Annotated in this window: 54 protein-coding genes and 1 riboswitch (2 of these 55 only partly in view); of the genes, 25 read left to right on the top strand and 29 right to left on the bottom strand. The window is 44.0% G+C overall.

What is annotated here, in order from left to right:
* From ITG09_17170 to ITG09_17155, 4 genes are all read right to left on the bottom strand, one after another.
* Window positions 1-319: the beginning of a DUF58 domain-containing protein gene (locus ITG09_17170; protein UPR54685.1), read on the bottom strand. Its footprint begins 644 nt before the window's first position; 319 of the gene's 963 nt are visible here — the first part of the coding sequence; the start codon lies at window positions 317-319; the stop codon falls past the left edge of the window.
* A gap of 12 nt (window positions 320-331) precedes the next feature.
* A complete protein-coding gene (locus tag ITG09_17165) occupies window positions 332-1315 on the bottom strand; it encodes a MoxR family ATPase (GenBank protein ID UPR54684.1) in 984 nt (327 codons plus the stop codon).
* A gap of 95 nt (window positions 1316-1410) precedes the next feature.
* The gene (locus tag ITG09_17160) at window positions 1411-3777 is read right to left on the bottom strand and encodes a tetratricopeptide repeat protein (protein UPR54683.1); all 2367 of its coding nucleotides are present in this window, start codon (window positions 3775-3777) and stop codon (window positions 1411-1413) included.
* Between the two features lie 191 nt (window positions 3778-3968).
* Window positions 3969-5516: an arylsulfatase gene (locus tag ITG09_17155; protein UPR54682.1), complete on the bottom strand. Its 1548-nt coding sequence runs from the start codon at window positions 5514-5516 to the stop codon at window positions 3969-3971.
* A gap of 346 nt (window positions 5517-5862) precedes the next feature.
* Here ITG09_17155 and ITG09_17150 point away from each other — a divergent pair, with 346 nt between their 5' ends.
* The 5 genes from ITG09_17150 (at window position 5863) to ITG09_17130 (ending at window position 12457) form a co-directional block, all read left to right on the top strand.
* Complete coding sequence (locus ITG09_17150; protein ID UPR54681.1) at window positions 5863-7425, top strand: arylsulfatase; 1563 nt, start codon at window positions 5863-5865, stop codon at window positions 7423-7425.
* 349 nt (window positions 7426-7774) lie between these two features.
* Window positions 7775-8863 (top strand): cytochrome B6, encoded by a 1089-nt coding sequence (locus ITG09_17145; GenBank protein UPR54680.1) that lies wholly within the window; start codon window positions 7775-7777, stop codon window positions 8861-8863.
* The gene (locus tag ITG09_17140; GenBank protein UPR54679.1) at window positions 8856-11243 is read left to right on the top strand and encodes a response regulator; all 2388 of its coding nucleotides are present in this window, start codon (window positions 8856-8858) and stop codon (window positions 11241-11243) included. Before ITG09_17145 ends, ITG09_17140 begins: the two co-directional genes overlap by 8 nt.
* 13 nt (window positions 11244-11256) lie before the next feature.
* Window positions 11257-11685: a hypothetical protein gene (locus tag ITG09_17135; GenBank protein UPR54678.1), complete on the top strand. Its 429-nt coding sequence runs from the start codon at window positions 11257-11259 to the stop codon at window positions 11683-11685.
* Window positions 11686-11791: 106 nt separating this feature from the next.
* The gene (locus tag ITG09_17130) at window positions 11792-12457 is read left to right on the top strand and encodes a DUF2057 family protein (GenBank protein UPR54677.1); all 666 of its coding nucleotides are present in this window, start codon (window positions 11792-11794) and stop codon (window positions 12455-12457) included.
* A gap of 86 nt (window positions 12458-12543) precedes the next feature.
* Here the strand turns inward: ITG09_17130 and ITG09_17125 are convergent, their stop codons facing one another.
* The 5 genes from ITG09_17125 to ITG09_17105 form a co-directional block, all read right to left on the bottom strand.
* Complete coding sequence (locus ITG09_17125) at window positions 12544-12702, bottom strand: hypothetical protein (protein ID UPR54676.1); 159 nt, start codon at window positions 12700-12702, stop codon at window positions 12544-12546.
* Window positions 12703-12868: 166 nt separating this feature from the next.
* Window positions 12869-13585, bottom strand: a complete 717-nt coding sequence (locus ITG09_17120) for a Crp/Fnr family transcriptional regulator (protein ID UPR54675.1) — start codon at window positions 13583-13585, stop codon at window positions 12869-12871.
* A 243-nt stretch (window positions 13586-13828) separates the two neighbouring features.
* Window positions 13829-14854 carry an adenosine deaminase gene (locus ITG09_17115; protein ID UPR54674.1) on the bottom strand — a complete coding sequence of 342 codons (1026 nt, stop codon included), beginning with the start codon at window positions 14852-14854 and terminating at the stop codon, window positions 13829-13831.
* Window positions 14855-14943: 89 nt separating this feature from the next.
* Window positions 14944-15043: riboswitch (purine riboswitch) on the bottom strand.
* A 64-nt stretch (window positions 15044-15107) separates the two neighbouring features.
* Window positions 15108-15614, bottom strand: coding sequence for a GNAT family N-acetyltransferase (locus ITG09_17110; protein UPR54673.1), 507 nt, complete (start codon window positions 15612-15614; stop codon window positions 15108-15110).
* 164 nt (window positions 15615-15778) lie between these two features.
* Entirely contained in the window at window positions 15779-16771 is a 993-nt protein-coding gene (locus tag ITG09_17105) for a DUF2860 domain-containing protein (GenBank protein ID UPR54672.1), read from the bottom strand.
* 203 nt (window positions 16772-16974) lie between these two features.
* Here ITG09_17105 and ITG09_17100 point away from each other — a divergent pair, with 203 nt between their 5' ends.
* Window positions 16975-17472 carry a fasciclin domain-containing protein gene (locus tag ITG09_17100; GenBank protein UPR54671.1) on the top strand — a complete coding sequence of 166 codons (498 nt, stop codon included), beginning with the start codon at window positions 16975-16977 and terminating at the stop codon, window positions 17470-17472.
* Window positions 17473-17602: 130 nt separating this feature from the next.
* Here ITG09_17100 and ITG09_17095 read toward each other — a convergent pair whose 3' ends face one another.
* The 5 genes from ITG09_17095 to ITG09_17075 form a co-directional block, all read right to left on the bottom strand.
* Entirely contained in the window at window positions 17603-17899 is a 297-nt protein-coding gene (locus ITG09_17095) for a hypothetical protein (protein ID UPR54670.1), read from the bottom strand.
* Window positions 17900-18390: 491 nt separating this feature from the next.
* Entirely contained in the window at window positions 18391-18858 is a 468-nt protein-coding gene (locus ITG09_17090) for a GNAT family N-acetyltransferase (protein ID UPR54669.1), read from the bottom strand.
* A 122-nt stretch (window positions 18859-18980) separates the two neighbouring features.
* On the bottom strand, window positions 18981-19295 hold the full coding sequence (locus tag ITG09_17085; protein ID UPR54668.1) for a cupin domain-containing protein: 315 nt from the start codon (window positions 19293-19295) through the stop codon (window positions 18981-18983).
* A gap of 66 nt (window positions 19296-19361) precedes the next feature.
* Window positions 19362-19865: a YgjV family protein gene (locus ITG09_17080; GenBank protein UPR54667.1), complete on the bottom strand. Its 504-nt coding sequence runs from the start codon at window positions 19863-19865 to the stop codon at window positions 19362-19364.
* 106 nt (window positions 19866-19971) lie between these two features.
* Window positions 19972-20772, bottom strand: a complete 801-nt coding sequence (locus tag ITG09_17075) for a PhzF family phenazine biosynthesis protein (protein UPR54666.1) — start codon at window positions 20770-20772, stop codon at window positions 19972-19974.
* A gap of 573 nt (window positions 20773-21345) precedes the next feature.
* Here ITG09_17075 and ITG09_17070 point away from each other — a divergent pair.
* Both ITG09_17070 and ITG09_17065 read left to right on the top strand, forming a co-directional pair.
* The gene (locus ITG09_17070; GenBank protein ID UPR54665.1) at window positions 21346-22377 is read left to right on the top strand and encodes an extracellular solute-binding protein; all 1032 of its coding nucleotides are present in this window, start codon (window positions 21346-21348) and stop codon (window positions 22375-22377) included.
* A gap of 3 nt (window positions 22378-22380) precedes the next feature.
* Window positions 22381-24780 (top strand): GGDEF domain-containing protein, encoded by a 2400-nt coding sequence (locus tag ITG09_17065; protein UPR54664.1) that lies wholly within the window; start codon window positions 22381-22383, stop codon window positions 24778-24780.
* Between the two features lie 261 nt (window positions 24781-25041).
* Here ITG09_17065 and ITG09_17060 read toward each other — a convergent pair whose 3' ends face one another.
* Both ITG09_17060 and ITG09_17055 read right to left on the bottom strand, forming a co-directional pair.
* Window positions 25042-26067 carry a diguanylate cyclase gene (locus ITG09_17060; GenBank protein UPR54663.1) on the bottom strand — a complete coding sequence of 342 codons (1026 nt, stop codon included), beginning with the start codon at window positions 26065-26067 and terminating at the stop codon, window positions 25042-25044.
* A gap of 9 nt (window positions 26068-26076) precedes the next feature.
* Complete coding sequence (locus tag ITG09_17055) at window positions 26077-26532, bottom strand: hypothetical protein (GenBank protein UPR54662.1); 456 nt, start codon at window positions 26530-26532, stop codon at window positions 26077-26079.
* Window positions 26533-26997: 465 nt separating this feature from the next.
* On the opposite strand from ITG09_17055, the gene ITG09_17050 reads away from it, so the two are divergent.
* The 6 genes from ITG09_17050 (at window position 26998) to ITG09_17025 (ending at window position 32500) form a co-directional block, all read left to right on the top strand.
* Window positions 26998-27372, top strand: coding sequence for a cytochrome c (locus ITG09_17050; GenBank protein UPR54661.1), 375 nt, complete (start codon window positions 26998-27000; stop codon window positions 27370-27372).
* A gap of 37 nt (window positions 27373-27409) precedes the next feature.
* Window positions 27410-28834 (top strand): cytochrome-c oxidase, cbb3-type subunit I, encoded by a 1425-nt coding sequence (gene ccoN / locus ITG09_17045; GenBank protein ID UPR54660.1) that lies wholly within the window; start codon window positions 27410-27412, stop codon window positions 28832-28834.
* A complete protein-coding gene (locus ITG09_17040; protein UPR54659.1) occupies window positions 28835-29449 on the top strand; it encodes a cbb3-type cytochrome c oxidase subunit II in 615 nt (204 codons plus the stop codon).
* Entirely contained in the window at window positions 29446-31602 is a 2157-nt protein-coding gene (locus tag ITG09_17035) for a c-type cytochrome (protein ID UPR54658.1), read from the top strand. The genes ITG09_17040 and ITG09_17035 overlap by 4 nt, the downstream gene beginning before the upstream one ends.
* A 223-nt stretch (window positions 31603-31825) precedes the next feature.
* Window positions 31826-32053, top strand: a complete 228-nt coding sequence (locus ITG09_17030) for a PAS factor family protein (GenBank protein ID UPR54657.1) — start codon at window positions 31826-31828, stop codon at window positions 32051-32053.
* A gap of 264 nt (window positions 32054-32317) precedes the next feature.
* Window positions 32318-32500 carry a hypothetical protein gene (locus tag ITG09_17025; GenBank protein UPR54656.1) on the top strand — a complete coding sequence of 61 codons (183 nt, stop codon included), beginning with the start codon at window positions 32318-32320 and terminating at the stop codon, window positions 32498-32500.
* A gap of 123 nt (window positions 32501-32623) precedes the next feature.
* On the opposite strand, the gene ITG09_17020 is transcribed toward ITG09_17025, so the two are convergent.
* From ITG09_17020 to ITG09_16990, 7 genes are all read right to left on the bottom strand, one after another.
* Window positions 32624-33916: an alpha/beta fold hydrolase gene (locus tag ITG09_17020; protein ID UPR54655.1), complete on the bottom strand. Its 1293-nt coding sequence runs from the start codon at window positions 33914-33916 to the stop codon at window positions 32624-32626.
* Window positions 33917-34246: 330 nt separating this feature from the next.
* Entirely contained in the window at window positions 34247-34984 is a 738-nt protein-coding gene (locus ITG09_17015; protein ID UPR54654.1) for a DUF3726 domain-containing protein, read from the bottom strand.
* Window positions 34981-36783, bottom strand: a complete 1803-nt coding sequence (locus tag ITG09_17010) for a hypothetical protein (GenBank protein UPR54653.1) — start codon at window positions 36781-36783, stop codon at window positions 34981-34983. Before ITG09_17010 ends, ITG09_17015 begins: the two co-directional genes overlap by 4 nt.
* A gap of 248 nt (window positions 36784-37031) precedes the next feature.
* Window positions 37032-38627: a BCCT family transporter gene (locus tag ITG09_17005; GenBank protein UPR54652.1), complete on the bottom strand. Its 1596-nt coding sequence runs from the start codon at window positions 38625-38627 to the stop codon at window positions 37032-37034.
* Window positions 38628-38857: 230 nt separating this feature from the next.
* A complete protein-coding gene (locus ITG09_17000; protein ID UPR54651.1) occupies window positions 38858-39853 on the bottom strand; it encodes a membrane dipeptidase in 996 nt (331 codons plus the stop codon).
* Between the two features lie 155 nt (window positions 39854-40008).
* Window positions 40009-41469 carry an aldehyde dehydrogenase family protein gene (locus ITG09_16995; GenBank protein UPR55197.1) on the bottom strand — a complete coding sequence of 487 codons (1461 nt, stop codon included), beginning with the start codon at window positions 41467-41469 and terminating at the stop codon, window positions 40009-40011.
* Window positions 41470-41668: 199 nt separating this feature from the next.
* Complete coding sequence (locus ITG09_16990) at window positions 41669-42067, bottom strand: RidA family protein (GenBank protein UPR54650.1); 399 nt, start codon at window positions 42065-42067, stop codon at window positions 41669-41671.
* Between the two features lie 157 nt (window positions 42068-42224).
* On the opposite strand from ITG09_16990, the gene ITG09_16985 reads away from it, so the two are divergent.
* The 10 genes from ITG09_16985 to atpC all read left to right on the top strand — a co-directional run bounded on the left by ITG09_16985 (window position 42225) and on the right by atpC (window position 50825).
* Complete coding sequence (locus ITG09_16985) at window positions 42225-43109, top strand: LysR family transcriptional regulator (protein ID UPR54649.1); 885 nt, start codon at window positions 42225-42227, stop codon at window positions 43107-43109.
* A gap of 816 nt (window positions 43110-43925) precedes the next feature.
* A complete protein-coding gene (locus ITG09_16980) occupies window positions 43926-44327 on the top strand; it encodes an ATP synthase subunit I (GenBank protein UPR54648.1) in 402 nt (133 codons plus the stop codon).
* A gap of 1 nt (window position 44328) precedes the next feature.
* Complete coding sequence (atpB, locus tag ITG09_16975; protein UPR54647.1) at window positions 44329-45099, top strand: F0F1 ATP synthase subunit A; 771 nt, start codon at window positions 44329-44331, stop codon at window positions 45097-45099.
* 46 nt (window positions 45100-45145) lie between these two features.
* Entirely contained in the window at window positions 45146-45382 is a 237-nt protein-coding gene (gene atpE, locus ITG09_16970; GenBank protein UPR54646.1) for a F0F1 ATP synthase subunit C, read from the top strand.
* Between the two features lie 55 nt (window positions 45383-45437).
* On the top strand, window positions 45438-45908 hold the full coding sequence (locus ITG09_16965) for a F0F1 ATP synthase subunit B (protein ID UPR54645.1): 471 nt from the start codon (window positions 45438-45440) through the stop codon (window positions 45906-45908).
* A gap of 11 nt (window positions 45909-45919) precedes the next feature.
* Complete coding sequence (locus tag ITG09_16960; GenBank protein UPR54644.1) at window positions 45920-46468, top strand: F0F1 ATP synthase subunit delta; 549 nt, start codon at window positions 45920-45922, stop codon at window positions 46466-46468.
* A gap of 9 nt (window positions 46469-46477) precedes the next feature.
* Complete coding sequence (gene atpA, locus ITG09_16955) at window positions 46478-48019, top strand: F0F1 ATP synthase subunit alpha (GenBank protein ID UPR54643.1); 1542 nt, start codon at window positions 46478-46480, stop codon at window positions 48017-48019.
* Window positions 48020-48066: 47 nt separating this feature from the next.
* The gene (gene atpG, locus ITG09_16950; protein UPR54642.1) at window positions 48067-48936 is read left to right on the top strand and encodes a F0F1 ATP synthase subunit gamma; all 870 of its coding nucleotides are present in this window, start codon (window positions 48067-48069) and stop codon (window positions 48934-48936) included.
* A 44-nt stretch (window positions 48937-48980) separates the two neighbouring features.
* Window positions 48981-50366, top strand: coding sequence for a F0F1 ATP synthase subunit beta (gene atpD, locus ITG09_16945; GenBank protein ID UPR54641.1), 1386 nt, complete (start codon window positions 48981-48983; stop codon window positions 50364-50366).
* Between the two features lie 15 nt (window positions 50367-50381).
* Window positions 50382-50825 carry a F0F1 ATP synthase subunit epsilon gene (gene atpC, locus ITG09_16940; protein UPR54640.1) on the top strand — a complete coding sequence of 148 codons (444 nt, stop codon included), beginning with the start codon at window positions 50382-50384 and terminating at the stop codon, window positions 50823-50825.
* Between the two features lie 143 nt (window positions 50826-50968).
* On the opposite strand, the gene ITG09_16935 is transcribed toward atpC, so the two are convergent.
* Complete coding sequence (locus ITG09_16935) at window positions 50969-51931, bottom strand: nitrilase family protein (GenBank protein ID UPR54639.1); 963 nt, start codon at window positions 51929-51931, stop codon at window positions 50969-50971.
* Between the two features lie 105 nt (window positions 51932-52036).
* Between ITG09_16935 and ITG09_16930 the strand changes: the two genes are divergently transcribed.
* Window positions 52037-52918 (top strand): LysR family transcriptional regulator, encoded by an 882-nt coding sequence (locus ITG09_16930; GenBank protein ID UPR54638.1) that lies wholly within the window; start codon window positions 52037-52039, stop codon window positions 52916-52918.
* Between the two features lie 163 nt (window positions 52919-53081).
* Here ITG09_16930 and ITG09_16925 read toward each other — a convergent pair whose 3' ends face one another.
* From ITG09_16925 to ITG09_16905, 5 genes are all read right to left on the bottom strand, one after another.
* Window positions 53082-53630, bottom strand: coding sequence for an RNA-binding S4 domain-containing protein (locus tag ITG09_16925; GenBank protein UPR54637.1), 549 nt, complete (start codon window positions 53628-53630; stop codon window positions 53082-53084).
* Between the two features lie 112 nt (window positions 53631-53742).
* Window positions 53743-55395, bottom strand: coding sequence for a microcin C ABC transporter ATP-binding protein YejF (gene yejF / locus ITG09_16920; protein UPR54636.1), 1653 nt, complete (start codon window positions 55393-55395; stop codon window positions 53743-53745).
* Between the two features lie 9 nt (window positions 55396-55404).
* Entirely contained in the window at window positions 55405-56427 is a 1023-nt protein-coding gene (locus ITG09_16915; GenBank protein UPR54635.1) for an ABC transporter permease, read from the bottom strand.
* A gap of 31 nt (window positions 56428-56458) precedes the next feature.
* A complete protein-coding gene (locus ITG09_16910; protein ID UPR54634.1) occupies window positions 56459-57547 on the bottom strand; it encodes a microcin C ABC transporter permease YejB in 1089 nt (362 codons plus the stop codon).
* Between the two features lie 12 nt (window positions 57548-57559).
* On the bottom strand, window positions 57560-57671 hold the 3' portion of the coding sequence (locus ITG09_16905) for an ABC transporter substrate-binding protein (GenBank protein ID UPR54633.1). Its footprint extends 1784 nt past the window's final position; the window shows 112 of its 1896 coding nt (coding positions 1785-1896); its start codon lies off the right edge, out of view; its stop codon occupies window positions 57560-57562.

Here is a 57671-nt window from a genome sequence, read left to right as displayed (position 1 = left end):
GCTGATCAACACAGATCATCACATTACGGTCTTTCTCTTCGGTATAACTGCGAACATGAGGTTTACCTGTTCGCATCGTAACTTTCCAATCGAGGTTACGAATATCATCACCAAGTTGGTAGTGTCGTAACTCTTCGAAGTTCAGACCACGGCCACGGAACAGAGAATTATGTCGACCCGAAAGCACACTGCCCGCCTTTAGATGAGGCAGTAGAGAAAACGACTCAGCTTGAGCCTGTATTCGCACTAATCTTGAATAATCACAGTATAATCGTGGATCAAGGCCTTGCGGTTTGGGAGCTTGTGTTGGCTTCGCCATGACGTCCCCTAATTATCCGATCTCAACATTATCAAGCAGTTCTTCAACCACTCTTTGATGGTCAATACCATCGGCCAATGCATCGTAAGACAACGAGAATCGGTGCCCTAACACAGTTGGAAGCATTGCACGAACATCGTCTAACGTGACGTGGTCACGCCCTTGTAGCCATGCATAAGCGCGAGCACATTTATCCAACGCGATGGACGCACGCGGGCTTGAGCCAATCTCAATCCATTTAGACAAGTTTGATTCTGGGTAACGCTCTGGCTTACGTGTCGCCATCACCAAGGCCACAATGTAGTTCTCAACTAAATCAGAAACGGCAATGTCTGGAAGTTGGCGGCGAGCCTCAAGCACCAACTCAGGTTCAATATGCTGTGGTGTGATTAATTCTGAACTCGTCTCGCTACCCAACTCTTCACTGCGGACTAATCGAATGATGTCACGTTCAGCTTCATCTTCTGGATAGTCGACCGTCACTTTCATAATGAAACGGTCCATTTGTGCTTCAGGCAGTGGATACGTACCTTCTTGCTCAACAGGGTTTTGAGTTGCTAACACCATGAATAGATCTGGCAATATATGAGTTTGACCACCTACGGTTATCGTGCCTTCTGCCATAGCTTCAAGCAGAGCCGCTTGCACCTTCGCAGGAGCACGGTTCACTTCATCCGCTAATACAATGCTGTTAAAAATAGGACCCGGTTGGAAATGCAACTGAGGCTTTCCATCAAGCTCTTGATACACTTCTGTGCCCGTTACATCTGATGGCAATAAGTCAGGCGTGAACTGAATTCGGCCAAAGCTTGTGTTCAATAAATTCGCTAGCGACTTGACCGAGCGTGTTTTCGCAGTGCCGGGAAGCCCTTCTAGAAGCACATGACCATTAGTCAATAACCCTATCACCAGAGCCCGAACGACGTGGCTCTGACCGATAACACTTTTCTCTGTTTGTTCAATCAGTTGGTTTATTGCTTGTTGCGCATGGTTCATAGGTCTTCCCTTAATTCAATCTGGCTGCGTACATCCTACTCACAAGCCCCATAACTATTAGTTATAAGCTCGATAGCCAAGCTCACCTCATCGCTTTATTTAAACCTAGCTTTCAATTGGTTAATGGCCTCCGGCGGTGCTACCTTGCTCAATGATGAAATGCATTGCTCAAACGCCCTTGGTACGCCCGGTATAGAACTGTTTCGCGCCAACACTTCACACTGGGCATACAGGTGCTGTGGGTTGCGGCTGAATTGGTAAGCCTTGTGCAGTGATTTACTTGCCGCAAGCACATCCGATTTCTCCAAAGCCAATCCGTACACATACCAATATTGTGGGTCGGTTTGTGCAGTTTCAGCGGCTTGTTTAAGGTATTCCGTTGCTTGGTCGTAATCTTTCACACGAAGCAGAGATAACCCTGTGCTGTATGGCAATACACTCGATTTTGGTTGAGCTTGAATACCTTGTTTTAGTGTCGCTAATGCTTTGGGCTCATCGCCAAGTGCGCGATACAAGTCAGCCAAGTTGGCGTAGCTGTTTTCGAAGTAAGGCTCAATCTCGATGGCGCCTAAATAGAACTCAATCGCTTTATCGAGCTGACCTAAATCTCGGTTAACATTTCCTAGATTAGTGCGTCCAAACCCTCTGTCGGCATTAAATTGCTGTATCTCAATGTACTCTTCCAGTGCAGGTTTGATTTGGTCTTTCTGCAGAGGATTCATTTCTCCCCAGTAACGTACCAATGCACCTGCGGTTTCTGAACGAATCGACAATACAGGATCTTTCAGCAGCGGTTCTAGAATCTGCCAACGGTCAGTAAATGGGAAACCAAACGAGCCTTGCACAACACCTAAGCGGATCATTTCATCATCGTGTTTCACTGCTCTTGCCAGCGAGATAAGCGTATTCTTACCCGTATTACCACCCAAACGTTCTAAGCTCGATGCTCGAATGATATTACTTAAACTTGAATCCTGAGCAGAATACGCCAATGCATCTTCTGCGCCTCTGTGCCCTATTGAATCCGCGTAAAAGGCAACGGCAAAGTGTTGCTGGTTACGATACTTAGAATCTGGGAACCACTCACCGATTTGCTTATCTGCCCACTGGTTGGTTTGATCTTCATGACAGCTCGTACATACGTTCGGCGTTTTAATGTGTTGGCTAATATCTGGGCGTGGAATATGCCAGCTGTGGTCACGCCTTGGGTCGACCTCCATGTAAGTCGTCTCTGGCATGTGACAAGTCGTGCATTGTGAAGCCTCAGTATTCGCTTCGTGGAATGTGTGCTTTTCAGGCGTGTATTCAGAAGCTATGTGACATTGGCTACACACGGCCTCTTCTGCAATTTTCAGTTCTGCAGTATGTGGATCGTGGCAGTTAGTACATGTAACGCCTTTTTCAGCCATCACTGATTGAAGGAAAGATCCGTAAACGTAATCTTCATCGTAGATTTGGCCATCGTTATGGTAAAGCTCAGGGGTAATCAAACTCAGGCGATACTTGTCAAAGAATGATCCATTAACGTGATCACCCGTTTCATTCAACTGCGTACGTCGACTGTGGCATTGAGCACAAGTTTGAACTTGGTTGGTATGAATGATGTCTTTTGGTTGCAGAGTTGAATTGCCCTCTTGGTAAATCCACTCTTTCACCGACTTCGACAAGTCACGGTCAAAACCATAATGCGTCGAGACTTGAGCATCCTTTCCATCATTAGTTTTGGTTAGCAGGGCCTGATCTACGTGCTCGCTCGCAGGGCCATGACACGCCTCACAACCGACATTAATCTCAGACCAAGTGGTGTTGTAGGTATTACTTACACTGTCGTAGTTCTTTTCCAGATTCGTTGAATGGCAATCGGCACACATGAAGTTCCAGTTTTGACCACTATTGGTCCAGTAGAATTCATCAGTGTTGGTAGTATCTGGGTAGAGTTGAAACCAGCGTTGACCGCCTTCGCTTTCAGTTCGAGAGTCCCAAGCGAAAGGAATCAACTGTACTCGGCCGTCTTCAAACTCAACCATGTATTGCTGCAGAGGCTCAAAGGCAAAGGTATAGCTGATTTTATAATCTTTGAATTGGCCGTCTGGCCCTTCGATGTTGACCCAAAACTCATCACCCTTGCGAAAAAAACGGTTGGGCTTTCCTTTATGAGTCACGGTTTGATCATCAAAGTTGCCCAACACAGATTCATCGTCGGCGTGCTTCATCGCCATATCATGATGGGAACCTTGCCATGCTTCCACTTCTGCGCTGTGGCAATCAATACAAGCTTCGGAGCCCACATACGTAGCTTGAGAACTGGCAGGCAAAGCTTCTGATCCAACGGATAAATCCTGTTCATTGGCATGTGCATTGACACTGAGTGTCGACAACATAAGTAAAGACAACATTGCGGATAATACTGCAACTCGCTGGTGTTTCAATCCGTTCACTAGCAAGCACAACCATGCAGACATAACATTCCTTGTTTTTATACATCCTTATGCTTAATAAGGTAGACGTAAAAACAACTAAATTACAATTATTTAGTGGCAGTGAGCTCGATAGTTGTGATTCACATTCACGACTGGTATTTACTCACCAATATGCGCATAAAAAAAGAGCTCCTAGGAGCTCTTTCGTGTTATCAGTTTCTATAAACCAAAGTTTACTTGTTATGGTTCTCTTGAAGTTTCTCCATAACCTGATCCAAGCTAAAACTAGCTGCTTTTTGGCGTGGTGGGTATTCAGCAAACGTTTCTAAGAATTGGCCAACATACGCTTGCGCAGGTACAAACATATAAGCATGGTCTAACAACCAGTCATAATATGTATTCGAAGTAATGTCTGCGTTTTCGTATGGGTCCATACGCAGGTTAAACAGCTTAGGAAGACGTAACGTCACGAACGGTTCTGACCAAATCTGCATGGTGCCCGTTGCACGCTGCTCCATGAACACCGCTTTCCATTGGTTGTAACGAAGCGCCGCTAAATCACCATCATCGGTAAAGTAGAAGATTTCCGAACGACGGCCTTTTTCTTCTTCACCCGTTAGGTAAGGAAGGAAGTTATAACCATCTAAGTGAACCTTAAATGTTTTATCACCCGCAGTATGACCTTTCAGTAATTTCTCTTTAATCTGGTCATCACCAGCGGCGGCAACGAAGGTTGGCATCCAGTCCATATGGTGCATGATTTCGTTGGATACGGTTCCCGGTTCAATCTTACCTGGCCAACGAACCATTGCAGGTACACGGTATGCGCCTTCCCAGTTAGTGTTTTTCTCACCACGGAACGGAGTTGTACCCGCATCAGGCCAAGAGTTCATGTGAGGGCCGTTATCCGTTGAGTAGAAAACGATGGTGTTGTCTTTGATTCCCAACTCATCCACTTGCTTCAATAGTTGTCCAACGTGTCGATCGTGCTCAACCATACCATCAGCGTAATTACCAACACCGGTCACGCCTTTACTGTCGGCTTTGACGTGTGTTCTAAAGTGCATACGTGTTGCGTTCCACCAAACGAAGAATGGTTTGTCCGCTTTGACTGCGCGATCCATGAAATCAAGTGCCGCGTCTAGTGTTTCTTCATCGACCGTTTCCATACGCTTACGCGTTAGTGGGCCAGTATCTTCAATCTTGCCATCAGCAAATGATTTGATTACACCACGCGGGCCAAACTTCTTACGAAACTCTGGGTCGGTTGGGTAATCTTCATTTTCTGGTTCTTCTTCAGCATTTAGGTGATAAAGGTTGCCAAAAAATTCGTCAAACCCGTGTGCTGTTGGAAGGAATTCATCTTTATCGCCAAGGTGGTTTTTACCAAATTGCCCTGTCATATAACCCATAGGTTTAAGCAGTTCAGCAATAGTTGCATCTTCTGCTTGAAGGCCAATATCTGCACCCGGCAAGCCTACTTTACTCAAGCCTGTTCTCAGTACGCTTTGACCTGTAATGAACGTAGAGCGACCTGCGGTACAAGATTGCTCTGCGTAGTAATCGGTAAACATCATGCCTTCTTTGGCGATGCTATCAATGTTTGGAGTTTGATACCCCATTAAGCCAAAGGTGTACGCACTGACATTAGATTGACCAATGTCGTCACCCCAAATGACGAGAATATTCGGTTTTTCTGCCGCGAATGTGGTGGTGGAAGCCGCCATCATCGCAGTACCCAAAATCGCTAATCGACGTTTGACGCCATATTTCGCTGTCATAGAAACCTCTTCGTTAGTTATTTGCATCCTGCCCTACAACGTATAGTCCATTTTTTAAACAATCGCGAGATTCGCTAAACTATTAATCTATTTGTCATTTTTCTTCACAGCAACGCGCACAAATAGGCGATGGAAATTACGTATATAAACATGATAAAGATCACACATGACGTTAGAGGGTAAATCGAACAAAACAGACCAAAACCATAAAAATCAGCAGGTTATAATAACCCCATAACAATTAGTTATAACCACTATAAAAAGACACGACCGATTTTAGAGATTAATGTTTGCCCAACGATGTGTTGCTCTAACGCATTAATCTTTAAAGTGAATCGGAGTCCTTATGGGTACTAAAATTAATAAACTAGCATTAGGTGTTGGCTTATTAGCAGCTTCTTCAGCGGCAACAGCAGCAGAAAAACCAAACATTCTTGCTATCTGGGGTGATGACATTGGTGTATTCAACATCAGTGCATACAACAACGGTATGATGGGTTACGAAACACCTAACATCGACCGTATTGCTAACGAAGGCGCACTATTTACTGACCACTACGGTCAACAATCGTGTACTGCTGGTCGTGCTGCATTCCTAACGGGTCAAGAACCTTTCCGCACAGGTCTACTGACTATCGGTATGCCGGGCTCTGATCACGGTATTCCAGATTGGGCTCCAACAATCGCTGACCTTCTTAAAGAACAGGGCTACATGACAGCTCAGTTCGGTAAGAACCACATGGGTGACCAAGATAAACACCTTCCAACGAACCACGGTTTTGACCAGTTCTTCGGTAACCTATACCACCTGAATGCAGAAGAAGAGCCAGAAACATACTACTACCCTAAAGACCCTGAGTTCCGTAAGAACTTCGGCCCTCGTGGTGTAATCAAGTCAACGGCTGACGGTAAGATTGAAGATACAGGCCCTATGACGCGTAAGCGTATGGAGCACGCGGATGAAGAGTTCCTAGAAGAATCTCTAGCCTTCATGGAAAAAGCGGTGAAAGCTGACAAGCCATTCTTCATCTGGCACAACACAACACGTATGCACGTGTGGACTCGTCTACAAGAAAAATACCAAGGCGCATCGGGTATCAGTATTTATGCTGACGGTATGTTAGAGCACGATGACCAAGTAGGTATCCTTCTAGACAAACTTGATGAGCTAAAGATCGCAGACAACACAATCGTAATCTACTCTACCGATAACGGCGCAGAGACAGTATCTTGGCCTGACGGTGGTGCAACTTACTTCCACGGTGAGAAAGGTACTACTTACGAAGGCGGTATGCGTGTTCCTCAGCTAGTTCGCTGGCCTGGTACTATCAAACCGGGAACTAAGATCAACGACATCATGGGTCACCAAGACTGGATCCCTACTCTACTAGCAGCAGCTGGTGATGACAAAGTGGTTGAGAAACTGGCGTCTGACAAAGGTGCTACATACAACGGTAAAAACTGGCGTGTTCACTTAGATGGTTACAACTTCCTGCCTTACTTCCAAGGTAAAGAAGAGAAAGGCCCGCGTGATAGCATGCTTTACTTCTCTGCAAACGCTGAGCTAAACGCAGTGCGTTGGAATGACTTCAAGATTTCATTCGCAGTAATGGAAGGTAACATCGTTGACGCGGTTCGTTTCCAACCAAACTGGCCTCAAGTTGTTCACCTACGTGCCGACCCATTCGAAAAAGCACCACACGAATCTGGCATGTACCTACGCTGGATGGCAGACAACATGTGGCTATTCGTACCAGTAGGCGGCAAAGTACAAGAGTTCATGAACACGCTACCTGACTACCCAATGCAGCAAAGCCAAGTGTTGAACCCTGGTAACTTCAACCAAAATGCTTACATGCTTCAAGGTAAACTTAAGCAACTAGAAGCGGCGGCAGCGCAAGCTAAATAAGCCTACCTAGACTATACAAGCTGTTTAGATTGTGTATTGAACTAAGATTTATAGTAAATCCATAATCTAATACGAAAGCCGTGGTAACTCACTTGAGTGACCACGGTTTTTTTCGTTTAACGCTATTCGGCTTGATTTTATTTGAAAGAGCGTCTGTCAATGCAAGATCTGCTCATCACTCCCCGCTAGACAATCACCCAAGCGATTTAATTTCCTTTCACTTGTCTTGCAACATCAACTATGTGCAACTAGATTTATATTTATGCGCCTAGCATTTACAAGGTGAATAAGGGCAAGAACAGACGGATTCTGACTTGGCAAACTATCTAAACTAGATGGAACTGATGCTATGAAAACGCCATATTTAGCAGGAATAAGCATAACTGTCATTGTCGTTTCAGTCGCTATGCTAGTTTATGACGCAGCCTCTTCAAAAATGCACACCTCGTTCGAACACCAAGAAAATCACGCCCATGAAAGCGGTCATGATGACTCTCACTCTTCAGCACACTCTTCTCATTCACAACACGCACAGAAAACCATGGCTTCAAGCCAACCCATATCTCCGATTCCAAACTCTCCCGAGATAAATCATGACCTTGCTAAAATTGGTTGGGTGCTATTTAAAGACCCTAATCTTTCTTCTAATCGCAGTGTTAGTTGTGAAAGTTGTCATAGCCTTCAAAGCAACGGCGCTGAAGCTATTCCTGTTTCGATTGGCGTAAACGGCGCGGGGATGAGAAATTCACTCACCGTTTTCAACGCAGTTTTTAACTATCGTTTCTTCTGGGATGGTCGTGTGAATAACCTTGGTGATCAAATTGATGGCCCAGTGCACAACGTCGATGAAATGGATTCAAACTGGCAACACATTACGGGGTATGTGTCTCAGTCGGATACTTACATCAACTTATTCCAAGAACAATCTACACCCATTGACGAAGCTTCAATTAAGGCTGCGCTTATTGAATTTATGCAAGGTTTGACCACACCAAATGCCCCTTTCGACCTGTATTTACAAGGTGACAACGCAGCACTTTCTGAAACCGCCAAACGAGGTTGGGAAACCTTTCAAGAAGAAGGCTGTATTCGTTGCCACCAAGGTACCAATATTGGTGGAGGCATGGTGATGCGGTTTGGTTACTTTGGGTTATCGAAAACAGGATCCGAGCGAAGTGAAGACCAAGGTCGCTTTATGTTTACCGCTCAACCACAAGATAAGCATCTATTTCGTGTTGCTAGCTTAAGAAACGTGGCAATCACTGCACCCTATTTTCATGATGGTCAAACAGCAACACTCGAAGAGGCGATCAAAATCATGGGTGAAAGCCAACTCGGTAAAACGTTTGAAAAACAGACTATTAACGATATTAAAGTCTTCCTCGAATCCCTCACCGGTAACCGCCCTCAAATGTTAATGGAGTTTGAAAATGAATAAGATCAGACTCATATTTTTACTGTTTATATCGCTTTTCATCGGCTTAATTAGCTTTATTATGCTGACCAACTCCGAGCATGAAAAGGTCACCGAATATGGAGAGCCTATTCGTGAGTTAGGCCATGAAGTGTTAGAAATGCGTGATCACATCACTAATGCAGCGCTTGCGGGTGTTTCTAATCCTTATCAAATGTCTGCTGATTTGGTTGCTTTAGAAAGAGAATTACAAAAACTCAGAGAAAGTTATCAAAGCGAAAACATCCACTCTACGTTCTTTAAACACTTACCAACAGCTCAATTATTGGAGCGCTTTTACGATGCTTCAATGGCGAATATAGATACGCTAGACAACCTAATAGGGTTAAGTGTGGCTCGTCAGTTTATTTTGCAATCTTTAACTCTACAACTTACCGGGGCTAGCCCTACTAATGCTGAGGCAAACAACGCAAATATCGATATTCAAAGCGAGCTGCTTGCGAGCGTGTTGATTGGGGGAACTGAAATTCAACATTCTGGTGTCAACTCCGAGCTCGCGAATCTTTATAAGACGTTTACCGAGCTCAACCAGCAGCAAAGCCAACTGCTATCTCAAGTACTTTCAGCACACAGCATGGAGTACATTGAACATATTGAGCATCAGTTTACTGATCTTCAAGACCAGCTTAAAAGCTTAATCGTTAAGCTTATTATTGTTCTGGCGTTACTGACTTTAGCATTCTCATTCACCATGTTTATCTTCAGAGTCTTCGAACTCAAGAGAAACAATCTCTCCTATCAAGAGGCTGCTGACAAAGCGGAAAAAGCCAGTGAAGCTAAGTCTCTATTCCTCGCAACCATGAGCCACGAATTACGAACCCCGATGAATGGCGTGTTAGGTATCGCACAAATCATTAAGGAAGATTCTCAAAGCGCCGACACTCGTAAACAAGCACAGATCATCATCGACTCAGGTCAACACCTCGTCACCATATTGAATGACATCCTTGATTTCTCTAAGGTTGAACAAGGAAAAATGGAACTCGAATACAGTCCGTTCTCGGTCACCGACGTCGTGACGCACCTCGACAAAACATTAACACCACTCGCGACTGATAAAGGCCTCGCTTTTACCATTAAAGATAAGATCCCTACCAATATTCAGTTGATTGGTGATCCTGCTCGTACACGTCAGATTTTATTTAATTTGGCAGGCAATGCCGTCAAGTTTACTGAGTCAGGAAAGGTTGAAGTGGAATTTTTAATTGCACCCACAACCCCACCAAGTGTGAACATCTTAGTGACTGACACCGGTATTGGCATTGCAGAAGACAAAATCGACCATATATTTACGGCCTTTGAACAAGCCGAGCTCTCAACAACCCGTAAGTTTGGCGGCACAGGATTAGGGCTTTCCATTGTTCAGCAGTTAGTCGAACTGATGGGCGGAACAATTAAGGTTTCCAGCCAACTTGGTTTGGGCACTCAATTTAGGATCTCTTTGCCGTTGGAAATGCATGAGCTTCAAGAACAAGTCGTCGAGCAAGCGCCAACCAAAACCAATGACACTTTCGATGATTTCTCAGTATTGTTAGTTGAAGACAACAAGATCAACGCGATGGTGATTAGGAAATTCTGTGAGTCTCTAAACTTTACGGTTGAAAATGCCTACGACGGTTTGCAGGCCTTAGATAAGTTGGCCTCAAACCAATATGACCTGATCATAATGGACAATCACATGCCCAACATGAGCGGTATAGAAGCGATTCAAAAGATCCGTGACGAACTCAAGCTGACTACGGTTATTTTTGCGTGTACCGCCGATGTATTCAAAGAGGCTCACGATGAATTCATCGTGTCAGGGGCAGACTTTGTACTCACCAAGCCGTTACAGAAAAACAGCTTACAAAACGCCATCAATGAGTTTCATCAGCAGTTTGAAGTCAACCGTTATCACTCGGCTAACGCACACAATCTTCCTGAAAAAACAAAAAGTAACATCACCATATTAACCCGACATCCCAAGAACAAACTACCACTCACAGAGGAAGAACTCTCCCGTAGCCAAGTGTTAGCAAACGATGAGCTCAAAACCGACGAGAAACTCAAATGCCTAATATCTCTCGTTACTGAACTAGAAAACGAAATCGATGAGTTGATAGAGCTATTCTCAGATGACCAGCCTAATGCTTTGTCCAGAACGCTGAAGGCCGTTAAAGCAATTGCAGCAAGATATGAAATGGGCGAAGTGCTTGAACTCGCAAGTTCAGCCGAACAGATAACCGATCAACACATCATGCCCGAGGCAGAATTGCTTCAACAACTGATCAATCGATTGATGGTTAATAGTCACCAAGCCACTCGGTTGATACACAAACTCCACCAGCAACGAAAAATGGGGTAAAGGAAGGTGTTACATGATTTGGAATTTAAGCTTACCTAGCACTGGCCCACACTTGTTCTTGGCACTTGGTGCAACCATCATTTTTGTGGTCGACTATCATGTACCTTTGGGCATAGCGATGGCCGTTCCTTACGTTACGATAGTACTGCTGGCAGCAACAACGAAAGATCCAACTTCCACTGTCATGTGGGCGGTCGCCTGCACATTGCTTACCCTCATTGGCTACTACCTGTCTAGTACGGGCAGTGAAACCTGGTTCGTCGCCTTCAATCGCGTAATTACCATCTATGCTATTTGGATTTCGGCAATCGTTCCTATTTATGTCTCTTTAAAGCCGCCTCAAGCGTCAACGGACGTCGATGAAGATGCTTTAACAGAAGATAAGCCATGTCCACGCTCTCACCTGACTAGAAACCGCACAATAAACACGTTCAAAAACTAGGCTTAGGTTAAGTTTCGGTGAATTTTACCAAATCGAGACAAGGCAACTTGAAATACTTCTTTATGCATGCGAGTGTAGAACTACTCACCTAAATAACTGTATGACTATGAAAACATTACAATCCATTGCGCTGCTTTCGACAATTATCGCAGCACCACAAGTGTTAGCTGACGTAACAATTGAAGTTCCTTCTAGCGCTGATGCTCTCGTCGAAGTCTTAGCTGTAAATGAAGCTAAACCTGATCTTGAGGGTGGTTTTTTCTCTTCAAGCAAAACGATCACCGTTCCAGATGGCGTGAACCAAATCGTTTTCCAATATCAGCTTGCATTTAGCCAAGGCAACGACCGTGAGTTCGTCGATAGTGACGCAATTATCGCTACTTTTGACGCAACAGACACAACATTAACGTTCGATATGCCTAAGTTCCGTAACGCCAACGAAGCAAAAAAAGGCTTCCAAAACCTAGATTGGAAACTGGTTGATGAAAACCAAAATGCAATCAGTGTTAAGCAAGATAAGCTAATCAAAGATGGCATGCAGATCGGTCGTAAGTACCCGCAAGAAGCGAAAGAATACAACCAAAAAGGCGGTATCGCAGCACTTACAGTAGGTGCTAGCGCGGGCGCAGCGGCTGCTGTAGCGCAGCCAGTAACACTTCCAGCAAAGATTGACGCAAATGCGGCGAATACAGCTGAAGAAATGTTGTATTTCTGGTACGAAAAAGCGGATGCCGAAACAAAACAGAAATTTAAAGATTACGTGAACAAGTAACTCAATTTCTTAATTTTAAACGAAAGAAGCTGGCACACTGCCAGCTTCTTTTTTGTCTTTATCTAGATAATTTAGGGTCGTATAGTCTAAGCAGACTCAGCATATAGCACTTTGCCATCTACTCTAGTTGGCCATCCCAACGCTTTATACTCTTCAGCCAGTAAGTATGCACAGCGGCTAGAAATTCTTGTTTTAATCCAGTCACCAAGCCCCAATACTTTATATTCCAATACAGCCATTTTCATAACAATTTAATTCCGCTCTAATTTAATTTATAAATCTAGAGTGAACATTATAGGTCTTCTATTGTAATGTATGTTCCTAAAAGAACACTGTGCATAATTTTTTGTGAGATATTTATTAATCACTGCAAACTTAATAATCATAAGGCAAGATAATACTGTGAGGGGTTCACACCTTAATCCCAGCAACTGGATCACGCATCATCAAATTCATTGGTGAAATACGCTCATACAAACCCTCAATATCGGTGATAAACACCTTCCCCCTTTGGATCTTCACTAAGCCCTGTTGCTCTATACCTTTGAGCACCTCATTCAATCTGGGTCTCGAGATTCCTGTAATGGTACTCAATTGAGTTTGTGAGATATTAATACTCACGGTCTCACCTGCAATATTGTTCTGGCGCGCAGCAAGTTCCAACAAGACGTAAATGGTTTTCTGCTCTTTTTCATGAATCGAGAATAAGTAAGCTTGCATCCAAATGGATTGTGCTCTGGTCCCACTATGCAGCAGCCATTTGAATACCATGCACTGCTCTTCTGCCAGTTCTAACACCTTCTCGGCAGGGAAAAGTACCATGGTAATAGGCTCTACCTCCTCTGCGACGGCAAATAAGTTGTATTCGGCATGAATTGTCAAAGCGCCCATCCAATCACCCTTACCTATCACGCCTCCAGAAAGGCTCTTCATGTTCTCAGTAGAAAAGCAGACCCCTGCAGAGCCGCTGAGAATATAAAAAACACCTGGCAGGTTTTGAAATTTTTTTGTGATCTCTAGGCTATGAATTCCTGTCTTGTAAACAGCAATCTCAACCAGTCTATCGATCAAGTCTTGTGGTAAATCACAAGGCCACTCAATTTGTTCACTGATTGTTGGGTCTAACAACGGTGCATTCCTCCTACGACAATCGCTATGTTTACGTCATACAGCCTTAGTGCTGCATTTTACACTCCTTATAAAGATAGTTCATTACAGATAGAACGAGTGTTTTTAGCAAAATAAAATCATATCTCTTAGTAAGTTAGGTTATTTCTTAGACTAAGAATTGCGTAAACCCAATATAAAAAGACGACCAACATATGTCAGTCGTTATAAGGCACTATGCTTCAGAGTTTGGGCCGCCGAAATCTAAACGACAGGCGACTCAAAATCAGCTTTAGAAAGGTAGTCTTGAACGAGCTCACGATATTGCTGCTTTAATGGCGCTTCAATAAAGCTCGCATCTATCGCATTCAAACTAAACTGCGCCAACTCTTGGTGCGTCATCTCATGAGCTTGGCTAACAGCATTAAAGTTATCTGACATGTAACCACCGAAATAAGCAGGGTCGTCTGAATTGATCGTTACAGCCACGCCCTTTCTCAACAATTCGACAATGTTGTGGTCTTCCATCACATCGAATACACGCAATTTAATGTTAGACAATGGACACACGGTCAGCGGCATTTTCGTCTCAATCAATTCGGCAATCAAAGTGTCATCTGCCATGCACTGCACACCATGATCGACACGACTCACATTGAGCATCTCAATCGCATCGACGATGTTTTGAGCTGGTCCTTCTTCCCCTGCATGAGCCACAGTCAAAAAGCCCGCCTGTTTGGCTTGTTGGAATACGCGTTTAAACTTCTCTGGTGGGTGTCCTAGCTCTGAAGAATCGAGTCCAACACCAATGATTTTATTTTGATGCTCGAGCACATCGGCAAACGTTTGAATCGCGCTCTCTTCAGGCAGGTGGCGCAAGAAACAAGCGATAACTTGAGAGGTAATACCCAGCTCTTTTTGCCCCTGTTCAAGCGCACGATGAATGCCGTTAATGACTGTGTCGAAGGAAATACCCCGATCAGTATGCGTTTGAGGATCAAAGAAGATTTCGGTGTGAATGACATTATCGGCTTTACAGCGATCTAAGTACGCCCAAGTTAAATCATAGAAATCTTGTTCAGTGCGCAGTGCATCCGCACCTTGATAATAGATATCCAGAAATGATTGCAAATCATCAAATTCATATGCGCGTCTTAGCTGTTCTGGGGATGAATAAGGCAGATCAATGCCATTGCGTTGAGCAAGTTGGAAAAGTAACTCAGGTTCGAGCGAACCTTCAATGTGTAAATGCAACTCTACTTTTGGAAGCCCTTGAATAAATGCGTTCATATTTCACCTACTATGGATTTTAGGTGTGCACTTACTCTGGATAATAGACAGGGATTTTATTGAACGCCATTACAAAGAGTAAGAACACAATTGTGATCTAAACCCTTCGTAATCAGCACTTTGCGGGAGCTGGTAGAGACCCCCAAACCATATCATTGGGGTTATACGAAGCAAACGGTTGCTACTATACACAGTTCAGTGTTAATTTCACTAATCAATTACTCATTAACCGATTTCTAAAGCAGGCATCTGTTTAGCTCGATATCAATCGATAATCCGGTCGTATTCTCGACATAAGCAACATATCGATGTATTTCCCGTTTTTGAACGTGCTCAGCCTTTTGGTGCCTTCTAGTTCAAAACCTACGCTTTTATACAATGCAATCGCACCGTGATTATCGGCATGAACCTCTAGCTCAAGGCGTACAAGGTTTAGCCAGTTATCTGCTTGATTGATCGCTTCTTGCATTAATGCCTTACCGACCCCTTTACCATGCATATCCGGATTAATCGCTATCGCAAGTCCAGCGCAATGTCTATCTCTCACCTTCGTGGTCATGAATAAAGTAATGTGCCCGACGACCTTGCCAGAAACCTCCGCAACTAAAGTGAAATGGTCTGAGTGACCAAACAGTCGGTCCACTTGATCAGAGCTAAGAAAAGGCTTTTGTGAAGTATTCTCTAATACTGACGAGTGTCGATAAATATCAAAAATATCTTGGTTGTCTGTGAGTTCAAGATGTCTAATTTGTATTTCCAAAGCGCTTCCTTATTATCTGATCCTAGATGTAAACTATTTTTCATATTACGGATAGCAACGAGCACCTACAACCTTTGAAGGTGTAAGTGCCCGAAATAATTACAGAAATAGAAAGGCTAAGCTTAAACTTGTACTTTGATGGGTATTTTTACATAGTGTGAATATCAGAATTTATAATCCACACCCACACTCGCTAATACTTGCTCAGAGTTATAGAAATCGATATTGGAGTCAATGCTTCTTAAACCCAGTAAAGATATAAACGACCAATCTTTATAGCCCATCAAACCACTAAACTCGTAAGCTAGAAAGGCGCCGTATTCGTTCTCTTCACGCGTTTTCCCATAAATTGGGTGAGCTTGGTCGTACTGACGATCATTCGCATCTAGCGTGGCAACAAAACCGTGTCGGCCAATTCTCTTGGCGTAATTCAATTCAACCCCATAGCTATTAAAGCTGAGCGCTCCACCTTTCGAATCTGAATGGAAATACACCATAGACGGAACGAACACGCCAGCTTTGTTAGGTAAGATGAAAGGGTACCCTGCTTTGGCATAAATGTAGGTTCTCTCCCTATCAAGTAGTGCTATTTCTTCAGCAGTTAACCCCAACGAACTTTGTGTCCCTGACAGCTCATCATCAACGTCAGATTCACCAATTGCGAAATCCGTTCGAAAGCCAGTGCCTCCTATGTTAGTCATTTGCAATCGCCCAACATTACCTTTTACATCGGTTTCGTTTCTATTAACACCGACCGCATAGGGATCAGACCAAGCCTTTCCAGAGATGAACGTAGGAAGAACAGAAAAATCCAATATGGTGCCACCAAAAAGTTGATGTCGGTAACCAATCTCAAACGCAATAGTACCTGTCGCGATATCCTCTCGGGTAGTACCGGCATAAACTTGGTGAGTCAAAGATTCACCAAAAGTGTATTGAACGGTTCCGAGAAAGCCAAGTAAGCCTTGGTTTTCGCTGTCTCCTTCCATGGTATTGGTTGCTTGATTCGAATCTTGCTCGGTACTCAGGTTACTGCTGTCTGAATAGAAACCGGCCAAAACACTGAAGTTACCGCTGAAACCTTCACTTGGAGCAAGGCCACTATAAGCAGGCATTGAAGCAAATGCCGAAAACACAACTGGTAAAACAAACCTCATATTCACATCCGTTATTTGAATAATCACCCACTAACTATAAGTATTAAAATGGAATTATAACAAGTATTTAACTATGCGAGTTTATTCTTTCGATAACTTTGGTTGTCGAAGTAAGCGACTTAAGACTGCAATAAGTTGATCTATCGCTTTTGAGCTTTCGTAATACATCTCGGAAATCACAGACAAACTCAAAGGACTACAATATGTTTAATCATTTAAGCAAAACTCTGTCAGTACTGGTTGCAACCCTTCTTTTCACGGCTTTTGCTAACGCTAACCATCACGGTATGAAGAAAGACATCGTTGATGTGGCCACTGAAAACGGCTCGTTCACCACCCTAGTTGCGGCGGTAAAAGCAGCAGGCTTAGTAGATACATTGAAAGGTGATGGCCCGTTCACTGTGTTTGCGCCAACAGATGAAGCGTTCGCTGCACTACCCGAAGGAACGGTCGATATGCTGTTGAAACCAGAGAATAAAGACAAGTTAGTCGCAGTACTGACTTATCATGTTGTCCCCGGGAAAATTATGGCGGCTGAAGTAATGAAACTGAACAGTGCAGTCACAGTCCAAGGTGAAGCTGTAATGGTAGGGATTGATCATGACAGTGTGATGATCAACAAAGCCAAAGTCGTGATGCCAGACGTTGAAGCAAGCAATGGTGTCATCCACGTGATTGATGCGGTACTGCTAACAAAATAACCAATAGCTAAAGTTAGTTATAAGCCTTCAAAAATTCTTTAAAGGGTGTGAATATTTCACACCCTTTTCGTTTATTAGAGCCAACTGAGTTTCGTCATCAAAGAAGGCGGACTTTCTTTTACGTGCACAACTAGACAAACAAGCGTCCAAATATCAGAAATGCCGCCATCGACACGACCTTGGTAAACACCACCACCCAAATACAGTCACCAATACTTGAATGCGTTGCCTTCCCGAGTAGAAATACAAACAGTATCAGCCCTAACACCCACCCCACTGTTGGAATCAATGACACTAAAGCTACGATAACGGCAATAGTAAGAAGAGATTTAAAATCTGCCACGACGAACGACATTTTCGAGGCAATATACATACAACATGCCGTGATTAAAGCGTCCATTACAAACGCCAAAGCTTCTATTCCCACTTGGATTCCTTAATTAAACTAAGTCAGCCTGCATACTATATGCAACCTGGAAAAAGTTCTTAAGAACATGGTAAAAAAGCCACCAACAAATGTCGCAAATTTGAGAATTATGAAAAATAAAACGCGGTCATTCATGTCGGTTATTTCTTAGGTTTTTCAAAATCTTTGATTAATGCTTCGGTATGAGCTGTATTCGTTTATTGGTAGGAATCGGAGACATCTTTGTCTTCTCGACTGATACACAGTAAATACAGATTGATAACGACAGAAAATAAAGAAATAACGACGACAAAGATCGGGAATAACCCTTCGAAGCCAAACTTCAAGGCCAATACCCCTGCTGCCAATGAGAGACAGGAAATTAAGACGAGGATCTTATTACTAAGTACAATATTCATGAGCCACACTCCATGTAGTCTTACTAGTTTAGATTAGACCAATAAAGATGCACATAACTCGAAGCCGCCGACACTATTGATGGTTAACTCAGGCTATTGGATCACCTTCTCCATCACATAGTTCGTCAATTTTACGCCTCGCATCTCGACTTCTTGCTCGTTCACAACCTTGAAGCCAAGATGTTCATAGAAAGGTCTGGCGGTAATACTCACTTCTGAGAAGTATCGAGAAACACCGCGAACTCTGCCGACTGAAAATACATGCTCCATCAAAGCTCTTCCTACGCCTTTACCTTGATATTCGTGATGACAGAAAAAGTGATCAATCAAGCCATTGGGTTGCAGGTCAGTATAGCCAACAACGCGACCATCGAGTTCAGCAACAAAGGGTTGCAACCCATTCATACGCTTTTGCCATAACGCAAATTCAAAGCTACTGGGTGCCCAAGCTTCTACTTGCTGTTGAGAATAATCTCGAACATTAACATTACGTACGGTATAAAAGAAGATCTCCCATAGTGCTTTGTCATCACTCGCTTGATAGTTTCGAATTCTAACCACGACATACTCCTTTTTGTCTTAAGTCCTCTCAGAGGTGCAAATTAATCGCTGAATCAGCAGGCTCTTTAACCCAAAGAGCCTCTATAATCCAAACTCAATAGCCTCAGCTCTAGAGCAAGATATCAACGATAAAACACAGCGAGCCAGATCGTCACCATGTCTTTGTCTGTGCCAATCACCTTGTGCTTCTCACGCGCAGCAATGTTGATGTAATCCCCTTTAGACAAGGTAACAACACGTCCATCTTCAAACTCGATGACACCTTGACCTTCAATCACCATTATCCATTCATTCTCATCTTGGTCATACCAACCCTCTTCTGGTGAATTGTGCCCATGCGATAGTATTCTTTCGATTCGAACACTGTCGTTGGCAATCAGGTCATTGAATATCTCATTGGGTAGTGACGAAGGAATATCATCGTAAATGTTTGGCATCAAGCTCTCCTAATTCTTGAATCATTGTCATACGGTGGGTTTATTGCGTTACAACAGGCTCAAACTCTAAGCTATCGCATTCTTTTTGAAGTAGAAGCGGTAATAGCCGACCAAGTTACTGCAAATAAACAACGCTTCCATCACCACCGCCGTTGGAGAGCCAACCAGATAGTTATGGACCAACCAAAAGCTGGTTCCGATGATCATTAGCTCTCTTAATCGACGGTCATCTTTATTAAACGCAGCAAAGGTTTGAAACACAGAAGCAAAGCAACTCAGTATGCTAGTCAGCCCGGAGTACGTCACTGCTGTCGCAACGACAGACATCGAACAGAACAAATACTTAAACTTCGAAGAAGTAGAAAAAACACTCGTCAAATAACGAATCGTGGCAATCGTCATTAAGCTTGCCGCCGTCCATTGCTCTAATAAAATAAAGTGACTTGAAATTAACACGCCCGCAAAGAACAAACACGTGACGATTTTCTTCCTTTCCTTGAACTGGAATGACAGAAGATCAAAGCAAATCGCAATGGCGACTAAGACTTGAGATAGATAAAACGCTGACACAGTGATTCCTTCAATAATAACTTACGCCCTAGCCGTTTAATTCAATCATCAATAATCGAACGAACGCACTTGATGATTGAATTAAACGGCTACAGCCAATAACGCTTTAAACCTTTAACACACCACTGATCACAGTCGTAGCAGAACCAATAAGCTTTATGCGCCCATTATCCAATAATTCGGTCGACATGTACCCGCCACGGCGTGATGCCTGATAGGCACTGAAACTGCGTTTGTTTAACTTCTCTGTCCAATGCTGCGTGAGTGCACAATGCGCCGAGCCAGTAACCGGATCCTCATTAACACCCACCCAAGGAGCAAAGTAACGAGAAACAAAGTCGAGCTCCGGGTTCGACGACAGGGCCGTCACAACAACACCTCGCCCCTTCATACCCTTCAAGGCATCAAAGTTGGGTGCCAGCGCCAACAACACGTGTTCGTCAGTCACTTCGATTAACTGCTTAGAGTCAAACTCTCTCAATGAAACAACTTGGCACAGCTCTATGCCTAGGTGTTCAAGCAGCGCGAGATTGGGTTCAGAATCTAATGACAGTTTGGTGCTAGGAAAATCAAGCTCAATAGACAATTCACAAACTGTGGCAGATAACTCCCCAGATAAAGTGTTAAACACGACCTTATCACCTGTCTCAAGCAATCCTTGTTCTTTCATTACATGAACAGTTGCCAGTGTGCCATGCCCACACAGCCTCACTTCGACTTCGGGAGTGAACCATTTAAGTGTCATGGTGTTGAGCGCAAGAAAAGCCGTTTCGGATACCGCCATCTCTTCAGCGATTGAAAACATTAACGACTCATTCAATGGCTCTTGAGAGATACAGACCCCAGCAGGGTTCCCTTTAAATGCTTGAGTTGTAAACGAATCTACTTGATATATTTCTAAATCCACAATGACTCCTAAATGCACAACGTTTCCCTCATCGGCAATCATGCCGTGTTGGGACATAACCTAGATGTTGCTGACCACAATAAGCACAAATACTTGGTGCTACAAGTCTTTAGCAACAACTTTATCTACACTTATTGAGTTACAAAAAATAACAAACAAAGCTTTATAGAAGAACTTCCAGAGTGAGAAGAACATTGAGGAGCAAGAGTGAATCGCAGTGTTCAAACAAAGGAAGGACGACAATTAATGCGATCAGTTCTCAAAAAACAAGCAACCTCACCACCAACATTTAATGCTCAATAATTGCATAATAACTTGTAAATACGCATGTTATGATGAATATTAATTTAAACAACCCATTCACTGACAAACAGGAATATGCACTCATGTTGAATACATTACGAAGGAATCATCTTTGCCTCACCCGGTAAAGTTTCGGTTTCATTTAGAAGTGGTAAGTTGGTATTTGCATGAAATGCATGAAGTTGAAGTTAAATTAAGTGCCTAAATTTAAATTGTGTCGCAGATTTTGAGCTACGATTTAATTAATCACAGTACGAAAGGAATCCGTCAGTGAAAACATTCTATGTTTCAATTGTTGCATCATCATCCTTTTTAACTGGCTCTGCACTTGGCCAAACCCATGAAATTTACCTCTACAATTGGGATGAATTTTTATCTGAGAGCGTCATTACTCAGTTACGCGATACTTACGATATTTCGCTGAAACAACAGTACTTCTCTGATGAGTCAATAAGAGATGAAGTTTTATTGAGCGAACGTCGAGGCGCTTTTGAACTAGTTATTGTAGAAAGTGTAAAACTTAAAGCGTTGGCCGAACAAAATCTATTCCACAACCTCCAAGACTTGCAACAATCCATTGCAGGAAACTTTGATTCTAGATGGGTTGATGGATGTGGAGATTACGGTATCCCTTATGCTTGGGGGACATCAGGTATCTTGTATCGAAGCGATAAAGTTACTACTCCCGAATCTTGGAATGCCATTCTTGATCCCGACACAAAAGCCAGTGGCAAAATAAGTATGTATTACGAAGCAACAGATTTAGTGAGTACTGCACTGTTGGCACATCAATTTGATCCGTTCACGAACAACGAACAAGAACTGCGCGTTGCGTATAAAACCCTACAAACACAGAAGCCGCATCTTGAAAGCAACGAATACGTTATCGATTATATTCACCAGCCTGAACGCCTCTCAAACATTGACCTCGCCTACGGTTATTCAGGCGATAGCTATGCACTCAATGATGCCGAGCCTGGTTCATCTTGGGCATATGTCGTGCCTCAAGAAGGAACAACTTTGTGGCTAGAGTGTATCGCAGCAATTAACAACGGAGCGTTATCTTCACAAGCCACCACAATAATGACATTCTTATCTCAACCCAATATCGCCGCTCAAAACGCGATGGATTCATGGTTTGCAACCCCTAGTACAAAAGCAAAAGAGTTGACATCTCAAGAGTATCAAAATGACCCTGAACTTTTTCCTAGTAAAGAGATATTAAATCGCAGCTACCTATATAAACAATTAGAACCTAATAGCATTCAAATTCGTAACCGTATTGTCGACAGTCTGAGATAATTGATGCCAGTATTGAAAAAGCTGTATTTCGTACTCATACCCACACTGCTATTTGTCTTTACGATAGCGGCAATGGTCACCTATAATTTCGCATCAAACCATGCGAAACACATGTACCTCGACAAAGTACAATTTGACGTTAACACTGCGTTAGTTGCTGCTGAGTATGAACAACTCGGTTTGTCTTTGTTAGTTAAAGATATCGGGTCGTCGTTACAGTTTCTTCGCTACATTCAAAACCCTAGTGATTACACCACCCTGTCTCTCCTTGAAAAACGAGTACTGCGCGTAATAAACCAGAACCACGTTAGCCAATTTGGACAACGTAATATCTACATCATAGATCCCAAGTTTAAATTAACACTGTCTACATTAAGAGCCGACCCTTTCGAAGGGTTAAAAATTCCCGATAATATTTATGAAAAAATCTTCGACATATATACTTCATTGATAAATAAGAACGAACTATCAAACGAAGGTTTTTCTTATATCTCAGTCAGTGGTGAGCTTAGGTACGCTTATGTTGCTGCAATTGATCCTTACCTACTCCCTCAAGACAAGCGTGCTAGCAACAGTTTAAATCGCTACATATTGATTGCTGACGGACCTCTGATACAACTCTCTAGCTTATTAATCAAATACAATGACGATGACAATATTCAGTTCTTAATCGAACCATCATCAGACGCTGCCAACGTCGAAAATACCCAGTTCGTTATCAAATCAATTGAGCAAACCCAAGACAATATCAATGTGCAGATGACCAGCCGACACCTCATCGCGCAAGTGAATATTCGAGAACAAAAATTCAACCATGAGAAAGCCATCATCGCTAAACAAACCTTGTTAGGTGGCTTTGGCACTCTCTTTACGATCATGTTGATCGTGCATTTAGTGGTGCGCTACCAACTTGTGCGACCCCTCAAAGGCTTATTGCACGAGATATCTATCGGTGGGTTAAAGCTTCGTTATTTCAAGCGGTCGTCTGGGCAAAGTGAAATTGATGGCTTAAAGAACGCGTACATTGACTCGTTGACGGAATTAAAATTCGAAGCTGAGTTTGATCAACTCACTAAGTTAGCCAACCGACGCTCTTTCATCAGACACCTCGATGTACGACTAAAAAGCTCAATGAACCCACATTGCTATGTGGTTTGCTGGGACATCATCGACTTTCGTAAAATCAACGATCTTTATGGCGCAAAAGTTGGTGATAATGTACTGATAAGCTTAGCTAAAGCACTGAAAGAAACGCTACTCAACCAGCAATCATCTTTGGGCTTTAGTTGCAGTGATTACTCTTTAGCAAGACTGGGAGGAAACCAGTTTATCGCGATTTTAGAGACAGATAAGCATCAACTGATAAACGAAGAAATTGAGAACATCAACAATACGCTGACAGGGACCACATTCCTTGATTACTATGGGTTTCGATTATCACTCGCAACGGGCGTTTTGCCGCTCGACACACCCAAGTTCGAAGATATTTGGCACCGATGCATCGATGAAATGTTGGTGAATGCGAAGTCCCATAGTGATGGCGAAAGTCGCATTGTTTATGGCGAAGAGTTGTTACATACCTTGGAACGCCATGACGTTGTAGAGAAAAGACTCTTAGAGTGCTGCGAAAGTGACAACTTTGAACTTCGCTTTATGCCTATTTTTAACGCCAAGACACTTCAGATAGATGGTGCAGAGTGCCTGATTCGTTGCCCAGCCTTATTTGATATCGATGCAGGACCAGAAGAATTCATCCCAGTGGCTGAAAGAAGTAACCTTATTGCTAGGCTCGATATGTGGGTCATTAACACCGCTATCAGAAGCTATAAAGAGCTTTCAGAGCTTCACAAATACGAGGGCACTCTGTCGATTAATATCTCGGCGATGGAGCTCTACAACCGTAATTTTGCCGACAACATCCGTAAAGTACTCGAACGTTATCAAGTACCTCCTGGTAATATTATTATAGAGATTACCGAGACCAGTTACGTGAAAAGCACCAAGCTTACAGTGCAGACTATAGAAAGCCTCAGAAGCTTAGGTTTAAAGGTTTCCCTCGATGACTTTGGTACGGGCTACACTGCGTTTAATCAGCTTCTCCACTACCCTGTAGATGAGCTCAAAATTGATAAAAGCTTTATCGATAACATGGTAGACGACAAAGCCGGCCGTAAGATGGTCGAATCAATGGTTAACTTAGGCCACTCCTGTGACACGTTAGTTGTCGGAGAAGGTGTTGAATCTATAGAACAGTATCATTACCTCAGAAAAGCCAACTGTGATCTAATACAAGGCTACTTATTCAGTCAGCCACTCACTTATCTGGAATTCATCGACTTTGTTCGAAACCATAACCCTCAAGCGATTTTAAATCCGAAATCTGTTACCAGATCGAGTGCTTGAGACCGAACCGTTGCACTAACTGATAATTAATAATCATAAGTCAGCAACCTTCCATGATAGACAATAGCCTCTCCCAACCTTTAACCCTGCTAAAACGCTCAAAGCCCCAACACTGCCTTAATAAGCGTTGGGACTCTGCGTTGGGTAAATATTGAATGGCATGGCATATAGTGCAGTAACAAAATCATGATAACGGATCGGGAGAATAGCGAACGTAAAACAATTAAAGCCTAACGATCTAACTTGTCGCTAATGCGGGGATTAGCTCTGCATCGTCGTTAATAGCTCCATCATATCTTTAGAACTGATGTTCTTTTTGTGTCTAACTACAGCGTCAATCATCAATTCTAGATTTCCCGCCGAGATATAATCCTTGAGTACGTCATTGAATTTTTCCTGTATCTCATCACTTGTGTACAAATGTTCAGGAATGAAGAATAGAAACTGGCTGCCACTACTACGAAACGAGATAGTGCTTTCAGGGACCTTCGACGTCAGAGACCTAGCAGCAGAACTCACCACCAAGTCTCCATATTCAAGTCCGTACTTTTGGTTTATCTCACTGAGGTTTCTGATTCGCACAAAATAGAGGTCGAAATTATTATTTGTTGGGTAGCTGTTCTTAACAAATTTCATTAACGATACCCGATTTCGAAAGCCTGTAATGAAGTCGGTGTAATGAAGTTTTCGTTTAATGGAAAAATCGAGATAGAAAATGATGCCTATCATCAACAAAACCAAGACAAGGAAGGCGCTGCTGATTTGGTGAACAACAACAAATTTTCCTACCATTGAGGTATTTTCTTCAATAACTGGGCTTTGTAACCGAAACTTTTCGTTAATGAACTCGACCAACGTGGTGTAGCAAATATCGACTTTCTTCTGCAGCGATTCTTTAGGTAATTGCCCTGTACTGACCAATTTAATTGACGATTCTAGCGACTTAAACTTTTCAAACTCTGCGGTAAAGTAAGGCTTAAAGTTTGCTGACCGGATAAAATTGGACGATTCAGTACTGTTGATCAGAATATCAAAGCGACTCCAAGTAATGTCATAAGCCAACCATAATTCATCATAATCAATCGTTTTTGCATGGCTGACCATCAAAAAATTCGCATACTCTTTGACGAGTTGAAAAACGAACCATGTGGCCTCATTTTGACGGTTAGAAAAGCTCTTATTGATGTCATTAATTCGAGTAACACTGTAGATATTGACGGATAGAACAACCACGGCTAAAGACAAAACAACGACTTTGATTACAGCCATAGACAACAGCTTCTTCATAATTAGCCTCTACAGGTAAATGTCACGAATCTGCCAAATCATCTTGGCATGGAAATCAGGGGTATTGGTCTCTGGGTTCGCAGATAGTGGGTATATCAACCAATAAGGGCCTTTTTCTCTCACAGACATAAACTCACCATTCTTTTTGATCGCAATGATAGGTTCATAGGTATCGAAATCTTCTTTGGGAACGGAAATTTTATAGTCATTCAATGCCACAAAAGTGACTTGCTGTGATATGGGTAAATCCATATCTTCAAGCACTGTTTGTAACGTCACACCACTATAAACGGTCAGACCCTCAACCCATGGCAACATGGTGGTAATTTCTGTCTGAGGAAGTGTTAGGAGTTGTTCTCTACTTAATGCATGCTTTTTTCCGGAGTGGTCGAACACGGTTAACTCTGAGGCTGCAAAAATCGAAAACGAGCAAAACCAGAGCACAAACAGGAATACAGTTCTCATTCTAAACTCCATTTAAAAAGGTCACTAATTTGAGTCTAGTCTAAAATGACCATTTAACTCGTATCCTGAGCACTGGCATTAAACGGTATCGCTTTGTACCGAGCCCTCAGCATCCAACCTGTGTCATTAAACTCTCTACCTTTCTCTCATTTAGTTCGTCGAACGCCACAATTGTTCAATACTCCTGCCCGCCTGAGCATTATCTATCGGCCGTCTAGCGACAAAAACACGAATTTTGAACGTTAAAAGTAATCCAATAATCCCTATGAATACGTATCAAACAACAAAATTAACAATAAATATGAGTAAGTAAGTAGCGAGAATGCCTGTTGCTGCATAACCTTTAACCGAACGTAAGAAACTTTATGAGCCTTTTTATTTGCTACCAGTCGTTTCTACTACTCTAGCAGATACCTTTTATTGCTCTTGAAAGGCTTACTCAATTCATAATCAAGGGAATCGAGAATGAGTTTGAATATAAAAAGATTGAACCCCATGGCGACACTTTCTACTCTAGCAATGACGCTGGTCATATTTCCTGTTTCAGCGGAAGTTAATCAAGAACAATTCGAGTTAGGGAAACAAAAAGCCAAAGTGTGCATGACCTGTCATGGCGCTGATGGCATCTCAACACAAGATCCCTACCCGAACCTTCGCGGTCAAAAAGTGGGATACCTCATCTCTTCACTGAAAGATTACCAGACTCGAGAAAGAACCAGTGGCTTAGCGATTCTCATGCAACAACAAGCCGATACGCTCTCAGACCAAGATATCCGCGACATTTCCTATTTCTATTCAATGCTTGGTAACGACCCAAGCTCGCTTAACGATTCAAATTAAGTCAGCGGTTCAAAACCCCTAGGCAAGGAGCCTTGTTATGGAACAAGTGACAACGCAATACAGCATTAAGGTCGTGAAGTACTTCATCATCGCATCCTTAGTGTGGGCAATTGTAGGAATGATCATCGGCGTGATTCTCGCCGCGCAATTATATTGGCCAGTCTTAAACTTTGATTCTCAATATTTCCAATTTGGTCGACTGCGCCCACTACATACATCAGGAGTAATTTACGGCTTCGTCGTGAATATCTTGATGGGGACGTCGTTGTACATTGCCCAGCGAACCGGTCATTGTGACTTGTTCAATAAAAGCCTTTCATGGATGGTATTTTGGGGCTGGCAATTCATCCTGTTACTTGCGGTCATTTCTCTACCCGCAGGCCACACAAGCTCAAAAGAGTATGCAGAGCTTGAATGGCCAATCGACTTAATGATTGTGCTAGTTTGGGTGCTGTATGCGGTGTTGTTCTTTGGCACCCTTGCTAAACGTAAGGTGAGCCATATCTTCGTGGCTAACTGGTTCTTTGCTGCTTTCATCATCGTCGTCGCAATGATTTTCATTGTGAACAACCTCGCGATGCCTGTATTAGCGATGAAGTCCTACTCTGTGTTTGCAGGGGCTCAAGATGCGATTGTTCAATGGTGGTGGGGACACAATGCTGTAGGCTTCTTGCTGACCGCTGGCGTGATTGGTATGAACTACTATTTCATACCTAAAGCGGCAGATCGACCTATCTATTCGTACCGCTTGTCTGTGATCCACTTTTGGGGCTTAGTCGGCTTCTACACTTGGGCCGGAACGCACCATTTGGTTTATTCTTCCGTTCCTATCTGGATTCAAAATATCGGCATCGTAATGTCATTGATCCTTTGGCTCCCTTCTTGGGCCGGTGCGTTCAATAGCGCAATGACCCTCTTACAAAACAAAGAAAAGCTGAAGTCTGACTACATTCTTTTATTCTTTTTTTCAGCAATTCTTTACTACTGCTTGGCGACATTCGAAGGTCCACTACTCGCTATTCGCTGGTTCAACATGGTGGCACACAACACCGAATGGATCATCGGGCACGTACATTCCGCGGCTCTCGGATGGGTTGGGATGTCAGGGATAGCGGTTTTTTACTATTTCATTCCACGCTTATGGGGCCAAACCGATCTTTGGTCACGACGACTGATTAAATGGCACTTTTGGCTCGCTCATGCTGGTGTCGCCATTTATGCAATAGCACTTTGGATAGCAGGGATCGGTGAAGGTTATATGTGGCTCGCTCAAAATGAAAATGGCGAACTGATTTACAGTTTTGTAGAGGCTATGGACTTTAAAGCACCTTGGCTATTCATGCGTTTCTTTGGTGGTGCGCTGTTTGTACTTGGATTGTTCTTAATGGCATTCAACTTGTACAAAACGGTTCGTATGCCAGTAGTACACGACGCTAAACACACCGTTAATGAGGGAGCTTAAATGATGAGTAAAGACTTTACACATTCAATCGTCATTTTAATTTTGACCACCGTTGTCGTCGCCTCCTTCTCTTTATTGGTCTGGGTAGTGCCAAGCATTGTCCGTGGGGATGATATTGCCGAAGGCAGCTTAGCGATGCCGCTCACACCGATTGAGCTAGCAGGGCGAGACATCTACATCAGTGAAGGTTGCCATGTTTGCCACACACAAATGGTTCGCCCTCTAGAGCCAGAAGTGAAACGTAACGGTCGTCCGAACCAAGAAGCAGACGATATCTATGAGTTTCCTAACTTGTGGGGCTCTAAACGTACTGGCCCTGACCTCACTAACTTAGGTAGAAAGTATTCTGACCAGTGGCATGTTTTTCACTTAATTGATCCTCGAAAAGTCGTACCGACATCTATCATGCCCTCTTACCCTTGGCTATTTGAGCAGACTCTGACTGGCGATGATATTAGCGCCAAAATGGAAGTATTACGTACCTTAGGTGTGCCTTATACCGATCAAGAAATTGGTGACGCCCGATTGCAAGTAAGAGGCAAAACCAAAGGTGAAGCGCTGATTCGCTATTTACAAAGCCTGGGTAAAGATACGTCACAGGAGGTATCACAATGAGCACATTCTGGAATCTATGGGCGGTACTCTTAACCTTAATATTCTTTGTTTTGATGGTGTCTGTTGTCGTTAAATACTGGCGTAGCAATCACAAGGCCGATCACGACCACACCATTGGCACCTTTGATGGGATCGAAGAGAAAGATGCACCTCCACCTAAGCTGTTATTTGTAAGCTATGCGGTCGCATTTCTTTTATCTGCAGGCTATTTGGTGCTCTACCCCGGGCTTGGCGAATGGGAAGGCTTAGTCGATTGGGAACAAAGCGATGATAAGCTCAGTTCACCATCCACCACTCTCAATGAGCAATTTGCACAAACCAACGAAACTACGTTAGAGGGATTAGCTGCAGTCCCAGAGATCGTGAACAGCGGCAGGATTCTGTTCCAAACTCACTGTGCCGCTTGTCACCGAGATGATGCACAAGGCCAGAAACACTTCCCGAACCTTATCGACCAAGACTGGTTATACGGTGGCAGTGATGAAGCTGTGATCCATTCTATTGCCAAAGGGCGAAATGGTGCGATGCCGGGTTGGAGCGAAATCATGCGCCCTGATGAAGTGGCGAAGGTTTCCTACTACTTAGCGTCTCTTAACCAACGTCATACCGATGTGCCTGAGGTTAAAGTCGAACTCGGTAAGACCTTATTCGTCCAATACTGTTCGTCTTGTCATGCCGATGGTGCTGTCGCTAACCCAGCGATTGGTGTACCTGATCTTTCTGATGATATTTGGCTTCACGGCGGCAGTATTGAAGAGATTCAGCACACCATCAATTACGGTTTGAACAACCTAATGCCTGCGTTTGATGAGCAGCTCACCGAGAACGAAATACTCGCGCTTGGAGCTTATATCCGACACGCTGGTGAAGTCGAGCAACAAAGGCTCGCGAGTTTGAAAGCATCATCTGTTAAGCGCGGAGAATATCTCGCTTATGCCGGTGACTGTGTGGCTTGTCATAGTGCAGAAGGTGGCGAACCCTTTGCTGGCGGCCTACCCTTTGTTACCCCTTTCGGCACAGTGTATTCAACCAATATTACACCTCATACTACCGAAGGTATCGGGACCTATGACTTTGATGATTTCAGAGCCGCGCTAGTTGCAGGTAAAGGCAAGAATGGTTACCTGTACCCTGCAATGCCCTACACCTCTTATCAACACCTTACCGACCAAGACATGGTGGATTTGTGGGAATACATGCAGTCAATCACCGCCGTGCCACGACGCAATGATGACAACAGCATGATGTTCCCATCGAATATTCGCCTAGGGCTACTGGGTTGGAATATTGTGTTCATGGACACCGACCCGGTCGATTATCAAGTTCCTGAGGAACTCACAGACAAGGTCGACAACGTTGAGAAATGGCAACAAGGCAAATATTGGGTTGCGGGTCTTGGTCACTGTTCTGAGTGCCACACACCACGAAATATTGCCCAAGCTCTGATACCAGAACGTATTTTCCAAGGTAACTTAATTGATGGTTGGAATGCGCCTGATATCACAGCCAATGAGCTTTATATCGACGGTTGGGACGAGGCAACACTCACCGACTTCTTACACACAGGTCATTCAGACAAAGGTACCGCTTTTGCAGGGATGGCAGACGTAGTGAAAAACAGCCTGAGTTTAATGACGCGTGAAGATATTGAGTCAATGTCTTATTACCTACTCAGTGGTGACATCAACAACACCATTAGCAGTGGCGCTGTACCGTTGCAGCCCAAAGGGTTTGATGAAGAGTCTTACGCGGCTGAAATCTACACCACTTATCGCCAAACGTGTGGAGCCTGTCATGGAGACGACGGTAAAGGTCGCGACCCTATCGCCCCTACTCTGTTGAATAACGGCATTATCATGCACAGCGATCCATTCAACACCATTGCGGTAACCGTGCGCGGTCTACAACCTACTTATCTCGACAAAGACCGAAACTTCATGCCGATGGCAAGTTTTGAGGATGTCTTATCGGATCAGAGATTGGCTGAGTTGATCACCTTCGTACGATTGCACCTTGGTGACAGGCAAGAGCCCGTAACCGCAGAGCATGTTCGTGAAGTAAGAGAGACGCTTGAAGCAGCAGGTTACGCAGGTGGCTTACATACCACGCCAGACATGTATGACCGCAGAGATAACACCATCAACATCCGATAGCGGACATATCATTTAGACAGTGAATTGCAATAAACCAAAGGAGGCCAATGTGCCTCCTTTTCATTTTCGATCCTCTTGTACGCAGTAGCGCCCTACAACACAATTATAACTAACTGATTACACAATTAAGCAGATCTGCACATAATGCGATCAATCTCGCAGAACAAAGATGACACCAAGTGCATAATGTGCGAAATTTTTCAAAGATGTACGAAGGACAGATATGGATACAACTACACTCATCTACGATACGTTAGAAGGCCTGTCGAGCGCAAAGCCACAGCAACACGCTCAAATCCGCCAAAATCTATATAACCAATTAGATTTATCATTTGAGAAGCAGTTGGCTTTGTATTCATCAGTTCTTGGTCCAGCGAGTGCTGGTAGATTGACCGATTTGGATAGTGCAGTCATGTCTGCACGCAAGATTGTTGGTTTAGAAAACAGCTAATCTAGCTTCAACCTATCTCCATTTTAACGCTGCCATTGTGCAGCGTTTTTTTGTGCAAGCTATTTACAACAAGTGCTGTTGTTGACGATAAGTACGCTTAATTACGATAAGCATGACTCTTTACGATAAATCCAAGGAGCTGCAATTTTCAAGTTGCTCGCATTCTCATTTGGTTAATCTTATGTTCCATTTTTAACAGATGTGTAACCTCGATAATGGCGCTAATGTTAGTAGCACGTTAACCACACACCGGATGGAAGAATCATGAGAGTACTTATTGAATATACACAAACAGGCAAATATCGTGATCATGCGTGGGAAGCACTAACGATTCGTTCAAAAGGCGAAATTCAAGCTGTCACTCCCTCTTATGCGGCGCAGCTTATCGAACAAAACCGCGCCAGCTTATCGACCACTGAAAATCAAGATATCGTCATCCAACCTTAATGGCTTCAAGGGCTACCCCTCCTAGTTCCTTAAATCGAATAGTTCGATGACATAAAAAAACGCTGCACGGATGCAGCGTTTTCTTGTTTCTAGGCTATCTTACTTTTAACGTAAATAGCTTGATTACTTTGGCAGATTTTCCAATGCTTCAACCATCGTCATCAATTTATCGACAATTCTCTCGCCGTCTACTCGCAAGCCGTTGTGTTCATATTCATTGGTGATCCACGCTTTTGAGTTTGGAATATTCGCCAGTGTTTCACGGCTGTAATCCAACTCAACGTACATGTCATCGGCATAAACTGCACACGCCATTGGCACTGTATTCTTGCTCAGCTGTTCTGCGTTATACAAAGTGCCCCAGTCCGATTTTTCTGCCAGCATGTTCGCTGCTTCACGCAATGGCTTAAGCGTTTCTAGTTGATCAAACATCCATGGATAAACCATTTCGCCAGTAAACCAAAACTCACTGTCAGATTGGTAGTTGAAGTGCGGGTACTGCTCACGTACTCGATGTGCAGACCAGTTAGACGCTGTGCCTTGGCAGTAAATCGATTCATGCAGAATCGCGTAAATTGGGTTAGTTAAGTAACCCTGCTCTTGTTGCATTTGATTTAAGAAGCTGTAGCTCAACTGCTTGTTACCGTTTACTTCAACAAAGGCACTTTCCAGTGTGAAATACATAGGAAGGTTCGCTTCACCGCCACCAAGGTTAATACCAATCAATTGGAACTGTTCAACCGTAAATACTTGACCGTTTGGCAGTCTCACGTCGTTGTTAAGCAAGTAATCAGAGATCTCACGACACATAGCTTGTGCTTGTGGGAACTGAGCAAAGAAGGCTCTGTTTTTGTCTTCTACACGCTTATAGGTCGCACGATAAACATCATCAGCTTCGCGCTCGATAGAAGGAATACCGCCCGTGACATAACAGCGTTGTAAACTTTGTGGGAACAACGACAAGTAGCTCAATGTGCAGAAGCCACCAAAGCTCTGGCCAATCGTCGACCATTGCTTAACACCGAACTGCTCACGAATCGCTTCCGCGTCACGAACGATGTTATCGGCTCTGAAATGCGTTAGGTATTCGGCTTGCTGCTCTGGAGATAAGTGCGCCAAGGTTTCATGGCTGATCACCGTGCTGTTGCCTGTACCACGCTGGTCAAGAAGCAGAACACGGTAGTTTTGCAGTGCACGCTTTAGCCAACCTGATTGGCCGCTCACTCGTGGAGAAGGAAAACCTGGGCCGCCCTGAAAGTAGATCAGCCATGGCAGTTCTTGCGCATCTTTAGCGAGATCAACCAGCTCACGTGCGAAGACTTGGATCTGTTGTCCATCTTTTGCTTGGTAATCGAGTGGCAACTCAAAAGAGTGCTGACGATACAGGGTGGTTCCATCAATAAAGTTAGCTTGCACGCTTCATTCCTTTTTTATCTGATTCTAATGTCATCGGTACTAATAAAAACGGCGCCCGTTGGCACCTTTAGTTAGCAAGATACGCATAGTGGCTTGTAAAAGAAACCGTTTGTTTAACATGATTGTGAAGGTGCTTCATCTAATTGCTCAATTAAACTTCAACGCGTAACAACTTGTGTCAAAACAGAGAGTTTAAGGTGTGATCTATTGAGAGGAAGAATGAAAATGAGAAACCAATAAAAAGAGCTTAACGAGGTGAGGATACGTTAAGCTCTTTGGTTTTATCTGTTATATAGAGTGTTATCGATGGACTAAGCAATAAGTACTAAGCTAAGAAGTTGTCAGTTCACCTGCACCTTGAATCGAACGCTGGCTGCTTTCAACAAGAATGGCCGTTGCGGTTTCTTTCAATGCGCCCCACTCTGCCTCATCAACTTCAATACCATCGTTCCAGGCTTTCTCTTGAGTTCTAAAAAGCGTTTCTGACTCAATGTGTGTTTGGTATCCATCTGACAAACGTTCGATATCGAAATCCTGGACGGAAAGTTCGATGGTCATATTGTGGATATGTTCGTCCGATGCCAGTGGCAAATCTGATAAAAACAGTTCTGGAGCTACGCAACCACGGTTAAGAACATACAAAGTGCTCTTAGGGTTAGAACCATTGTCCCAACATGCCATGCACGCGATGCCTTTCGCAGCCAGTTTCACAAGCTCGCTGTACGCTAACCAACGGTTGTGGCAGTTGTTTAGCTCAATTTTCAGTGTCTTCTTACCAACCATTTTTTCAATCGAATAGTCCATAATCACTGGAAGGTGACAGGCTAAACTCGCCTTGTGCAGGTCAACTTCAACGGTATTGTCGCTGCTCACTTGAATGTCTACAGGGCAATCGTCTTCTAACCCCATAAAGTTGCTCGCATTGTTAAAATGACGAACACCATCCAAACCCACCATTTGTAAATCTGCCACCATGTTCGCTATCACATCGGCTTCACCACATGTACGACGCATACCCAAAAAGGCTTTATTAACGGCCGCTACCAGTTCATTGTGAGAAACGATCATAACGATTTACCTCCATGTTGAACGTTGATATGTGTAGGAACTTTATTTGAGTCAGCCATCTCCGCTTCACTCGGTAACAGTGGGAACACCCATTCGTCCTGATGAATTTCATCAAGCAGTGGTGCGCCTTGGAAAAACGTCACTCGAACCCAACGGTCTGAGCGAGGATCAAACTTAGTCGCACCAAACATCGCAAGCTTGCAACGCAGTAAGTGCATTGGTGGTGAGTCTTGGTGCAGTACATTCATTTGAATGTCGCCCATCGCCTTGTTACCTAGCGTCCACACACGACGAGCTATCGCACGGTGTTGAGGTTGTTTAACAAGGAACTCAGCCAATGAAAGCTCTGGCGCGAATTGCAGCAAAGCATGGTACAAACGGTAAGCTTGACGGCCGATATCCAACGGCAGTTCACGCTCTTCACCTAGTTCCTCACCTCGCACTCCGAGTCTTGGCTCTTCTTTGTCTTTAGAGCGATACCAGAACCAGTAATTATTCTCTGCCTTGGTAAAGTCGGTCGTGATCGCCCAGCGGTACTTTTCTTCTAATACAACAAGAAGGTCTTGAATCTTTTTGCCACTAGGAAGCGACAGTGTTTCGCTGCAATTCATTTGCTCTTGATGGGCGTCCACTAATTCTGGGTACAATTCCATCAAGCATGAGATAAGAATTTCTTGGGCTTCCATACTCATGTGCTTAGATTGTTCAACTAACTGAGCCCATGTCTCGCAATGGTTTACAGAAGCTTCTAGTGACTGCTCTGTTTCTTTCAAATCATCAACAGCGGCTTTGTTCAGCTCTTGCTGTGTTTCATTGATGGTAACGACTTGTTCTAAATGACAAATCGCTTTTTTAACTAAGGTACGTAGTGGCTCGATCAACGACGTATCAGTCTGACTGGACAACACGTCCGCCAATGCATGTTCACGGGTTGTCATCCACTGATCGACAATACTAGGGTGGTTAATAAGGTATGGCGCCATACCCAAGCCAGTCGCATTGCCAACACCAAGGTAACGTTGTAATCCTCGATGCAAGGTAATCGCTTGTTCACTGCCCTGTTGTTCGGCTAGGTAATGAACCCAATCTAGGCTGAACTCACGTAGCATATAAACTGCACACATTTGCGCACTAAATGACTGATTAAAATCTTCATTTTTCTCCAAGATTTTAAAGTCTGCAATGCCAAATTTGCCATTACCATAAACGGCAGTGGTTCTTAGGATGTAGCCTACTTCAGCGAGTTCTTTTGGCGTTGGTTGAACACCTTTCGCCAAGTGACTCACGATGTGTTCAAACACACGTACACTTTTGTTTGCACGCGCTAAAACAAGTACGTTATTTGGATTACGGCCGGCTTCTTGAAGCGGTACATTCGCACGAAGTCTTTCAAGTAGGGTGACATCAACATCACCAAGAACAAGCGCAAACGTTACGTCCCACTTTTCAGCAATTACACGGTCATTTCGTTCGTCATCTGCAATTTCATCGCAAAAAACAACCAAATGATAAACATGGTTTGGCGTCGCTAGCTTATAGATAACATGACCAAAACCCTGAGCGTCTAATTGCCATTCATGTTTCGTCACTTTCCATTCTTGCTGCGCCATTTTACGAATCAGAGTTCTTACAAAGCTGATACGTGTTTGGTGCATCGCACCTAGCCTTTCCGGTGCCATGACCACGGTTGCGTCACGTAATGCTGATTCAGTGTAGGTAGAACGATGTGCATCCATTTTGCTCACCACCTTATAGTTATAGGATTTTGCTAGCCATTCAGAACCGATCGTTGCCGTCATTTGAAGCATTCGTTATTACTGTATGCTGGTTAGCTTTCACGTTATGTGGGGCAAGCGAGCTCGCCCCTTATTATTTGTCCTGACTAGATCGATTGACCTAAATACGTTGCCGTCCGGTGTATCTTCACCAGTACGGTTTTGCTGTTCCTTTCTGAATTTTTTGCATCAGCCTTCTCTCGAAGGCTGATTTTTTCTTCTTTAATCAGTTTCTTGGTTTACAGAGCTCTTGTCTTTACAAAGCCTGTTCTTTAAAAACCCTGCTCTTTCGCCATCTTGATTGCGATTTGAGGCGCATTCCAAAGCGATGGCAGTAAGATTATGGACACCGGTACCGCTGTGATTACAATGAACGATTGCAGCGCAGAGATTCCGCCTGAACCTAGAGAAATCAGAATCAATGCTGTTACCCCCATCATCACACCCCAGAAAGTACGAATAATTGCGTTAGGCTCTGTCTCACCACTGACTACCACACTGATGGTGTAAGTCATTGAGTCACCTGTCGTTACGATGAAGATCGTCGTCAAGATCAAGAACAGAATAGAGATAAGCATTGGCATTGGTAGTTGCTGAGTTACTGCCAGTAGCGCACCAGGTAAATTAAAGCCTTCGAACGCTTTACTTACGCTGCCTGGGTCTGCAATTTCAAACGCTAGACCAGAACCACCAACAATGGTGAACCAGAAACATGTTACAAACGGCGCAATAAGACTGATGGTTGATACCAACTGGCGAATACTACGACCACGTGAAATACGTGCGATGAAGATTGCCATCATTGGGCCGTAACCTAAGAACCAACCCCAGAAGAATACTGTCCACCAGCTCAACCAACCTTCGTCACCACGGTATGTTGCCATTGGGATGAAGTTATCTATCATGCTGCCTACACCTTGGATGTAGCCATTGAAAATGAAGTTTGTTGGGCCGAAGATCAAGATGTAGACCATCAATGCCATGGCTAAAATTACGTTGTAACGGCTTAGCATTTGCATCCCGCGGTTAAGACCACTTAATGCAGACAATGTGTAAAGAACGATAGCGAACAAGATGATGATCAGCTGTGTCGTGAAACCATCTGGAATACCAAACAGTTCGTTCAGGGCATAGCTCACTTGCAGGCCTAAGAAGCCAATCGGACCGATGGTTCCCGCTGCTACTGCAACAATACAACATGCATCAATCAATGCGCCTGTATGGCCTTTCAGAGCTCTTTCACCTAATACAGGGTAAAGAAGAATACGAGGTTTAAGCGGTAAGCCTTTGTCGTAGTGAAGATGCATAACCACGATAGACGTTAAGCTACCAACGATTGCCCATGCAAGAAAACCCCAGTGCATGAAGGATTGTGATAACGCATTCACCGCGCCTTGCTGTGCGTTTTCTTGTGCGCCGTACAATGGTGGTGGACTAACGTAGTGAGCAATAGGCTCTGCTGCGGCCCAAAATACACCACCGCCTGCCAGTAGCGTACAGAAGATGATCGCCATCCAACGGAAGCCATCCATTTCAGGTTTCGCGATGCCGCCTAGGATAACCTTGCCTGTTCGCCCTGCCGCCAGGCCAAGACCAATAAGAAAAGTCAGAAGAAGAAGCATTTGCCAATAAGGGCCGAACACTTTTACAGCCCATGCAAAGCCTGTGTTTACTAGGCTTGATAGTAGCTCGCCGTCAAACAAAGCCAACGTTACAAAAAGGGCGATAAAACCGCCGCTGTACCAAAGTGCTGGGTTGGTTAGTCCTAATTTGTCTGAAGTAGATTCAGACTGTGCTTTTTTGTTTGTTGTGTTTGCTTGACCCGCATTTACGTTTGAAGATTTCACGCTATTGGTTAAATCAGACATACTCTGACTCCAGAGGTTTCTTTGCAGCTGTCATTTGAATGATGACTACAAGTGTGTATTTAACACCCGCCCTATTGTTTTTTGTGTTGGGCAGGCTAATCCATGTTTGGGTTACCGCGTTGCGAAATAGACCGTTGTTCCTTTTAAATAATGAATTTGATTAAAGCAACGCTGGCTAAATGAACGTTTGTTAGCAGGCAGCCTATTAGATGATTACCAGCGAGAAACGCTTAACCCTTGCTCTGCGGCTCTAAGCCATCTTTCAAGAAGTTAAACCAGTTTTCTCCCAAGACTTGCCCAGCTTCAGACTCGCTGAAACCATGACGCATCAATCCGTTATAAATATTTTCCATACCCGCACTACCGCAGAACCAAGGCAACGCATCAGGCCAACCTGAGTTGTTCGCAGAGCCTTCGCCGTAGTCCATTGCTTTAGACCAACGACCATTTCGCATCCACTCTAGAACCGCTTGAGGCTGGTTTAAGCATAGGTCACTGCCAATTCCTAGGTGTTCAACGCCAACCATGTCAGCGGTAGTCGCGACCATCTGGCAGAAGTCTTCCAACGTACATTGGCTGCCGTTTGGTAGGTGGAATGGGTATAAGCTGAATCCGATTAAGCCACCGCGTGCGGTTAGGGCTTTAATCACATCGTTTGATTTGTTTCGTAGCGCATCATGAGCAAACGTTGGGTTCGCGTGGCTGATACAAATAGGACGAGAAGACAAGTCGATTGCCTCAAGTGTTGAGCGCTCTGCACTGTGAGACATATCGATGATCATGCCCACTCGGTTCATCTCTTCGATAGCTTGCTTACCAAAGCGCGTGATACCGGTGTCGTTCTTCTCGTAACAACCCGTCGCCAATAAGCTCTGGTTGTTGTAAGTAAGCTGCATGATCAAAAGACCTTGTTTGCGCATCACTTCGATCAGGCCAATCTCATCGTCGATTGGAGAACAGTTTTGAGCACCAAGGAAAATGCCGACTTTGCCGGTCGCTTTTGCAGTTTCCACATCCGCCATTGAATGAATCGGCATGATAATGTCTGCATTTTGCTCAAATCTTAAGTTCCACTCTGCAAAGCGAGATAAGGTTTCACGAGCTGTCTCGTGGTAAACCGCGGTAGCGTGAACTGCTGTAATGCCGCTCGCCTTTAGTGTTTGGAAATATTCTCTGTTCCAATTGCAGTATTGCAATCCATCTATAACAATCCGTTGCTGGTACATAACCACTCCTATTGAAAGCTCAGTGTTCTAGCTCGGTTTTGAAAACACGCTCAAATAACATGTTTTCAAAAATGGGTTAAATCACGTATCTAACTTCATTTGCTGTGTTGGCCTGACTCTGTGAATCAGGCCAATTCTTACTAATAGAGAGCTGACTAGTAAGGACGCTGGTAAGCCGTCTTAACCACTGTGTAGAACTCTTTCGCGTATTGACCTTGCTCGCGAGGACCGAAGCTAGACTCTTTACGACCACCAAACGGTACGTGGTAATCCGTGCCTGCTGTTGGTAGGTTCACCATCACACAACCTGTTTGCGCTTGTTGCTTGAACATTGCGCTAGTACGTAGGCTTTGAGTAATGATGCCGCCCGTTAGACCGAAGCGAGTATCGTTGGTTGTCGCAATAGCTTCTTCTAGGTCAGCGACACGAATCACGCTTGCCATTGGTGCGAACACTTCTTCTTGGTTCACTTCCCAATCGTTCTTAGTGTTCAAGAACAACGTTGGAGACATGTAGAAACCTTCGTGCTTCATGCTCAAGCGTTCGCCACCAAATGCCAACTCACCGCCGCTTTGACGTGCTTTCTCAACCCAACCTAGGTTTGCTTCAAGTTGGTTACCATCAACAACAGGGCCCATGAACACGTCCTCTTCCAGTGCGTGACCCACTTTCAGCTCGCTCATACGTTTGATTAGTGCTTCAACGTATTGGTCGTGAATGCTATCCATAACCACAAGGCGAGAAGACGCTGTACATTTTTGACCAGCACCCGAGAACGAACCTGCAATCGTTGCATCAACCGCAGTTTGGATGTCTGCATCGTCAGCAATAACAAGTGCGTTCTTACTGCCCATTTCCAGTTGGCAACGAACGAAGTTTGGCGCTGTAGCAGCCGCAACCTTACGACCCGTATCAACAGAACCGGTAAAGCTCACACCGTTCACTTCTTTAGAGTTGATCAGTGCATCACCTACCGTTGAACCGCTACCTAGTACAAGGTTAAACGTACCTGCAGGGATACCTTGACGGTGGATGATCTCTGTAAGCGCAACCGCACTTGCTGGTGTTAGGTTTGCTGGTTTCCAGATAACGCTGTTACCGAAAGCTAATGCTGGAGCAATTTTCCAAGCAGCCGTTGCTGTCGGGAAATTCCAAGGAGAGATGATGCCGATAACGCCTACCGCTTCACGAGTCACTTCAACAGAAACACCTGGGCGTACTGAGTCTGCGTTGTCACCAATTTGACGAAGCACTTCAGCCGCAAAGTATTGGAAGAACTGACCAGCACGGTAAATCTCACCACGACCTTCAGCAAAAGGCTTACCTTCTTCACGAGAAAGAAGCGTGCCTAGCTCATCGCAACGTGCAATCAGCTCATCACCAATCGCTTGAAGAACCGCCTGCTTGCGTTCAATCGGCGTTTTTTCCCACTCTGGTTGAGCGTGCTTCGCCGCTGAAATCGCTTGTTGAACTTGTTCAGCACTTGCTTGTGCAAAGTTACCGATGTTTTCAGAAATATCTGATGGGTTAATGTTCGCAACGGTGCTTACACCCGCTTGCCATTCGCCGCCAATGTAAAGTGCGTTTTCTGCTTGAACATTCTGTAATTGAGTCATCATTCTGTCCTTGTAACGGTTAGGTTGCGGTTGAGTCTGGCAACCATCTGGTTAATTAATAAACTGTTAATATTCAGGTAATTAATTGCTAAAATAAGTCGTACATTTTGTATCTAAAGTGAACCCGATCGCTTGTATCAATAAACCGCTTTAATTCAAAAGAGTTTTGATCCGCAAAGAGCCTTAGTTCACAGTCGAATTATTCAGGTTGAGACGCCGATGCATAAACCACGAACTCGACCAGCATCTCTTCTCTTGCTAACCCTGCAACTACGACCGCTGCACGGTTTGGATAAGGTGCATTGAAGTATTCTCCGTATACGCTGTTTACCGTTTTTAGGTATTCACGGTCTGTCACGTAAATCAGAACTTGCAGTACGGAATCCATAGATTCGCCTGCACACTCCAACGTATGAACAAGGTTGTTAAAAGTCTGACGCGTTTGCGCTTCGATACCGCCTTCTACTACTGCGCCCGTTTCATCAATTGGAATCTGCGCGGTGTATAGAGTGCCGTTATTTACGATTGCCCACTCTAGTGGTGCTTTTGAAGCAAAAAGAGCGGTTTTTACTGGGTGTTTTTTAGTTTGTGCGTTCACGATTCCATCCAACTTTGTAACAACTATGTTTCAAGATGGTTAAATACTGCACCTTGACGACCGATAAACCTAACGGTAAATTTTGTGCATTTGATAAATAAAATCTATCACCTTTCAAAAAGTAAGGTATAGCAAGGGCTAGAGAAGGATCTGTGTCATGAGTATTAAGCTACAACAGTTAAAACATTTCGTTTTAGTGGTCGAAGAAGGCGGATTTCGAGCAGCATCTCACCGAGCAAATCGATCGCAAGCGGCACTTTCTACGTCGATAAAAGAGTTGGAAAAAATACTCGGTCAGCCACTGTTTGAAACGGGCAACAAATCGACGCTGACACCTTTCGGAGAAATATGCCTTCCAAAAATAATTCAGTTTCTTAATGTTTACAAAGCGTTAGATAATGACCTGCGCGCAGCCGCGGCAGGACAACAAGGAAGAGTTCGAATAGCGAGCGTGCCATCGGTCGCGGCAAAATTAATCCCTAGTGTTTTAGGGGCTTTTTGTGAGCAGTACCCGAATGTCGAAGTGAGTTTGATTGATGATAATGCGGCTGGTGTGGAGGCAAGATTACTCTCTGGAGAAGTGGATGTTGCCCTCGGAAACAGCTCCCATTTAGAAGAAGAGAGCATCGATTTCACGCCGTTACTGTCCGATCCTATCGGTGTGGTCTGCCTCAGAGACAACCCTATCGCCTCTCAGTTAGAGGGAATCGAGTGGCAAACTTTGTTAAAACAGCCCTTCATTCGCAACGGAACTTGTACCCTACTTGACCCAACACCTGCGCGAATGCTGAGCGAACAAGCGCTCTATTCCGTGGAGAACATTACTTCGCTGTTTTCGGTATTAGAACTTGGGATAGGCGTCACCACGCTGCCAAAGCTGGCCTTCCCTACCAATGAGACTCGCTTGGTCTGGATTCCATTGATTGACCCGCCGTTACAGCGCCAGATCGGTATCTTTAGATTGTCTGACCGTACGATTTCGCCACAAGCTCAAGCCTTCCACGATTTGTGTATTCAATATCTGAGCTATGAAGAAGAGTAATAGAGAGAATGTAACTGTGTTCTCTCTCTTATAAAGCCGTTGATAGAGTCGCTAACAGAACCGTTGACAGAAGAGCACATCAATAAATTCCACCTCTAACCCCAATAGTTTGACCTTATATTCAGAGCTTTTTGCCCTAACCTTCAAATTTTTCCATGCCCTTCAGCTCTTTACATCCATGTTTAGGGCTGAATTACTCCCATAATATTCATCTTAAGCGCCGATTTATTCGCTCCGTAATGCCTGAAAGACGTCAAAAATGACATCGTGACAAACTATTTTTAAAAATAATCACTTCCAGATAGAGAACGCCGTATAGATAAATCACTCAACAAACGAGTGCCTGTATCGCTGGCTAAAAGTGCCTTTCTCCCCTTGTCGGATAGCGTTAAACAATTAACTTAGAAATGAAGCTAAGTGTTTGAATAGTCTTAATTGATAAGATCGTAACTTGCCAAATTAACGCCTTTAGTTTTTATAAAAGACATCTATTTTTACTGAAAATAAAGCATCTAAAATTTTCATGAATAAAGTTATTGAATTATTACTTTCATAAATGAAAAACACATCTTTCAAAAATGGAATTATTGATGTCGATATTTGTCGTTTTGATCACATAATTTTAGGCGTAATTTATATTTTGTCGAAGCGATAACGAATTAGTTTATGTCCGTTTCATTTCGTCAGGGAGATATAAAACCAGCAAGGGTTTTTCTTAAAAGAAAATCAAGTGTTATTAACAAGTGAAATGTAGTAACAAGTTAAATTTAAACTGTGTTTTATATTAACTTACACTGTTTAACATAAGGTTTTATTATGAGGCTTAATGGGATAAGTAGCGACATCCTTGTTGCCGCTAAAAGAGTTGTTCTCTGCCAAATAGTATTAGCCATCGGTGTAGTTTTATATGAAGTGTTTTTTGGTAATAAAGTAGATATGGAATCTTCAGCTTTGGGCATCGGAATTGCGATGTTACCTCCGCTGTTTGGATTTATATATGCAAGCCTAAAGGTGCGTAAGAATCCTAATTATAGTTTACGTGACTTAATGCAAATGAGTCGTGTCGTGAAAATAACTTATACGTTCTTAATGTTTATATTGGCATTCCAGTTCTTCAAATTGGATAACCCAGTAATATTATACGCGTACATTTTCACAATGATTGGGTACTTCTTAACACCATTTATTACTGCCTCTAATAGATCGGAGTACGCGTAGTATGGATCAAGTAACTACCGCTCACGAATACATAGAGCATCACTTAACCTTCTTAACTACAGGTGATGGTTTCTGGGCGTTCAACATTGACTCGATGTTGGTATCTTGGATAACAGGTTTACTGTTCATTGGGGCGTTTCGATATGTCGTGACCAAAGGCACTAGCGGTGTTCCAGGTCGTTTTCAATGTTTTATCGAACTCATCTTTGATTTTGTTAACAACCTAGTCAAAGAGATTTTTCAAGCGGAAGATAAATTAATAGGGCCACTGGCATTAACCACTTTTGTTTGGGTGTTGTTAATGAACGCGGTTGATTTATTACCTATTGATTTAATACCAGGGTTAACTCGAGTAATCGGCCTTGAACACTTTAGAGACCTACCGACAGCGGACGTAAATATCCCAATGTCGATGGCACTCGGTGTGTTTATTTTACTGTTAACCTATACGTTAAAAAATAAAGGTTTGAAAGGCTTTATCAAAGAGCTTACTACTCAGCCATTTGATAACCCTCTTTTATATCCTGTTAACTTTGTTCTTGAATTAATTACATTAATTTCAAAACCAATATCACTAGGCTTACGATTATTCGGAAACATGTATGCAGGCGAGATGATATTCATCCTTATTGCATTAATGCCATGGTGGATGCAATGGGCACTGAGTGTTCCATGGGCTTTATTCCACATATTAATCGTATTCTTACAAGCATTTATATTTATGGTACTGACCGTTGTTTATTTAGCAATGGCAACAGAAGAACACCATTAATTAATAACTAAAAAATTAACTAACAAATTATTTATCGGAGATACAAATGGATATCGTAAGCGCAGTTTTATATGTAGCAGGTGCATTACTGATCGGTTTAGGTGCAGCGGGTGCGGCATCTGGTATTGGTAACTTAGCAGGTAAATACCTTGAAGGTGTTGCTCGTCAACCGGATCTTACTCCAATGCTTCGTACTCAATTCTTCATCATGATGGGCCTTGTGGATGCTGTACCGATGATCGGTGTTGGTATCGGTCTATACATCATCTTTGCCGTGGCTTAATTAAATAGCTTTGAAAAGATCGATTTGTAAATAATCAAGATTTAGCGAGGAAGGTATGAACTTAAATGCAAGCATGTTTGGACAAGCAATATCATTCGTGATTTTTGTTTGGCTGTGCATGAAATATGTATGGCCCCCTCTCACCGCGATGTTAGACGAGCGCCAAAAAGAGATCGCTGATGGTTTACGCCACTCAGAGAATGCTGCGAAAGAGCTAGAACTAGCGAAATCGAATGGCGCACAACTCGTCGAAGATGCAAAAAGAAACGTGACTGAACTGATTGAACAAGGCAAAAAACGCCGTAACGAAATCATCAGCTTAGCTCACGAAGAAGCCGAGCAAGAGAAGGCACGCATCTTAGAACAAGGTAGAGCTGAACTCGAAGGCGAACGTCAAAAGTTACGCCGTGAGCTTCAGGCGGACATGGCAGACGCTGTTATTCAAAGTGCACAAAAACTGATTAGCAAAAACCTAGATTCTGAAACGAACCGAGCGTTAGTTGATCAATTGATTAGCGAACTCTAAACGGAGGCAATATGTCAGATTACACCAATATTGCTCATCCCTACGCTAAGGCATCGTTCGACTTTGCTTTAGGTGAAAACAAGTTGCAAGAGTGGCACTCAATGCTGTCGATTCTTGTAACGGTAGCGGAAGAAGAAACAATCGCTAAGCAGATCTCTTCAGCAGAAGGTTCTCGCACTGACTCTGAAGAACTGGCCAATCTCTTCATTCATATTTGCCAAGGGCTCGTTGATGACCACGTCATTAATCTCGTTCGAGTCTTGGCTGAGAATGGCCGTCTTGAAGTGATAAGAGACCTGTTTAACTTGTTCAGCGATCTAAAGGACGAACATGAACGTGTAATTCCTGTCACTGTCACCAGTTCAGAATTGCTTACACAAGATCAGGTTATCTCCCTAACGGCTGCACTTGAGAAGAAATTAGAGCGTCAAGTTGAAATGGAACAGGTTATTGATGACACGCTAGTTGGCGGGATTGTTATCAAAGCGGGTGAAACCGTTATCGATGGTTCTTTAAATACATCAATTAACCGATTAGCTAATCAGCTTCACGCGAGATAGGTAACAATTATGCAATTAAATTCTAATGAAATCAGCGATCTAATTAAAAATCGCATCGCGAAGTTTAATGTGAGCACCGAAGCTCGCAATGAAGGCACCATCGTTTCGGTTCGTGACGGTATCATCACCATTAATGGCCTAGCGGATGTGATGCAAGGTGAGATGATTGAGCTACCGGGCGCCAAGTATGCACTCGCACTTAACCTCGATACCCACTCAGTCGGCGCCGTTGTTATGGGCCCCTACACTGACCTATCTGAAGGTATGAAAGTAAAAGGTACGGGTCGTATCTTGGAAGTACCAGTAGGTAACGGGCTTCTTGGACGTGTCGTAAACACACTAGGCGAACCCATCGATGGTAAAGGCCCAGTAAGCTGTGACCGTCTTGACCCAGTAGAAGTGATTGCACCGGGTGTAATCGAGCGTAAGTCAGTCGATCAGCCAATTCAAACCGGCTACAAAGCAGTGGACACCATGGTGCCTATCGGTCGTGGTCAACGTGAACTTATCATCGGTGACCGTCAGACAGGTAAAACAGCGCTCGCTATCGATGCCATCATCAACCAAAAAGACTCTGGCATTAAATGTGTTTATGTTGCGATTGGCCAAAAAGCATCAACCATCGCTAACGTAGTTCGTAAACTCGAAGACCACGATGCACTTAAAAATGCCATCGTTGTTGTGGCGTCAGCATCAGAATCAGCAGCGCTTCAATACCTAGCCCCTTATGCGGGTTGCACAATGGGTGAATATTTCCGTGACCGCGGCGAAGATGCACTGATCATCTACGATGACCTATCAAAACAAGCCGTTGCTTACCGTCAAATCTCATTGCTACTGAAACGCCCACCGGGTCGTGAAGCCTTCCCTGGCGACGTATTTTACCTTCACTCACGCCTTCTAGAACGAGCAGCACGAGTGAACGCAGAGTATGTAGAGAAGTTCACTAATGGTGAAGTGAAAGGCCAAACAGGCTCATTAACCGCGCTGCCTATCATTGAAACCCAAGCAGGTGACGTGTCTGCGTTTGTACCAACCAACGTAATCTCAATCACCGATGGTCAGGTTTTCCTTCAAACCCAACTATTCAACTCTGGCTTACGTCCTGCAGTTGACCCAGGTATCTCGGTATCTCGTGTGGGTGGTGCAGCACAGTGCAAGATCATCAAGAAATTATCAGGTGGTATCCGTACCTCATTGGCTCAATACCGTGAGCTAGCTGCGTTTGCTCAGTTCTCTTCTGACCTAGACGACATGACGCGCAAGCAGCTTGATCATGGTGAGCGTGTAACCGAACTGATGAAGCAAAAGCAATACTCGCCGATGTCTGTCGCTGAGCAAGCAACGGTTATCTACGCAGCAGAAAAAGGCTATTTGGCTGACGTAGAGTTGCACAAAGTTGCACGTTTTGAAGAAGAATTAATTGCTTACGCGAAAGACCAAAACCCAGAGTTGTTCGACACCATTAACGCTAACGGTGACTACAACGATGAAATTGATGGCGCTCTTGCAAAGCTTCTTGGTGACTTTGTAGCGTTGAAAGCTTGGTAAACGCTCCGGTTTGTTGGCTGGAAATCAAAACAAATTAGGAGCAGATAATGGCAAATACTAAAGAAATTCGCACCAAGATAGGCAGTGTTAGTAACACTCAGAAAATCACCAGTGCAATGGAGATGGTTGCGGCAAGTAAGATGCGTAAAGTTCAAGACAATATGACGCTAACACGTCCATATGCCGAGAACATGCGTAAAGTTATCTCTCATGTCGCATCAGGGTCGCTGGAATACCAGCACCCCTACCTTCAACAGCGTGAACCAAAACGCGTTGCTTACATCATTATTTCGTCCGATCGAGGCTTATGTGGTGGCTTGAACTCGAACTTGTTCAAGAAAGTGTTAGAAGAAATGGAGATGTGGCGTACCAAAGGCGTTGAAGTAGAAACGACCTTAATTGGTTCAAAAGCTATCTCATTTTTCCAACGCAGCGGCAATGTTATCGCGCAAACGTCAGGCCTTGGTGACGCGCCTAAATTAGAAGACATTTTAGGTACGGTTAACGCGATGCTAGGGCATTACGACGACGAAAAAATCGACAGTTTGTATCTCGTTTATAACCAGTTCATCAACACCATGGTTCAAGAACCAACGACCTTGCAGTTGCTGCCCCACCCTTCAGATTCTGAGGCCGATGGAGGCGCGAAAAAAGCACGTCGTTGGGACTACATCTACGAACAAGCACCAAGAGACATCCTCTCTGAGCTGTTACATCGATACATTGAATCACAAGTGTATCAAGGCATCGTAGAGAGCATTGCCTGTGAGCAAGCAGCCCGAATGGTGGCCATGAAAGCGGCGACCGATAACGCAGGCCAACTCATCGATGATTTGCAGTTGGTATACAACAAAGCGCGACAGGCTGCCATTACCCAAGAACTGAGTGAAATAGTCTCAGGTGCTCAAGCTGTCTAAGGGCAGAAAAGAGTGGGTTAAGAATAGAATTTGAGGATTTAGAGATGAGTGTTGGAAAAATAGTTAAAGTTATCGGCGCGGTGGTAGACGTCGAGTTCAGCGGCGGCAACAGCCCACGTGTTTATGATGCATTGAAAGTGACTAGCGAGGAAGCAAGCTCGCTCGTATTGGAAGTTCAGCAACAACTGGGTGGCAGTATCGTTCGTTGTATTGCAATGGGTACGTCAGATGGCTTGCGCCGCGGCCTAACTGTTGAAAACACCGGTTCTCCAATCACCGTTCCTGTGGGCGAAGAAACCTTAGGCCGTATCATGAACGTTCTTGGTCAGCCTATCGATGAATGTGGTGAAATCGGTCAAAAAGAAAGCTACGAAATTCACCGTGAAGCACCCTCTTATGAAGAACAAGCAAACAGCACTGAACTTCTTGAGACCGGCGTTAAAGTTATCGACCTTATTTGTCCGTTCGCAAAGGGCGGTAAAATCGGTCTGTTCGGTGGTGCTGGCGTAGGTAAAACCGTCAACATGATGGAGCTTATCAACAACATCGCAAAAGCCCACTCAGGTCTCTCTGTATTTACTGGTGTTGGTGAGCGTACTCGTGAAGGTAACGACTTCTACTACGAGATGAAAGAAGCGGGTGTACTAGACAAAGTAGCCATGGTTTACGGCCAAATGAACGAGCCACCGGGAAACCGTCTACGTGTTGCGCTGACTGGTCTTACTATGGCTGAGCGTTTCCGTGACGAAGGTCGTGACGTACTGTTGTTCATTGATAACATCTACCGTTACACACTTGCGGGCACAGAAGTATCCGCACTGCTAGGTCGTATGCCATCAGCAGTAGGTTACCAACCAACGCTGGCTGAAGAGATGGGTGTTCTACAAGAACGTATCACATCAACCAGACAAGGTTCGATCACGTCTATTCAAGCGGTATACGTACCTGCGGATGACTTGACTGACCCATCGCCAGCAACAACCTTTGCTCACTTAGATGCGACCGTTGTACTGTCTCGTAACATCGCTGCATTAGGCCTCTACCCTGCAATCGACCCATTGGATTCAACATCTCGCCAATTGGACCCTCTTGTAGTTGGCCAAAAGCACTACGACATTGCACAAAAAGTACAAACAACGCTGCAACGCTACAAAGAGCTAAAAGACATCATCGCGATTCTTGGTATGGACGAGCTATCGACTGAAGATAAGCAGACGGTATCTCGCGCTCGTAAGATTGAACGTTTCTTAACTCAGCCTTATCACGTAGCCGAAGTATTTACTGGTCAGAAAGGTGTTTTTGTACCGCTAAGTGAAACACTAAGAGGCTTTAAAGGCCTTCTAGGCGGCGAATACGACGATATTCCAGAGCAAGCGTTCTTGTACTGTGGTTCTATCGACGAAGTGCTTAACAAAGCAAAATCACTCTAAAAAGGTAGGTGCATCATGGCTATCGGAGTTACAGACAATACATTTCAACTTAATATCGTAAGTGCGGAAGGTACGCTGTTTTCAGGGCCAGCCTATGCCCTAGCCGTTTCTGGTGCGGATGGTGAGCTGGGGATTCGCCCCGGTCACTCCCCGCTTCTAAGTAAAATAAAGCCAGGCGTGACAGTGTTTGTCACAGATCCTAAATCAGAGGGGCAAGTGCTGTATGTCTCTGGTGGCATGCTTGAAGTTCAACCGGATGTGGTCACAGTGTTAGCCGATACGGCCTTGCACGGTAAAGACATTGACCGCGCTCGTGCAGAAGAAGCGAAATACGCTGCCCTCGAGAATATCAACAAGGGCAATGTCGACATCAATTTTGCACAAGCTCAACTTGAACTGGCAAAAGCCGTTGCTCAGCTTCGCGCATCAGAACTGACGTCTTCTCGCACTCGCCACTGAGAATAGAACTTAGATGTTTGATGTGTAAATAGTCTACCCACTTAAAAACCGTTTAAGTGGGTAGACTACATCCGATGTTATTGAATCAACCCCTTCCCTGCCGACTCCTTATTCGCTCTCCTTATCCACCAGCATCTTCAATGCTAGCTCTCTGCAAAACGCGCTTGGTGCGGGTCAAGTTCATGACCTAACGGTTGTGTGAGCGAATGATATAACTCAGGCTTACGACCACGAATCCAACGCCTTCCGGTACACATCTCCAATTCTTCGGCTTTTAGCTCTGCAATTACCATGTCGTTATCAACGCTGTCCGTCTCTGTGATGATTTCACCATAAGGGCTTAGGATCATCGCATTGCCAGTTCTGACTTCATCCATATCAACGCCAACGCCATTGCTGAACACCACAAACATGCCGTTGTCATGCGCTCTCGCAGGCAACCAACGCATTAACCACTCGCGGCCATTCTTGCCCTGCATTTCAGCACGAATCGCATCTGGGTTTTCATCTCGGTTAAACCATAATTCAGGGTCAATTCGCTTCATCGCATTCGGGCTTCGTGAATGACAACCGCCCGTTTGGTGTGGCGCAATCAAAATATCGGCGCCTTTCAATGCGGTGATTCGAACGTTCTCAACCAAGTTGTTATCCCAACAAATCAAGATACCGACTTTGCAGCCATGCGGCGTATCGAACACCGTGTATTGGTCACCACTGCTCATATGAGAGCTAACAAAGGTATGCAGTTTGCGGTGCTTTTGTACTTCACCATTGGGCATCGCAAATACGTAGGTGTTGTATAACTCGCCATCAGTACCCTGCTCTATCAAGCCTGCACCAACGCTCATGCCAAATTGTGTTGCCAGTGAAACTAACTTTTGAGTGGATTCACCGCTCGGTACGGGTTCCGCTAGCACTTCAATTTCATCGCGAGATAAAGCAGACACATGCCAGTAGCCAGTGATGCACATCTCAGGAAAACTGATGATCTCCACGTCACTGTCCGCAGCCTTTTGAACGTATTGCTCTATAACCGATAAGTTATACGCCTTATCACCTGCGTGGTGGTTAAATTGAACCGACGCTACTTTGATGTCTTTCTTCATGATTCGTCCTCAAGCTTTGCTTTATCTGATTGGTATGAACCTAGTATAAAAAATCAATTCAATTCCATATAATGAAGCATATTCTCAATTCAATGAGCATTTGGAATGGAATTTGATCTACTGAAGGCATTTTGTCAGCTCGCTAAATCGGGCAATTACCGTTTGGCGTCAGAGCAGCTCTACATCACTCAATCGGCACTCACTAAAAAGATTCAACGACTTGAATCCAACATTGGGGCATCTTTGTTTTCTCGTGGCAGGAATGGCGCAGAGCTCACGCACGCGGGGAAAACGTTACTGGCAGAAGCCCAACGTTTGGTTCATTCAATGCAAGCGTTTGAGCAGCTGTCAGGCTCTGTGGTGAACGGGACTCAGGGACATTTGAACATTGCCTTTGGCGTGTCTACTTATCATGAAGCACCCAAGCTTATTGCCGCTTATAAACAACGATACTCAGACGTTCATATCACCTTAAATGACACACCTTCTAAGCAACAAACAGATGAACTGTTAAACCATGAGCTCGATATCAGCTTCAATCGGATACCAGAATCATTGGATTTAGAAAGCCTAACACTGTTCAATGATTCGCTTGTGGTCGCGATACACAAAGATCTTCTCAAGCAAGCGCCAAGCAAAAACCTCGTCGTCTCTGAGTTATCGAAATGGCCTTATCTAAAGCTGGCCCAACATCGCGGCCCCGGATTAGACAGACAGATCCAACAATATTGCCTTGCCAATAAAATCGACTTATCAAAGACGCAAGAAGCCGATGATATCCTGACCCTGCTTGCCTTGGTTTCTGCCAATATCGGTTTCACCATTGTACCTAGCAGTGCGCAGTTCATTAGTAACACCGATGTGGAATTCATTGCGTTAGAAGGTGAATATGCCACTTGGCCCGTCGGATTGATATGGAATGGGAAGAGTGACAACCCACTCAGGGATAGATTTGTAGAGTTTGTGGCTGATCAAAAAGAAAATTAGGTTAGAACCTAAATTACACCGACAAAAAAGCTCACTAAATAGTGAGCCTTTTGATATCTGCGTAACGTAAAACCGAGGTCTAACGTTGCTTGATGTTCAAACGAATAGTTTTAAAAGATTCGTTTGAGAAAAGCAGTTTAGAGCAATCGTTTAGAACTGTAGTTTAAAAGAATTCAATCGAGTTACGGCCGCTTTTGTCGTCACGTTGTGGCTTAGGCGTATCCGCTTTCTTTTTCGGTTTGTTTTCTTTCTTCTTCTCTTTTTTCTCTTTCTTTGGTTCAGCCGTTGCGCTTAGCATTTCTGCTTTGCTTTTCTTAGATTCTTTCTTCTTAGAATCCTTTTTAGACTGACCTTTCTTCGCCTTGTTATCTTTTTTAGGCGCTTCTTTCTTTTTCGGCTTTTCTGATTCTTCTTGTACTGGCTGATCACACACCACTACATAGTATTCTTGATTGAATTCAAAGAAGTCGCCATCGTACATTTTACGACGTTTACGAGTTTCTAATTCACCATTTACTGCAACATAACCTTCAGAAATGATGTGCTTAGCTTCACCGCCACCACTCACTAGGTTAGCAATTTTAAACACTTTGTAGAGTTCGATTGGCTGAGACGATACATCAATACCAATTGCTTCAATCTCAATCTCTTCGCCTTCTTCGCCAAGCTCTTGGCCTTCGTAGTCAGCGTCTTCGTAATGTTCTTGGTCCATGGTGACCTCTACCTAAATATGTACTTCTGAAATATTGGGCGCAGTGTAATCTTAAAACAAGTAAATGACCATGTTGAATTCACCGAGCACTCGTTTTCGTTACGCACCCACTTTACATCGCACCACCAACATTCGAAAGACTAACAAGCTGCTTGGTATATTCATGCTGCGGATTACCAAACAAAGTCTCAGTATTGCCCTTCTCTATCACCTCACCCGCTTTCATAACGATGGTGTAATGACACAAGGATTTCACAACATTCAAATCATGACTGATAAAGAGATAAGTTAGGCCATACTTTTCTTGAAGTGATTTCAACAGATCCAACACTTGCGCTTGAACGGTTCTGTCTAATGACGATGTCGGTTCATCGAGCAAGATAAACTCTGGTTTAAGAATCAGAGCACGTGCAATCGCGATACGCTGCCTTTGCCCGCCAGAAAACTCATTCGGGTAACGGTGTCGAGTTTCAGGATCTAAGTCGACCTCTTTCATCACATCACAGATGCGTTGGTCGAGTTCGTTGTCTTCCAATTGTTGATGAACCAATAAACCCTCACCAATCACTTGAGCTACCGACATTCTTGGGTTCAAGGCAGAGAATGGGTCTTGAAAGACCACTTGCATACGGCTTCGAAACGGCAACATCTGTTGTCGGTTTAAGCCTTGAATTTGTTCGTCAGCGTAAGTAATTGAACCCTCACTCTCCACCAGCTTCAATATAGCCATACCAGTTGTAGACTTGCCCGAACCACTCTCGCCAACAAGACCGATTGAGTGCCCCTTTTTCAAGCTGAACTCCATGTCGGTGACGGCTTTAACATGCGAAATCGTGCGCTTGAATAGACCGCCAGTAATCGGAAACCAAACACGCAGTTGGTCGACGTTGAGAAGGGGTTTACTTTCCGGTGATACGGGAACAGGTAAGCCTTTAGGATCTGAGTTAATAAGTTTTTGAGTATAAGGATGAGATGGTGCATTAAAGAGTGTTTTACAGTCATTGCTTTCAACTAAACGGCCATCTTTCATTACCGCCACTCTGTCGGCAATCTTACGAACGATACTCAAATCATGGGTGATAAAAAGCATCGCCATACCCAGCTCTTGTTGTAGATCTTTCAACAAATCCAAAATCTGCGCTTGTACCGATACATCCAATGCTGTCGTGGGTTCATCAGCGATCAGTAACTCTGGTTCATTGATCAGTGCCATCGCAATCATCACACGTTGACGTTCGCCACCAGATAACTCATGTGGATAGGCTGAAATCTTTTGCTCGGGGTAGCGAATGCCCACCTTTGAAAGCCACTCAATCGCCAAGGCTTGTGCTTTGTTGGTTCGCATACCTCGGTGAATAGAAAGAGTTTCAACCAACTGCTTACCGATTCGATGAAGCGGATTAAGCGAAACCATAGGCTCTTGGAAGATCATACCAATGCGGCCACCACGAATCCCACGTAACTGTCTTTCAGAACAACTCAGAATATCGGTGCCAGAGAAATTGATCTTACCGTTTAAGTAGTGCGACGAACCTTTGGGTAACAGCTTTAAAATCGAATTAGCCGTGACCGATTTACCGGAACCACTCTCGCCTACTAGCGCTAATGTCTCACCTTTGTATATTTCTAAAGAGACATCTTGTGTCACCTGTTCTATCGAATTTTTTCGCCCGAAACCGACCGACAATTTATCGATAGTTAGAACTGGAGACTTATCGGAACTGTCTGTAGCTGATCTTGAAGCAGGAGCTGTATTTGAAGTCATAACCTATCCTTACTTCTGTTGATGTGGGTCGAAGGCATCACGTACCGCTTCACCAACGAAGACGAGTAACGTAAGCATTAGTGAAAGTACGACGAAGGCAGAGATACCAAGCCAAGGCGCTTGTAAGTTCGCTTTACCTTGCGCCAAAAGCTCACCTAATGAAGGCGAACCCGCAGGAAGACCAAAGCCCAAGAAATCTAACGAGGTTAATGTGGTCACCGAACCAGAAAGAATAAACGGCATCATGGTTAACGATGCAACCATCGCGTTAGGTAACATGTGGCGAAGCATAATGCGTTTGTCATCAACGCCCATAGCCTGCGCGGCGCGCACATAATCAAAGTTTCGACAGCGTAAAAATTCCGCTCGCACGATGCCGACTAAACTCATCCAACTGAACAGCACCATAATCCCGAGCAGCCACCAGAAGTTCGGCTCAATAAAGCTCGACAGAATGATCAGCAAGAACAGGGTCGGCATACCAGACCAGACTTCAATGAAGCGTTGTCCGAATAGATCAACCCAACCACCGTAGTAACCTTGTGTCGCTCCGACAACAACGCCGACCACGCTCGACACAATGGTCAGAATAAAACCAAACAGAACTGAAATACGGAAGCCATAAATGATACGAGCTAATACATCTCGTCCTTTATCATCGGTTCCTAGCCAGTTCACTGAATCGGGTTCCGATGGCACTGCGCCAGAAATATCGAAGTTTATCGTGTCGTAGCTAAACGGAATGATTGGCCACACGATGTAACCGCTGTCTTCAATGAGTTCAATAACATACGGATCTTTGTAGTCGGCTTCGGTTTCAAATTCGCCACCAAATTCCGTCTCGGCGTATTCATTGATAACAGGTACAAACCACTGATTATCATAAGAAACCAAGAGTGGCTTATCGTTGGCAATGATTTCAGCGAACAGGCTCAATCCAAACAAGATGGTAAATATCCAAAGGGAGATAAAACCACGCTTGTTTGCTTTAAAACGTAACCAACGAGCTTCAGCTAAAGGGTTGTTAAACATTTATTATCAATACCTTGTTATTCGTTCGCCATTAACGCGCTTCAAAATCAATTCGAGGATCAACCCAGGTATACGTCAGGTCGGAGATAATGCTCAGCACCAAGCCAAGCAAGGTCATGATATAGAGAGAGCTGAACACCACGGGATAGTCACGTTGAATGGTCGATTCAAAGCCAAGCAGACCAATGCCTTCAAGTGAAAACATCACTTCAATCAACATAGAACCCGTGAAGAAAATACTAATAAATGCGCTTGGGAAACCCGCAATAATGATCAGCATGGCGTTACGGAAAACGTGCTTGTAGAGAATACTGCTCTCGTCCAAGCCTTTCGCTCTCGCAGTCACCACATATTGCTTATTGATTTCATCAAGGAAAGAGTTTTTGGTTAGCATGCTGAGTGTGGCAAAGCCGCCAATGACCATCGCAAAAATAGGCAACGCCAAGTGCCAGAAATAGTCGCCAATTTGCTGATACCAATTAAGTTGATCAAAGTTACTCGACACTAATCCGCGCAACGGGAACCAACTGAAGTAGTTACCACTCGCGAACAAAATAATCAGGATGATCGCAAACAGGAAGCCCGGCACCGCGTAGCCGACAATCACCACCGCACTCGACCAAATATCAAAGCGAGAGCCGTGATGTATCGCCTTCATAATGCCTAAGGGTATCGAAATCACATAGATGATTAACGTACTCCACAATCCTAAGGAGATGGAGACAGGTAAACGCTCTATGATCAAATCAATCACGTTACCGCCCTTAAACAGGCTTTCACCAAAGTTAAAGGTCGCGTAATTTTTCAACATATCGAAGTAGCGAACGTGAATCGGTTTATCAAAACCAAACTGCTTTTTGATCTCTTCAACCACTTCAGGGTCAAGCCCACGTGAGCCTTTATAACCACTGGCAGACGCTTGATCACTTTCGCTTAAATCAACTTCTTGTCCACCACCAGAAAAACGCTCCATGATGCCAGAGTTGTGCCCTTCTAATTGGGCAACGGCTTGTTCTACCGGGCCACCAGGGGCGATCTGAATGATGAAAAAGTTGATGGTGATGATCGCCCACAACGTGGGGATCACCAACAGTAAACGCCGAAATATATACGCGGCCATGCTAACTAACTCCTAGCGACGTTTTTCAGGAAGCAATGCCGCCTTCTCTTCTGAAATCCACCATGTATCGATACCTAAATCGTATTTAGGTAATACATCTGGACGCTCAAACTTGTCCCACATT

This window comes from Vibrio cyclitrophicus, assembly GCA_023206055.1.
In the GTDB taxonomy this organism is placed as follows: domain Bacteria; phylum Pseudomonadota; class Gammaproteobacteria; order Enterobacterales; family Vibrionaceae; genus Vibrio; species Vibrio cyclitrophicus_A.
This window is presented reverse-complemented; position numbering and strand designations above follow the sequence as displayed.

Coding starts and splice junctions, on each gene's coding strand:
- ITG09_16910 (UPR54634.1), bottom strand. CDS start 57,547: ATGGCCGCGTATATATTTCGGCGTTTACTGTTGGTGATCCCCACGTTG.
- ITG09_16965 (UPR54645.1), top strand. CDS start 45,438: ATGAACTTAAATGCAAGCATGTTTGGACAAGCAATATCATTCGTGATT.
- ITG09_17145 (UPR54680.1), top strand. CDS start 7,775: ATGAAAACGCCATATTTAGCAGGAATAAGCATAACTGTCATTGTCGTT.
- atpE (UPR54646.1), top strand. CDS start 45,146: ATGGATATCGTAAGCGCAGTTTTATATGTAGCAGGTGCATTACTGATC.
- ITG09_17165 (UPR54684.1), bottom strand. CDS start 1,315: ATGAACCATGCGCAACAAGCAATAAACCAACTGATTGAACAAACAGAG.
- ITG09_17160 (UPR54683.1), bottom strand. CDS start 3,777: ATGTCTGCATGGTTGTGCTTGCTAGTGAACGGATTGAAACACCAGCGA.
- yejF (UPR54636.1), bottom strand. CDS start 55,395: ATGACTTCAAATACAGCTCCTGCTTCAAGATCAGCTACAGACAGTTCC.
- ITG09_17000 (UPR54651.1), bottom strand. CDS start 39,853: ATGTACCAGCAACGGATTGTTATAGATGGATTGCAATACTGCAATTGG.
- ITG09_17135 (UPR54678.1), top strand. CDS start 11,257: ATGATTTGGAATTTAAGCTTACCTAGCACTGGCCCACACTTGTTCTTG.
- ITG09_16925 (UPR54637.1), bottom strand. CDS start 53,630: ATGGACCAAGAACATTACGAAGACGCTGACTACGAAGGCCAAGAGCTT.
- ITG09_17065 (UPR54664.1), top strand. CDS start 22,381: ATGCCAGTATTGAAAAAGCTGTATTTCGTACTCATACCCACACTGCTA.
- ITG09_17140 (UPR54679.1), top strand. CDS start 8,856: ATGAATAAGATCAGACTCATATTTTTACTGTTTATATCGCTTTTCATC.
- ITG09_17005 (UPR54652.1), bottom strand. CDS start 38,627: ATGTCTGATTTAACCAATAGCGTGAAATCTTCAAACGTAAATGCGGGT.
- ITG09_17085 (UPR54668.1), bottom strand. CDS start 19,295: ATGCCAAACATTTACGATGATATTCCTTCGTCACTACCCAATGAGATA.
- atpA (UPR54643.1), top strand. CDS start 46,478: ATGCAATTAAATTCTAATGAAATCAGCGATCTAATTAAAAATCGCATC.
- ITG09_16980 (UPR54648.1), top strand. CDS start 43,926: ATGAGGCTTAATGGGATAAGTAGCGACATCCTTGTTGCCGCTAAAAGA.
- ITG09_17100 (UPR54671.1), top strand. CDS start 16,975: ATGTTTAATCATTTAAGCAAAACTCTGTCAGTACTGGTTGCAACCCTT.
- ITG09_17150 (UPR54681.1), top strand. CDS start 5,863: ATGGGTACTAAAATTAATAAACTAGCATTAGGTGTTGGCTTATTAGCA.
- ITG09_17055 (UPR54662.1), bottom strand. CDS start 26,532: ATGAGAACTGTATTCCTGTTTGTGCTCTGGTTTTGCTCGTTTTCGATT.
- atpB (UPR54647.1), top strand. CDS start 44,329: ATGGATCAAGTAACTACCGCTCACGAATACATAGAGCATCACTTAACC.
- atpG (UPR54642.1), top strand. CDS start 48,067: ATGGCAAATACTAAAGAAATTCGCACCAAGATAGGCAGTGTTAGTAAC.
- ITG09_17155 (UPR54682.1), bottom strand. CDS start 5,516: ATGACAGCGAAATATGGCGTCAAACGTCGATTAGCGATTTTGGGTACT.
- ITG09_17050 (UPR54661.1), top strand. CDS start 26,998: ATGAGTTTGAATATAAAAAGATTGAACCCCATGGCGACACTTTCTACT.
- ITG09_16985 (UPR54649.1), top strand. CDS start 42,225: ATGAGTATTAAGCTACAACAGTTAAAACATTTCGTTTTAGTGGTCGAA.
- ITG09_17025 (UPR54656.1), top strand. CDS start 32,318: ATGAGAGTACTTATTGAATATACACAAACAGGCAAATATCGTGATCAT.
- ITG09_17105 (UPR54672.1), bottom strand. CDS start 16,771: ATGAGGTTTGTTTTACCAGTTGTGTTTTCGGCATTTGCTTCAATGCCT.
- ITG09_16930 (UPR54638.1), top strand. CDS start 52,037: ATGGAATTTGATCTACTGAAGGCATTTTGTCAGCTCGCTAAATCGGGC.
- ITG09_16915 (UPR54635.1), bottom strand. CDS start 56,427: ATGTTTAACAACCCTTTAGCTGAAGCTCGTTGGTTACGTTTTAAAGCA.
- ITG09_17030 (UPR54657.1), top strand. CDS start 31,826: ATGGATACAACTACACTCATCTACGATACGTTAGAAGGCCTGTCGAGC.
- ccoN (UPR54660.1), top strand. CDS start 27,410: ATGGAACAAGTGACAACGCAATACAGCATTAAGGTCGTGAAGTACTTC.
- ITG09_16935 (UPR54639.1), bottom strand. CDS start 51,931: ATGAAGAAAGACATCAAAGTAGCGTCGGTTCAATTTAACCACCACGCA.
- ITG09_17040 (UPR54659.1), top strand. CDS start 28,835: ATGATGAGTAAAGACTTTACACATTCAATCGTCATTTTAATTTTGACC.
- ITG09_16960 (UPR54644.1), top strand. CDS start 45,920: ATGTCAGATTACACCAATATTGCTCATCCCTACGCTAAGGCATCGTTC.
- ITG09_17060 (UPR54663.1), bottom strand. CDS start 26,067: ATGAAGAAGCTGTTGTCTATGGCTGTAATCAAAGTCGTTGTTTTGTCT.
- atpC (UPR54640.1), top strand. CDS start 50,382: ATGGCTATCGGAGTTACAGACAATACATTTCAACTTAATATCGTAAGT.
- ITG09_17125 (UPR54676.1), bottom strand. CDS start 12,702: ATGAAAATGGCTGTATTGGAATATAAAGTATTGGGGCTTGGTGACTGG.
- ITG09_17010 (UPR54653.1), bottom strand. CDS start 36,783: ATGACGGCAACGATCGGTTCTGAATGGCTAGCAAAATCCTATAACTAT.
- ITG09_17035 (UPR54658.1), top strand. CDS start 29,446: ATGAGCACATTCTGGAATCTATGGGCGGTACTCTTAACCTTAATATTC.
- ITG09_17115 (UPR54674.1), bottom strand. CDS start 14,854: ATGAACGCATTTATTCAAGGGCTTCCAAAAGTAGAGTTGCATTTACAC.
- ITG09_17015 (UPR54654.1), bottom strand. CDS start 34,984: ATGATCGTTTCTCACAATGAACTGGTAGCGGCCGTTAATAAAGCCTTT.
- atpD (UPR54641.1), top strand. CDS start 48,981: ATGAGTGTTGGAAAAATAGTTAAAGTTATCGGCGCGGTGGTAGACGTC.
- ITG09_17130 (UPR54677.1), top strand. CDS start 11,792: ATGAAAACATTACAATCCATTGCGCTGCTTTCGACAATTATCGCAGCA.
- ITG09_16995 (UPR55197.1), bottom strand. CDS start 41,469: ATGACTCAATTACAGAATGTTCAAGCAGAAAACGCACTTTACATTGGC.